We start from the raw sequence: 57671 nt of genomic DNA, 5'->3' as shown, positions 1-57671 counted from the left end.
AAACAGATGGAGCGCAGTCAGCGTGAGTACTATCTGAATGAGCAGATGAAGGCTATCCAGAAAGAATTGGGTGATATGGATGAGACGCCTAATGAGTTGGAAGAGCTGAAACAGAAGATTGATGATGCAGGTATGCCTGTCGAGGCGAAAGAGAAGGCCATAGCAGAGCTCAGCAAGCTCAAGATGATGTCGCCAATGTCCGCTGAAGCGACTGTGGTCCGTGGTTATATCGACTGGATGATTGCTGTACCCTGGAAAAAGCGCAGCAAAGTTCGTCATGACATGAGGCGTGCTCAGGATATTCTTGAAGCAGAACACTATGGTCTGGAAGAGGTGAAGGAGCGTATTCTGGAATACCTGGCAGTACAGAAACGTGTTCGCAAGATAAAAGGTCCTGTTCTGTGTCTGGTGGGACCTCCCGGTGTTGGTAAAACCTCTTTGGGCGAGTCGATTGCCAGGGCTACTAATCGTAAGTTTGTTCGTATGGCTCTCGGTGGTGTTCGTGATGAAGCGGAGATCCGTGGCCACAGAAGAACTTATATTGGTTCCATGCCCGGCAAGCTGATACAGAAAATGGCCAAGTCCGAAGTGCGTAACCCGCTTTTCCTGTTGGATGAAATTGACAAGATGGGTTCTGATATGAGGGGCGATCCTTCTTCAGCTTTGTTGGAGGTGCTGGATCCCGAGCAGAACAACTCATTCAACGATCACTATCTGGAAGTCGACTATGACCTCTCTGATGTCATGTTTGTTTGTACCTCCAACTCCATGGATATCCCGGCACCACTGCTTGATCGTATGGAAGTGATCCGGATTCCGGGTTACACCGAAGATGAAAAAGTGAATATTGCCCAGCGTTATCTCGTCACCAAGCAGATCAAGAACAGTGGTCTCAAGGCTGGTGAGCTGGAGTTTGAGGAAGACGCCATACGTGATGTCATCCGTTACTTCACTCGGGAAGCAGGCGTCCGGGGGCTGGAAAGGGAAATTGCCAAAATTTGCCGTAAGGCGGTTAAGGATGAAGCACTTTCTGCTCAAGAGCGTTACGATACAGTGACCCCTGAATCACTGGAATATTTCCTGGGGGTTCGCAAGTTCAGCTTTGGTAAGGCGGAAGATCAGGATCAGGTGGGTCAGGTAACCGGACTGGCCTGGACCCAGGTTGGCGGTGAGCTGCTGACTATTGAGTCAATGGCGGTGCCTGGGAAAGGGCAGATTACCAAGACGGGTTCTCTTGGGGATGTTATGCAGGAGTCTATCCAGGCTGCCCTGACTGTCGTTCGTAGCAGAGCCCATTCACTGGGAATTCCTCAGGATTTCCACCAGAAGAATGATCTGCACATTCACGTTCCTGAGGGAGCTACGCCCAAGGATGGTCCAAGTGCCGGTATCGGCATGTGCACAGCTCTGGTTTCTGTACTGACTGATATTCCAGTCAAGGCCGATGTTGCCATGACCGGGGAAATCACTCTGAGAGGGCAGGTGCTGGCCATTGGTGGTTTGAAAGAGAAGCTTTTGGCGGCACATCGAGGTGGTATCAAGACGGTCGTTATTCCGGAAGAGAATCGCCGGGATCTGAAAGAGATTCCGGAGAATATCAAGGAAGACCTTACGATCGTGCCGGTGAAGTGGATTGATGAAGTGCTGGAGATTGCCTTGCAGTATATGCCAACTGCTGACAATGAAGAGCCTATTAAGGATCTTGAAACCGAGGCTGCATCTGGTAGGAGACGTTTAATCAAGACCCATTGAGCATACTGATCCTATTAAAACAACAGGCTGGTACAAGAGTACTGGCCTTTTTTTTGGAGTTAGTGCGCAGAGGCAGTATTGGCGGTTGTTGCCGCTGTTGACAGTTCCCATAAGGCATTGGTATAAACAGCGTCTGCTGTTAAGTAGGCTCTTGTGGGTTTTAGGAGCCTGAGAATTATCCGTTTCGGATACAATCTGCAACTCGTTTGATGCTGTTTCGCTTTTTTGCCCTGTTCAATTCTTTCAGATGGAAAGTCAGAGGGTATTTCGAAGTCGTTGTGGCCGTTCTGTAATAAACGGGGAGCTGTTGTTAACTGTTTGATTGGAACATACGATCAGATTAGGCAGAAAACGGCAGAAATTACCGGGTAACCTGCGCTATCGCTTGAGTTTTCAGCTAAAATCACGCAGCATAGCAAAGCACCCGTCAGGTATGGTATCTGGGGCAGTCAGACTGTCTTCAGTACCAACAAGCTATTTTTGGTTATAGCTATTTTTGGCTATAAAAGCATCGTACAAAGAAGGGGAATAGAGTGAACAAGTCCGAGCTGATTGAAGCAATTGCGGCATCTGCTGACCTTCCCAAGGCTGCCGCTGGTCGTGCCCTGGACGCCATGATTAACTCTGTCACCAATGCACTTAAAGATGGTGAACAGGTCGTCCTGGTTGGTTTTGGTACATTCGCTGTTAAAGAGCGTGCGGCTCGAACTGGCCGTAACCCTCAAACCGGTGAGCCTATTGAGATTGCTGCTTCCAAGATCCCTAGCTTCAAGGCTGGTAAAGCTCTCAAGGATGCGGTTAACAGCTGATAGCGCGCCTGGGATGAAGTCCTGAGACTTCAACAAACCACAAAGGAACTGTGGCAAGAATCTGCAGTTGTTTTCAAAAAGGCTGTTAATTTTTTGCTGCTTTCCGAAAAGGCGCATCTTAAGATGCGCTTTTTTTGTTGGTGAAGCCTGAAATTCTGAAACTCCGTTTTACGGGTCAGGGGATAAAGGTCATACCAGCAGCACCTGACACTACGTCTCAAGAGCTCATTCTCAAGAGCTTACAGAGAGGTAAGTGATGTCATCGTAACAGGGCTCGAACATCAGGTTCGTGTCTCTATGAATATAAAGCTAAAGCGAGCCCGGAACCTGAGGTTAGTATGCTCCAATCAATGAGGGATAAGGCAAAGAGCTGGGTAACATTTGTTGTTGTCGGCATCATTGCTTTTATGATGGCGATTACCGGCCTGGAAACACTGGCGCCGAATCCTAATAATCCTAACGTTGCTAGCGTTAACGGTGAAGATATCACCCGTGCCCAGTTGACACAGTCGCTGGAGCAACAGAGAAGAATGCTTATTCAGCAGATGGGTGATCAGTTTGATCCATCCCTGATTGATGAAAAACAGCTCAGGGAGTCTGTTCTTCAATCTCTGATTGATCGCAGTCTGCTGCTGCAGGAAGCCAAAAATGGTGGTATGGGTTTAGGTCAGAAAGAACTGGATGCCATGATCGTTCGTATGCCTGAATTTCAACAGGACGGTAAATTCGACCAGGATCGCTTCATGATGATGGTCCGCAGTTTGGGTATGTCTCCAGCTCAGTTCCGTGTGCTTTTGAGTGACGAAACAGTTTTGCAGCAAATTCAGACCGGTGTTGCAGGTTCCGAGTTTGTCACCCAGTCAGAGATTAACAGGCTGACTGCCCTGGAAAGCCAGAAGCGTGAGATAACCTGGCTGACACTGGATGTTGCAAAAGTTCGTGACAGTATTGAACCGACTGAAGATCAGGTTAAATCCTACTACGAAGCCCACCGTGATCAGTACATGACATCAGAGCAGGTTGAGATCAGTTTCGTAGAAATGGATAGGGCTTCCATGGTTGAGGATCTTGAAGTCGATGAGCAGGCTGTCAAAGATGAATACCAGCGTCGACTCCAGGACATCGAAGAGAATGCCGCTGATACACAAACAGTGTCCACTATTTTGATTCAGACCGGTGATCAGCGCTCACTGGAAGAAGCTCGTAAAATTGCTGCAGAAGTAGAGTCCAGGCTGAAGGCGGGTGAAGCTTTTGCCAGGCTGGCAGAAGAGTACTCGGACGATCCCGTAACCTCTGCCAAAGGCGGTGATATGGGGCAGGTTCAACCAGGCATCTTTGGTGATACTTTTGATGAAACGGTGGCCTCTCTTGAGCCAGGACAGGTTTCAAGGCCAGTTGAAACTGACTTTGGAGTCCAGATCATCAAATTAACTTCTCGCGAGAAGCCCGTCATTCCGAGCTTTGATGAACTGAAAGATGAAATTGCTACCGGGCTTAAGGCTCAGGAAGCCGAAACCATTTATCTGGAAAAAACCCGTAAGCTGGCGGATATCAGCTTCGAAGCATCTGATCTGGCCCAACCGGCAGAACAGCTGGGCCTGACCATCCAGACGGCAGGTCCTTTTACTCGCCAGGGTGGAAGCACCGATGTAACTTCAAACGCTAAAGTTATTGCAGCTGCCTTCAGTGATGATGTGCTTGAACTGGGTGCCAACAGTGAACTGATTGAGCTGTCTCCAGAAAAGGCCATGGTTCTTAGAGTTAAAAAGCACCTTAAACCAGAATTGCGTCCGATGGCTGAAGTGCAGGACAGCATTGTACAGGCTCTCAAGATTGAAGAAGCACGAGAGCAGCTGGTCAAGAGGGCAGAAGCTCTGCAGGCAAAACTGGTGGCCGGCGACACGGTTAAGCAGGTAGCTGAATCTGAGGGTCTGAACTGGACTGAGGCCAAGACGATTGCCAGAAGAGAGCAGGGCGTTCCTCAACCCCTTCTGATTGAATCTTTCAAAATGCCTCATCCTGAAGACGGGAAGTCGAGCTATGCTTCAGTCGAATTGTCCAATGGTGATATCGCTGTTGTTGCCCTTAGTAAAGTAGTTGAAGGTAAGCCACTCGAGGCAGATACTGCCAGTAATCGAATGATGGCGAGCTACATCGCTAACGGTAATGGACGTAACCTCTTTACCGAGTACCTCAAGAGCCTGAAGGAAACCGCAAAGGTTAAGATCACTAAACAAGAAGAGTGATCTCAGGTTAACCCAATCCGAATGGCAGCCATAAACCCCGGTTTTTATCGGGGTTTATTTTTTCTGGCCGATTACGGCACGCAGCGCCAACTGGCGCTGTTCCAGTCCGCATAGTGGCGACTATCCATTTTCGTACCAAACAGAAAGCGGAATATCTGTCGGAGCAGGTCATACAACGTTTAAAAGACTGTGGTCTGACATTGCATCCGGAAAAGACAAAGCTGGTCCAGGTGACTTTGTTAAGAAAATGGTACAAAAATTATTCTAGCCGTATGATCACTCATCATGAAGTATAAAAAGCAGCCTTCGAATTGCTCTTTAGATATATTAATTGAATAACGCTTGATATTGTCCAACAGGCAATGTGTAATGCTTTCGTTATGTTCAATTAAATCAGTTTCTGATGCATGATATAGGAATGTTCTGTTTGACAGCATTAAATCTACATCATGCCTGGTTAGCCCTCGTGGTTTGTTTTCTTTAGAGTTGTTTTCTACTGTTAGTAATACAATATAATTTTTTATTTGAGCTGATTTGGTTTGTCTGGAAAGTTGATCGAATGTTGAATAAATTGTAGATGATGCTCCTGAATAATTAATAATCTTGGCAATGTCTTCCTGTCTATTAATGTAAGTGTCTTGCTGCTCTACATTATCAATCAAGATAGACAAATCCTCCTCGTTCATCCGAATAGCTTCATTGATTGGAACCACTAATGATGAATTGACACTGAATTCTGGTGGTACGTCTAATTCAGCATTTGCTCCTGGTGGCGGGAACCTTAGATTCCTGGTTGCTCGCAATACTAAGGAAAATCCTCTACGACAGCCATAGAGGATAGTTACAGGAAGGGCTGCAATTGAAATACCTGTGACTGCTGTTGCTGCACCAATGGTAAGAAAAGTGCCGCCTATTAAAATACTAACACCTGCCAGTGTTGGAATTGATCTGATTGTTGCTCGCCAGCCATGGTATGTTGTTTGAACGCCATTACTTACAACGGTAAGTTGTGCCCCTGTTTCAGAAGTTGAATATCTATATTCAGAAGTTGAATATCTATAGTTAAATTCAAATGAATAAGAACGCTCGGAAGAGGCTAAAGCCAAGAGAAACGATATTATATAAAACAGCTTTATCGTAGAGTGAGTGGTTGTTTTCATTGACTCAACCTATGCATTAGAAATTTCATTTAAGGTAGAGTCGTTTTTGTCTTTTGTCACGTAACGAGTCTGTAGAAAAAACATCTCAAAGGCTGCTATCTCCAAGAGACTCACTTTAATATTCATTTAATCCTGTTTCAGATATTCAGTTACTGACTTTTTTCTGGTTTTTCAGGGTAAGTTCGGTCGGTCTGATTTCCTGCCTATGACCAAGCGGTGGTTCCGACGTCACCAGTCGTTTGCCGTAAAAAAACCGAGGGGCACCCGGTTACTGCTGATGAAGGCTTCTTTATAAGTCCAGACGCTATAGGCTGGCTGTAGCCTGTGAAGTCAGAAACCTCCCATGACAAGGCGGAGAGCGTCACAGCAGGTATTGTAAATACCTGAATTTCCATTAATAAATGCTTATTATTCTGGCGGTAAATGAGGGCAGGGGATCTGAAGCAGTTGAGTATTTTCATCAACATACCATTCTATTTGACCGTTTTTGGTGCTCAGTTTCACTGTAACTTCTGGTTCTGTTGCTGCAACGATGTCCCGTTTCAGATCTTTCATGGAAACAATGGATCTGCCGGAAATTTGATATGTTTCCAGTCCCATAATCCCGGCACCTTTTGCTCCCAGTGAATAGGGTGGTTTGCTGGCGATCATTGTGTAATCAACGGCAAGGTCACCGTCTGCCAGTAGTGTGACGGTTATCTGGTGGTTATCGTCAGCGTCCCTGCCCATAGGATTCAGCAGGAAGGGAGTCACCTTAAACAGTCGATAAGTCTCAAGTTTGGTCTGGTAAGCAGCAAAAGTCTGGGTCAAAAGTTTTGACAGAGTCCTGGCAGCACGCATGTCGCCAAGAAAACGCATCAGTTGAGTGACTTCCAGCGTATGTCCGATACGAGAAAAAGTTTGATCCTTTCTTCGCTTTTTGCTGCCGGTAGCTACCTTGAACTGATAGTCTGTTCGCGGGCGGTCCTTTTCAAATTGGGTCAGCATTTCTTCGGAATCGTTAATACTGTTCAGAATGACTTGCCACTCTTTCGTCATGTTTTCTTTTATGCCCAGAAATTCCGGGGAAACAGGCATGTCATGGTTAAGACCATACTTTAACGCCACGGGTAATCTTTTTGTTAATTCGCCTGTGATATGGCTCAGCCATTTTTCTGAAGGCTCCCCGATCATTTGGCGGGTGTCAGAAGAAACACTGGGTACTGAACAGGCATCGTGTATTTCCTCAACGAGAGCAAACAGGTGTGATAGACCTTTGTCGTAGGAAAAAATTTCCGTTCCTGAAGCCACTTGGACCAGCAATGTGGGAATGTCTGCAACGTAGAAATTTCTTAAATTTCTATCAGAATTATTGAATCGTTCAACCCTCTGTACAATAAAAGTCATATCCTGATGAAATGTTTGTTGCCAGGGAGTGTTCTGAATTCCATGGATAGGTTGATCATTCGCCAGGTGCCGGGCGATAAGGGTAAAAAGCTGGCTCTGCATGCTCATTTGTTCGGGGGCCTGAATCAGCAGTCCCATGATGTAATGATTAAGTCTCTCCTGAGTCAACTGCTGTTGTTGAATATCGGACAACATTGCTGCCAGCATCTTTTTAGTGCTTTCATCCAGGGAGGCTGAACTCCACGACACAAGGCACTCTATCAAGTCCGGCTGAATGGGATTTGAAGTTTCTGCGGCTTGCAGTTGCTGCTCCAGGGTCTTTCCGGCCTGAAATGCTTTTACAAAACGCTTGATGGACTGCTCTAGTCCATCAAAGTACTGAATTCCGGGTAGGAGAGTCAGGTTAATCAAATGGTTTTCATCCAAGGGTTCACAAAGCTGACTCTTCAAAGGTTCATCGACCTGTTGCGACAGGGACTGACAGAAGTGTTCCAGCTTTTGTAATGTCATCAGGCCTGTTTGTTCAGACACCAGCGCCTTAACCGGTCGGGACCTGCGGGTTCGTTCCATCAGTTCAATATGGTCGAGCGTGATATCGACTGAAACCAGTGTGTAACTGTTGTCTTCTTCCCGATGGATAAAGCCCATCTGGCTGAGCTCATTGTTGGTAAAAAGTGGTGCTTCTTCTGTTCTGGCAGGATAAACACAGTGAAACACAAACCCCTGATCAAGTTTTCCACCGTCGTTTAACCAGATTCGACCAAACTCAACCGGGTCTGTACAGGCGAGATAGCGATCAAGCAGGAACAGCTTTCTGTTATTCACTTTTGATGCGAAGAATCCTGAAGGCTTCAGTGAGTTAACCTGACCAGAAGCCATTCCAAGCTTTGTTAATACAAAGGCTACTTTGCTGCGCAGCTGATTTTTGTCTGCATAAAAGTCCGAATAGTGCTGTTCCAGAGACGCTACAAATTGATTCAGTTCACGCTGCCAGAGCTTTTTGTGGCGCAACTGCAGTAGTTCCTCTCCCTGACCTCTGGCAGTCACTTGCCAGTGTGCCAGGGTTTTTGCAGAAAAGGGCTGAACTGTCGGGAGCGTATTTTGTGTGGGCAGACTCCTGACCTTATGACCCAGCCAGAAACCGGAGAGACGGCCAAGTCCACTGTGCAGAGAGCGATAGACTGAGCTGACAAAACTGGGTATCCGCATACCGGCTTAATCTTCCATGAAGAGGCTGATGGGGGGCTGTGTAAACTTTAACCTATCATAAAAAGCCAGAGAAACATGAGTTGTTAAGCCAGTTTGTATGCGCCAAACCCTTGTCAATTATTGGGGGACGCTCCCTCTCCGGTCGGAATTGGTATACCGATTGAGAATTAGTTTTCCAGCTCGAGCATCCAGTCACCTGGTATCCAAAAGTCGTCCAGATCCAGTGATAATACCGGGCGATCACCCTGATCAGACAAGGCCCTGGCATCTTTAAAGGCTTCAAGGCAGTCATCTTCGAGAATTGGGCCAATCAACTCAGGCCGGTATTTGTTGTCTTTTCCTGCCCGGTCGAGAATTTCGACGGCTTCGAATCCGAAAGAGCAATCCCAGAGTTCTTTGAGGCTGATTCTTGAAGCGCCGTAGGCGATTCTGGCAATGTTGATATCGTGCATATTGCACCAGAGAATCGTCGACATGGCTGCGCAGTCCGGCTCGGTATTGGTCAGCAGAATCAGCTCCTGATCCCGGCGGACATGATAGTTCTGTGCCAATGCATGAAGGGCCAGACCTTCAGCGCTGAACAGGGGACTGATATGCCGGGCATAAGCGGCAGTCACCAGAATCTGGCCGCAGGGGTCCAGGATGCAGCAGGAAAAAGGTGCTACGGGGTTGGCATTGATGCCAAGCTCGATCAGCTCTCCCATCATTTCTTCGTACTCTTGCATAACCGTTCTCCGGACGGGTTGAAATCATCAAGAGAGACACAGGCTATTTGTCATGTCCCAATTGTTAAGCGGAAAAGAGCCTGAATAAAGCGGAAAAAACTGCCAAATTTATAGTTCCATTTGTCATCTCCATCAAGGTATTGCGACCATTTCTTCGAAAAGTGCAATGTCCACAAAGCGCAGTATATTCCGGGTACAATTTTCTCATGTCACAGCAGTGCGATTCTGTACACACTGGTGGAAACCGCCATTGCCAGAGTGTTCTATACAGTAGCCGGTGCTAGCATGCTGTTACTGCACGGCTTTATCAAAAAGTCGGATAAAACCCCGACAAACGATCTTAAGCTGGCAAAAACGCGCCGTGATGACGTGCTAAGGGAACAGAAAGGAGGTAGTGATGAGTGATCCCCATATTGGCAGCAGTTTCGACGACTTCCTGGAAGAAGAGGGCTTGCTGCCCGAATGCCAGGCAGAGGCCATAAAGCGAGTACCTGGAAAAAGAGAAGTCCAACAAATCAACCTTTGCCCGCCGCCTGGGTACCAGCCGTTCACAACTGGATCGGCTTCTTGATCCCAACAGCACCAGCCTGAATCTGAAAACACTGGCGAATGCCGCTCAGGTGATGGGGAGAAAGCTGGAGTTGAGGATTGTTTGATTTGCCCGGCTTCGCCAACCCTTAGCCAGATTGACGGCAGATGCTTTAATGGGCTTCTTTTCTGGTAAGGTCTGCAAGTCAATGATCTGGTACTGGAACACCCGTTGACATCCTCCCACAGATAAAGAGGGTGTCGCAAAACTCCAACAGCTCGTCCCCGTGCTCTGAGGTCGTCATTCCCGCGAAGGCGGGAATCCAGCGCCAACGGTGGATCTCTGCCTTCTCGGGGATGACAAGGCCAGGGGGGCACCGGGCAGTATGGTTCTGGTGGTGAGTCAGTGTGGATTCCCGCCTTCGCGGGAATGACGAGAATGAAGTTGGGAATGACGAGAATGAAGTCGGGAATGACGAGAATGAAGTCGGGAATGACGAGAGTCAACTCGTTCCCATGCTGGAGAGAGTTTTGTGAGAGAGTTTTGTGACACCCTCAGAGCGTGGGAACGAGTCGTAAAATACGTGGCCCGAAGGAGAAAAGGAATAGTGAAGCTCCCAATACTTGGCTGTCTCTCAATTGAGAGACATACTAAATAAACATCACTTAAAAAGGATATTTGTTATGGCTCATACATCAATGTTGCACGTCCGTGTAGATTCTGCTTTAAAAACAGAAGCGACCGAAAAGCTGGCCAACTTCGGCTTAACCCTGTCTGATGCGGTTCGGATCCTGCTGACCCGGATAACCAAAGAAGGTGGCCTGCCCGTCGGCCTTACCAGTGACCCTGAAGCGCATGATGCCTGGTTCCGGGAGCGGGTTAAGGAAGCCTTGAACTCTGAAGATGTTTTATCCCATAACCAGGTTATGGATGAAGCCCAAGCCTTGATCGAAAGGAAAAAACAACGTGCATAAATTGGAGCGGTTGGGCCTTGCTCGTAACGACCTTTTGACCATTGTTGATTACACTCCGATGATAACTTAGAGACGGCCCCTCGACTCAAGGACGACATTCAGGCCAAAGCTGAAAAGCTTATGGATTTTCCCAAAATTGGCAGGGTAGGCCGGGTTGTAGGTACAAGGGAGTTAGTGGCTTGGGGAAATTACATTATTGTGTACAAGGTAAGTGAAACCACCATTCGGATACTTCGCATTTTGCATGCCGCACAGCAATGGCCACTGTCGAAATAGGGGTTATGACCGTTAGCGTACGTTTTCGTTCCGGCTCCAGACCTCTGACAGCGAGATCGATATGGCGTTGTCGAAGGTGTCCATTGCCAAGCTGATTGAATGATGGGTTTATGGCCATCAGTGCGCAGGATGATATTGATCTCTTCGCTATACCCAAGCTGTTCTAACAAGTCGAAATAAAGCCGGGTTCCGGGAATAAAATCCCTCAGTCCTTCAGGCAGTCTCAGGGCGGGAAGTGCCATCAGGCTCTAGTGTCAGGTCTGGAAAAGAATCCAGGGCAGCCGTTTTTTTTTGCTGCTAGTTGTCGTCAAAGCTGTAACCGCCTTCACCTCCGGTAAGAATGGTTTCTTCTGAAGGTGACGGTGAGGGTGTTAGTCCTCAATCTATATCCCTGCCCATTTGAGGTATCACAAAACTCTGTTTCCCATATTTTCAGGCCCTATGTGTCCCAGCATTTTTGCTAATGCACTACATTCTATGAAATGCCTAAGGTATAGAGGAGCAATCCATGTCAGTAAATGTGATGACAAGACCATCGTGGCGATGTGAAAAAAATCATCTCCTGTCCGGATGTATTCTTACTTTAACGGCACTGATACTGCCTCTGTCAGGCCTGAGTCTGGAGATCTTATCTGATGAGGTGGTTGAACCTGCAAGCTGTCTCAATCAGGAGCCGGACTTTCTCAGTCGGCTGAAGCATAATCAAAGATATTTCCTGTTCTGTCATGTTCCTGCCTCGGACTGGAAGGTTTTTCGTGATGACATCATTGATGATGAATCTTTAAACGTGGAAGCGGAACAGCTGGTTGAGAAAATCAGCAATAATGACTTTATATTACCGGCCTCTGGCACTGAAAATTCTGAAGTCAAAAATGATGACGCAGTGCTGGAAAAAATGTTCGACCTTCTGGTCTACATTCATATTCACCTTGCCGGTCAACTCACCACTGACAACCTTTTGAATGCCTGGATCACCCAGTTGCTTCCAGCTGCTCAGTTTGGTTCTGCATCAATAAGCAAGCTTGATTCTGTTAGTGATGGCTCTTTTCAGGGTGTCCAGGTTAACCTTGATGAGCGCTATCGGAAAGCTTTCCTCAAATCAGCAACGCGTGTTGACCGGTGCCCTCATGGGGGTTCTGAAAAAGCGGCAGCGGTTTTAACCCGGCTTCGGATTTTGGACAGAAATTCAGAGCCGTTTATCTATGATCGAGAAAAAAACCTGGTGCAGATACCTATCATGGCAAAAGTCTGGGCTGATATTGCCGAACATAATCGATTACATTTCTATCATGAGACCTTCGGACAATCACCGGAAAAACCTGTTCTTTTTCTCGGCGCGCCCGATATAAAAGCGCTCTATAAGCTTCGCAAAAATGGCCTGCACCCGGTGACACTTTTCCACCCAAAACTCAGCGAGCCGTCTCTGACACCTGACGACTGTTATGCGGGCCCGGCTATGTCTGCCTGGCACGATATGAGCTACATCATACTGTTATCGACACTGTCCAATGACATTAAGCAGCACAGCTATGAACTCTACAATTCATTGACGCAACTGGGACAGGAATTACAAACGGGTACTCCATCATCTCCCGGGAATGCTTTTTTCCTGGCGCACTATTTAGAAGCCATGGATCGGTTATCCAGGACAACGGACTGGAATAAAGACCTGGCATTCTTATTGAGGGGACTGTTCAAATATAAGCCTTTTTTTGAGGGGGAGTCTGTTAACATCAGTGACTCCACTTATTTCGATATTCTTGAAATCGGGCATCACAACCATGCTATTGGTGATGAGCGCGATGATTTAATGAAGCTGTTATCGTTAATGATGAATGCCAAGACTGAGCTTCAAGAAGCCTATTGGGGCTTGGCCGGTCATTATTATGTCTTCACACACATGGACAAATGGTTAGGGCGTGGAAACAGCAAGGAGCTTGGGCTGGTTCCGCAAACTCTGGTGGAGGTCTGGAGAGCAGTGCGTCAGTAAATTTGTTTCACAAAGGCAGCGCCGTAGTGGATTTAACCGAGGCCAGGGCCAGGGCTGTCTTGACATGACTGACGCCGGGCAGGGTCAGAAGCTCTTTCATGATAAATTCATTCAGAGCCTGACTGTTGGCTGCCATGACTTTTAACAGATAGTCTCCATCGCCGGTTATCGAGTGGCACTCCAGTATCTGATCCATATGTAAGATGGAGGTCTGAAAACTTTCAGCAGAGTGCTTGCCATGGGTTTCCAGTGTCACAGTGACAAAAGCCGAGACATCCAGACCCAGGGCTTCGGGGTTTAGTTGTGCCACCTGCTTCCTGATGTAGCCCAGCTTTTTCAGGCGGCTAATGCGTCTGGAGCATTGGGAGCTGGACAGGTTTACCTTGTTAGCCAAGTCTGCCAGAGAGACTCCATCTTCCTTCTGCAGACTATCCAGAAGACTTACGTCGTACTTATCCAGAGATTCAGTCATCATGAACAAGGCCCTGATATGCAATCAAATTGCATGATGTTGTTTTATTGCTTTTTATGTCGCAACCATTTTGCATGACCACCCTTTTATACTGTATTTACTATGGAAATGCAGCACTTTCAATGGCCGATACCGCTTGGTTATGGTTGGTGAGTTCTTCTCCCTGACACCTTTCAGATTATTGGCAATCTTGAGCTGAACTAACAAGAAGCTAATAGACGTCTGATTTGCCAAGGTTGGCCGATAGATAGAATAGCGGACTTTAAAGGGAAAGTTAGCCCGAATTCGTCCATAAAATGAGGGTAATTTATGAAAGGCATTGGCCATTCTGCAAAGGTTTCTGATATTAATCCCATGGGGACTGATGGCTTTGAATTTGTAGAGTTTGCCTCTGCAGAGCCCGCTGCGCTCCATGAGTTCTTCGCAAGCCTCGGTTTTCACGCATCTGCTCATCATAAAACCAGGGATATTGCTCTTTACAAACAAGGCGACATTCAACTTCTGGTAAATGGTGATGCCAGCAGTTTTGGTCGTCGTTTCTATGAAAAACATGGTCCCTGTGCCTGTTCTTTTGGTATCCGTGTGGCAGACGCTGAGTATGCACTGGAGCGAGCCCTGAGTCTGGGTGCAGAGCAGGGCGAATCTGAATATTCGGTCGATGGTCGTGAAATCCCCTGCATTGTTGGTGTTGGCGGCGCTTTGCTTTACCTGGTTGAGCGTTATGGGTCGGCAGGCACCATTTATGACAGCGATTTTGAGTTTGTTCAGGATCAGACAGAAAAACCTGAAGTCGGTCTGGAAATACTGGATCATCTGACCCACAACGTGGCACGTGGCAACATGGATCACTGGGCTGGTTTTTATGAAAGGCTTTTTAATTTCCGCGAGATTCGCTACTTTGATATTGAGGGCAAGCTGACGGGGCTCAAGTCCAGGGCCATGACCAGCCCCTGCGGCAAGGTCAGAATTCCCATCAATGAATCTTCTGATGATAAAAGCCAGATAGAAGAATATCTTGAGCAATACAAGGGCGAGGGTATTCAACATATTGCCCTGACAGCCGGAAATATTTATGAAGCGGTAGACAGAATGAGGGGTTTGGGGGTTAAGTTTATGTCGCCGCCACCGGATACTTACTACGAAATGCTGGGTGAGCGTCTGCCATGGCACGGGGAAGTGGTTGAAGACCTGAAAACCAGAGCTATTCTGATGGATGGTGCTCCCACTTCAGACGGCGGTTTGCTGCTACAAATCTTTACCGAAACCGCCATCGGACCGATCTTTTTTGAGATCATCCAGCGTAAGGGCGACGAAGGTTTCGGAGAGGGTAACTTTAAGGCTCTGTTCGAAAGCATGGAGAGGGATCAGATTCGTCGTGGTGTTTTGCAGGAAGAATGACTTTTCTTGCATCTCTCAGATCAGGCTGTCTGTTTTCGGACAGCCTCCAGGCTGTGAAAATGGCTATGGCGATTGCTTTTTTCACAGCAAAAGGAATTTCAGATTGAAGAAGCCCACACAGTATACAGCCCGAAAGCCTGATGAAAAGGGTTTTATCGAGTATCCCGCCGAAGAGCATGAAACCTGGCGAATACTCTATGAACGTCAGATCTGGGCGGTCGAAAAGAGAGCCTGTCCCGAGTATATCAGGGGGCTGGGGATTCTTGGTCTTTCTGCTGAGCAAATCCCTCAGCTCAATGACATCAGTGAGAAGCTGCTTGAATGCACCGGTTGGTCGGTGGCCAGAGTTCCAGCTCTTATCTCCTTTGACCGTTTCTTTGAATTATTGGCCAATCGTCGTTTTCCGGTGGCTACTTTTATCCGCACCCGTGAAGAGCTGGATTATCTTGAGGAACCGGATATCTTCCATGAAATATTTGGACACTGTCCTTTATTGACGAACCCCGATTTTGCGAAATTTACTGAAACCTATGGTCAGTTGGGACTCAGAGCAAGCAAAGAAGAAAGAGTTTATCTGGCAAGGCTGTACTGGTTGACCGTGGAGTTTGGCCTGGTCATGACAGATGAAGGGTTGAGAATATATGGAGGAGGTATTCTCTCCAGCTTCAGGGAAACGGTCTACGCTGTCGAAAGTGAGGATCCTGAGCGTCTGTCCTTTGATTTGATGACGGCTTTGAGAACTCCCTACCGGATCGATATTCTTCAGCCGGTCTACTTTATTATCCAGTCCCTTTCAGAGTTACACAGTCTGACAGAAATGGATCTGATGGCAAAAGTACATGAAGCCATGAAGCTGGGACTATTAACCTCAAAATTCGCCCCCAAGAGTGCCTGAGCCTATTGTCGCTGGTGCGGGGATCTGGTTGCTTTACCTTTAATATCCTGATAATTTTTCGGCATTCTCGGGCTGTTCGGTGAATGGATAAAACTGCCTGAAAACTTTTGTGATGAGACCGACAGGCTCCTGACCATAATTTATGGCGAAAATAATGACACACTGTCGTGGAAGATAGAGAGGCTGACAAGAGAGAGCTATGGAGCCTAGAGACATTGAAATCAGTATCGGGCGGATGAACTTCTCCGGTCAGGAATGGGGCGACCCGCAAGGAAAGCCCCTGATTGCCCTGCATGGTTGGCTGGACAACGCCGCCAGTTTTACTCCTCTGGCTCCCTTTCTGAAAGATGTGCGTTTGATTGCTATTGATCAGGCCGGACATGGGCGTTCCTCCCATCGACCCGATGAACTGGATTATTCCATCTGGCACTACGTCGAAGATCTGGTTGGAATCGCTGATAGCCTGGATTTGGAATCCTTCAGTTTAATCGGGCACTCAATGGGAGCCATTGTTTCGGTGATGGCTTCAGCCATTCTGGGGGATCGGATTGAGAAAGCGATTTTGCTGGATGGGCTTTTTCCCATGCCCAGAAAACCTGAAGATACTCCCAGTGCCCTGGCGGCCTACATTCAGGAACGAAAATCCTTTCGAAAAGGCAAGCCAGTAAATCGTTACCGCTCTTTGGAGCATGCTATTCGTGTACGTTGTCTGGGACAATTTCCAGTATCGCGGGACTCTTCCGCATTGCTGGTGGAGCGAGCGTTATTTCAGGACGGTGATGCCTGGACCTGGCGAACCGATCCACGTCTGAAGTTGCCTTCTCCCACTCGTTTTACAGAAGATCAGGCGCTGGCCTTTGCAGAACAGATGAGCTGTGATGCACACATGCTTTACGCAAAAGAAGGTTATGTTGATGCTTTGATTGAGCCATACCGTGAACGTCTTGATAATGTCCGGTTTTATCCGATGCCAGGCTCCCACCACTTTCATATGGACGGGGAGACGGATTCTGTAGCCACCATAGTGAACACTGTTATGAGTTCTTGACTCTGTCTGGCGGGCCAGGCACCTGAAAGGTACTTATATCCGATAAAAAAGCGGTACTTCATTGGTCGGGATTGAAATGCAAATCATAGCCATTTTTCATTCTTTGTTAAGACGAACACTTACTTTAACATTGGCAGGTGGCCTTATTGCCTCTGCTACTCTAATTGCTGATGAAATAGTCCCGTTTCCCAATGCCACTCTCAACCTTGAATTCGAACAGCAGGTGACCAGCTATCCGGTCATCAGTAGCCCAATGAAAAAGGTGAATGGTGTCGTGACTGCCGATTCAGAGCAGTGGCTTGATGGCTCTCTCAATCGAAAACTCTACCAGCTGCCCAGTGGTAAAAGCAGTGACGAAGCCTATCGATTTTTTACCGATCAGTTTGAAAAACTGGGTGTCACCTCTGTATACAGCTGCGAACGTTTCAGCTGTGGGGCCAGCAATTTCTGGGCGAATAATGTTTTTGATGTAGCTCGTTTGTATGGACTTGATAAGACTCAAGCCTATTTTCTGGGTGAAAAGCAAGTCGATGGCAAGACCGTTTATTATCTGACCTATACGGTTCGCAGAGGCGACAAAAGAGAGTACGCCCTGGTCGATATCTTCACTGCAGGCAAAACAAAAGTAGTGAGGAATAACCAGGTTGTCATGACCACCTTGCCGACCAGTTCATCTACCCTGGCCCGTTCAGAAGCCTACAAGTCTCTGCTTAAGGCTTTTGAAAACCAGACCAGAGCCTTATTGATTACGGTCGAGTCAGCTTCGGCTGAAAGAGTCTCTGAGGTGGACAGTCTCAGCAGGCGGTTGCAACAATTCAAAAGCCTCCTTCAATCCAGACTGAGGGAAGACGCTATTGGCTCCAGTCGTTTCCGGATTCAGTGGATTGTTGGAGATCAGGAAGAGGCAATGATGCATTGGCAGTTGCTTCAATAGAGTAACTTGATAGCCATCATAGCGTCTTCCTCCATCGGGAAGTCAGCCATTAAACACTTTCCAAAGCAACAGGCTTGCTTCTGACTCCTGAAAAAATAACGTGCTCATAAGGTTCCATTAGACGCACCATACGGTACGTCACGCCATTCTTTGGAAGAACGTTGTCCGGAGCGCCTACCAGCAATTGCAATGACTGATTGGCACAGAGTTCTTCCAGAGTCTGGAGTGCCCGGGCATCCAGTCGCGCCGCCTCATCAAGGAACAGCAGGCGATTGGCTGCATGGCCGTTTCCTTCACGGTTCTGGGATTCCCAGGAGTGCAGCACCATGGTGAGTACGGCCAAACCTGTGCCTATGGCTTCACCGGTAGACAGGTTGGTCGGATTGGCTGCTTCAAACTGGCTGCTACCTGCGCGTTGAATCAGAATGTTAAGTTTGATGTACTCGCGATAATCGAGCAGCTTCTCCCCGGTAATGGTGCCACCAGTTTCCCGTTTGAATATTGCCGCAAGGGCATCTTCAACGGTCATTTCAGGCTGTTTGAAAAGATCGCCATAGAACTGGCTTTGCAGGGCATCCAGTACCTTTTTGAAGCTCTCAATCTCCTGCACTTCGATTTTGATAGAGCGGATGGTGCCAAAGTGAACGCTGGACAACGCAGAGTTAAGTTGAAAAATCTGCTTCCGCTGTCTGTTAATACTGCGTTGAATGTTCTGGCCCATGTATTCCGATTCAGCAAGGAACTGCTCTTCTGCGTCCTTGAGTCGCTCTTCCAGTCGAACCAGATGTTCTTCAAGTTGTTCCAGTGCCTGTCTGGGGTCATCAGAGTTGGAAATGGTTTTATCCATTCGCTCTGCCAGTAGTTGCTGGGCATAAAGAACACATTCAAACAGGTCGGGCAAGTCGGAAGCACTGGCTTGGGACAAGCGTCTGAGCAGGGTATTTTCAGGTTCAGACTTGAGAGCCTGTTCCAATCTCGCCCGGGCGGTTGAAATATTTTCTTTTAACGCTTCATTACTCTCATGGAGTAATTGCTGAGAGTGCAGCCGACTCATTAAACCGGACTGACTGGCACGCTCCTCAATCGCTGCCCACTGTTGCTTTGCTGTCTCGCACCTTGGGGTAATAGATTGAATGTCTTTCTGCAGGGCTTCTAAATGATCCTGTAGTTTATTCAGCTCTGAGCGACGTTCCGTGACTGACTGGAACAGGGTATTGTGTTTTGGCTCAAGGTCTTTCAGTTGCCGGATGACCTCGTCCAAGCGAGCTTTCATCTGCTCTGTCAGTGTTTCATGCCAATCCAGTGGGATGCCTTTGATCTCGTTTTCTTTGAGCAGGAGCTGACCTTCATTGTGTTGCAGTACGCTCTTATCGGCAGACATATTACTGTTAAGAGCCTGCAGCTGATCCTTAAGGAGTTCGAGTTCTCTCTGTTGGACCTGTTTTCTGGAGTCTTTTTCTTCCCATTCCCGTTTCAGGGATTCTCTCAAAGAGCTGGTTTCGTTCTGACGATGGACTGAGTTTTTAAAGCGCAGGTTTGGCAGGGTCTGTTCTGTGCGCTGGAGCAGATCAATAGTCTTACCTGACTCGGCTATCTGGTTGCCGAGTTTATCAAGACTGGCCTTGAAGACTTCAATGTCTTCAGCCGGAGGGGTATCAAGGTATAAACGACTGCTTTCCAGTTGACTGATATTTTCAGAATGTATTTTGATCCATTCGGCGGCTTCGAGGCACTGAGTCTGCCGGGACTCCAGACTCTCCACTGTCATGGCAAGATCGACTTCATCAAGAACAGTGGCATTGGATTGTTGAGAGGCCAGAAAAGAGACAACATGGTTAAGCGTTTTTAACTCTGTATCTTTCTGAGTCCGGGTGGCCTGAGACGATGTGAGCTGGTTTTGACAGTCTTCAATGCTTACGGCCAGTGACTGGAGGTCAGGCTCCTCCTGGCCAATCCACTGCGATAAAGGTGCCATCCTGTCGAGCAGAGTAAACTGTTTTTCAAGTTTCCTGCGGTTGACGGCCAGCGTTTGTCTCTCATCGAGAATGTTTTCTTCCCGTTCAATGAGTCTTGCTCTCTCTTTCTCGCGGGCCAGTTTACCGAGAGTAGGAAATTCAGGTTCCTTGCTGAGACGGGAAATGTTCTTTGAAAGATTCACCAGTACACTGCCGTCTTCATCCTGATGTAACGGTGATTCAATGAAGAGGTCTTCAGAAAAGCTGGTGCTCGAATCACCCTCAAGCAACCAGACATCGTCAGGGCGATCAGTTTCCTGTCTGATCAGTGCCGCTGCCTTCTCAACATCCTTTACCAGTAGCGCATTGCGTAAGGGACCCATTTTGGCTTCCAGCCAGGCGGCTTCTGCCAGTGAAATCTCATCTTCATCAAAGAACTGGCTTACCAGCTGACCCTTTGTCAATTCCGCCAGTCTTTGCAGCTGGATCTGCTCTTTTGAATCGCAGATTTCAAGCCCTTTCAACCTGAGTCTCAGGGTGCTCAGTTCGGTCTCAAGCCCAAGGTCCTGACGATGGCAGATATTCTGCTGTTCGGTCAATGTATAGCGAAGAGTACTCAGCTCCTCCGGCTGTTCTAATTGAATATCGTCGTTTGGCTCAAACAGCTGTTGTTTGAGACTTTCATATTCCAGCCATTGGGTATGATCTTTTTGCTTTTGTAAACGCTGTTGTTCCAGCTGCTGCTGCTTCACTTTCAGGTCCTGAATGGCATCGGAAAGTGTACTCAGTTGTTCACTGATCAGGGCTTTGTCCGTCTCTCCCTGCTTCAGGTGAGTCAGCCATTGTGCATGGTTTGTTATGGCATGGTTGAAGGGGGAGGGTAGTCTGGCGATGCCTTCTTTAAGTCGTTGTTGTTCTGCCAGTTTGCGTTGTGTTAATTCCAGCCTGTCCTTTATAACCTTTATTTGACGTGTATCATGCTCTTTTGAGCGCTTTACCTGAATCCACTTGTCTGATAACTGGCCGACATTGGCGGTAGACACTTCACTGTTTTCAAGGAGAGACAGGATCGGTAGACACTGATCAAAGTGATGTCTGATATTTTCCATCTGCTCCAGCAGGGGCCGTTTAACATGATACTCTGCTGAGAGTTCGCTGCGCTGCGCAATCGTCTGCTGAAGAATCTGACTGAGGTTTTTTTCACTCAGGGTCGCATCCGACAGATGGCTGCGACACTCTTCAAGGCTGGCTAAAGCCTGATTATAGAGTCCGGCTTTACGGGCTTCTTCAGAATAAGCATCTTCAGCGTCAGCCAGCTGTTTAACGAGTGATCGAACGTCCTCTTCTATTTGTTCCAGTTGCTGGTTTTGTTGCTGTTTTTGAGCTTCCAGTATTTCAAGTTGTTCGTTCTGTTGTTGCAGGCGTTCATGAATATTGTCATTTTCTTGTTTCAGCAGTCTGGACTCAGTGTGGATTCGGTCCAGTGTTTCGGCCTGTTCCTTTTGAGTACGGGCCATGGTTTCATGAGTCTGGAGCTGTTCCCTGGTACTTTCCAGTTGCTCTATTTCAAGCTCAATTGCGCTGATTTGCTGTCGTTGAGCTGTGATATCTGACTCAGTGCGCTCAGTCTGGTTCTGGCAATCAATCAGCGACTGCTCAAGTTGGACCTGAAGTCTCTGTGCCAATGCTATGATGTTTTCGCCCAGTTTGTAGCTTGAATCCAGTAACTCTTTAATCAGCTCCCGTTTTTCACGGGTATGGTGAATACTGTCCCGTGTTTTGCGAGTTTCCTGCAAAGCATTCTGCATGGAACCGACCGACTTTTTAACATTTTCTTCCGATGTTAGCAGGTAGTCCCGGAGCCCTTTTTGCATTTCAGAAGAAAGGCCACCATACAGGCTGGTTTCCAACATTCGATAATAACGCTGGCGGTCTCTGATGTTTTCCATTCTGCGGGGAATGATCCGGCACTGAAATTGCCAGTCCATAAACTGGCCGAGAGATTTGAAGCGTTTCAGTGTTCCGCCCTGAATGGCAATCTGATTTGAAAGGGCGTTTCCTTCCAGGGCATCGTAACGATTCTCACCCGCAGGACTCATCATCAGATCTTTTACTGATATGTCTTGGTCTATGCCCGAAATGGCAAACATTTTCAGCTCGACTCTGGGCTTTCCAAGGCGCTTTAGCTGGACGACGGCGATGACACGTTCACCGTTGTACAGGGTGTAATCCACCAGAGAATAACAGGTGCCTTTGTCAATGCGTCCCCAGATACCATTATCGCTGCGATCCTGACCGCTGTCGGAGTTGTTTCTTAATCTTACCAGACGATTGTCTGGTACCCGGTTAACCAGCAGTGCGCCCATAATGGTCGTTTTGCCGGCCCCATTATGGCCAATCAGGTTGCTCATCCACTGGTGCAATGAGAGAGTTTTAAAGAATATCCCTCGAAAGTTGACCAGCGTCAGACTGTTAATCTGCGTACGTGTCTGACTCATGCTTCGACTTCCTTAATCTCTTCATTGCCTTCAACGGAACCTTTGTTTTCTGCTGCCGGTTCGTCGCTGTTTAGTGTTTCATCCGTTACTGATTCGTCTGCCACTTCTTCGTCTGCCTCCAGAGAAATAGAACCGGATTGCACCAGCTTTTCCAGACTTTCCCGGGTCATTTGGCTGCTTCTTACAGGTTCAATAAAGCGCATCAGGGGGGATTGGGTCTGAACTCTGTCTGCTTTTATGCCATCCATGCGGATCATGCCGAGCTTCGCCAGTTGCCGCAGTGACCTCTTGAGGGTTTCCATAGCTTTTTCACGATCCAGCTGGGTATCGATTTTCTTTCTGTCCAGCAATCGTGCCAGCCGCTTGTCGTCTACAAGCATCCGTAAACGTTCAAACAAAGAATCCGCGTGAATCCAGCCGCCGCCTTCGAGCTGTTCCGGGTCAAGGTGATACAAGGCCAAAAGCTGGCCCAGAACCATGCTGAGTTCGTCGAGCTTTTTAGAGCGAATCAGATTTTTGTTGCCCAGTTTTGGCTGCAGGTAATAATAGTCTTCCTGAGCACAAATCAGATCTATACCATAACGCTGGTAATGCCCGTCAAGCCAGGTTTCGCCTGCCTGTAACATGCTATAGAGATGGGTATGTCTGGCATCAATATGCTCACCCCGGCGCAGTCGGCTGTCCAGCTCGGGAAAGAGATCGTCGTTTATGACATCGGCCAGAGTCTGGTAGGGGTTGTTAGCATTCAAGCGAAGATTCTCTCTCTGATGTGATGGGTTTTGTTAGCTCTAATTGCAGGTGTTCGGCTTCGAGGTTGGGCATGATTTGGTGCCAGAAACTTTCAGGAATATCCTGAGCATTACGGAAATGGCCCAGTCTGGTCATGGCTTCGAACAGCCAGCCCGCAGATTGCAAAAAATCGGTCATGGGTAGGGTGTTGGCAAGTTCGCTTAAGGCTTCCTCATAGGAGGGAAGATAGCCTTTGTCAGAAACCCGTGTTTTTAGCCATTGAGCGATCGCTGTTTTACGGCTTTCAAGATCGTCCATGTCGGTCATGCTCTCTTCATCCATGATGACCCGGGACTGAGTGGTTTCAGGCTGGGGCGCATCAATTTCTCTCAGTCGAAGTAAAGGAGCGTCGCTGCAAAGATTGAGATACCAGGGGTTCTGATCATACTGTTGAATGGCGTCCAGCGTTCTTTCCATCAGGGCTTTGCGTTCATCCATGTTGATAAACTGGCGGATATATTGATGGGCGCGTTGATGGAAACTTTCCCAGTGTGCCAGTCTTTCTCCGCTCCAGTGCTCAATGCGATCAAGGTGTTGCTCGAGTCTGAACACCGAGTGGGCTGCAAGATGTCTATTCGCTGTTTCGCAGGTCTGGGAAATGGCTTCCAGAAGTTGTCTCAGGTCATGACAGGAGGCCAGCAACAGTTGTTGAAGATCCTGTAATCGGTCCTGGGTATCATTCAGAAGGTGTTCACACTGTGTCATGGCATTTTGCCAGTCTTGCTTCAGCAAGGCGACGACGTCAGACCGTGTTTCTATGGCTTCCTGGTCCAGTTGTCTCTGTCTATGATCAATCGCGGTGACGAGTTGCTGTACAGTGACATCCAAGGGTGCTTCGATTTGAAGACGCCAGTACTGATCGTTACCATCATTGATAGCAGCATCCCTGATCTCCCGCAGGTGGCTGGCGACTGTCATAAACAGTGTGCTCAATGCGGTATGGGAGGCGTCAAAGCCTGTGCAGATGGATTCAACGATTTGTTCTGAAACGGGAGGAAGCAGGTAAGCGTGCTGTTTTTCACCGATACCCTCCAGACAGATCAGCAGGTTTTGATCCATCATTCGACGAATAGTTTCATTGCAGCGTCGTTCAGATGTGACGGAATCACTGTCTATACGGTGTTTATCAACCTGTTCATAGACGATATGAAGCTCTGCTTCGCTGAACTCTGGCTGAGATTCCTGATCTCTCCAGTATCTCAGGGTAGCAAGAAATGCAAGCTCTGCGGGTTGCAGGTTAAGTTTTTGACCGCTGGTTAAAATGTTGCTGATCAGTGAAGGAATATCACGAGATGCCGTCAATCCGCACTCCCTAGCTGCTTAATGTGAAAATAAATGTTATGCCACGCTGAATCTGTGATTGAGATGGCATTGATAGAGTCAAGGCACGATTATGGAAAACCAAACGAGTCTCGTAAAGTAGAATTGATAAGCAGTAAGAAATGCAGTAAATAATACTGTGCAAACAGAGGTAGTTAGTCAGGAAAACGGGCACTGAAATACGGGCAACTGACAATAGGGAATGCTGAACAATTTGACTAAGTAACTGGTTAGGTACTTAAAGTAAGCCCCGGGTTTTACGGCGCTTTGTCACGACCGGTTATCTGCTTGGTAGCAGAGCTTTTTAAGAGGGTGGCCCGGCTTTTCAGGGCTGCCCTTGCTCTCTGTCAGTAACCTGTTCTTTTCTGCGAGTTTGTTTTCTTTTCTGCGTTTGTTAAGCTCTTTCCTAAGGTAAAACAGATCTGGGTGTTATGAAAACGCATAGTCAACGTTTGCTTCCTGGCGATGATCTCTATTTCGAACTCCTGACCCTTGCCAAGGAATGGCCTGCAGCCTTTCTGTTATCCTGCGTGGGAAGTCTGAAAGTGTTGTCGCTCAGATTGGCCGGAGCAGAGCAGGAGAAGATACTTCAGGGCCCCTTCGAAATTCTTTCTCTTTCTGGCACCTGTTGTCCATCAGGGCTCCATTTGCATATCTGTGTGGCGGACAAGGAAGGGCGTGTTTTTGGTGGTCACTTAAAACCGGGGTCGATTATTGAAACCACAGCAGAAATAGTTGTGGGTATTCTTGACGATACCTGTTTCACCCGGGAAGCAGATGATGAAACAGGTTATCTGGAGCTGGTGGTCAAAAAGGCTTCGCAGGCCAGTTCCTGATCAATTTTCGTCTGATGTTGGCTTGCTCTTCACTCGATAAATCACCAATGTGCTTACCGGCATAATCGCTGTAGATGGTAACAAGTCGACGTGTATTTAATGGGTTGGGAATGATCATATACTGACGGCCAAACCTGTCTTTATTGGCTGCCACGGATGCTTTCAGGTCCGGGTCAAAGCCATTTTCTTCAAGGCCAAAGTCAGAGAGTGTGTCACCAATATAAAGTGCGATCTGATGTTTTTTTCTATCAACCTGTCCGCTGGTGATCGCATGTCGCTGAGAAGTTTTTGTGCAGTTCTTCAGCTCGACCTCAGTGCAGTGTTCACCTTTTAATAAAACGTGGGTTTCGTCTGCATCGGGGTAGCCAAGCTCCCTTAATTTCCTGACCGTAAGCGTTTCTATGTCTTTCTTGTTGCCCTGCCGACCAGACGACACTGGTGTTTCGGAGACATAAAAGATATCAAATCCTTTTTCCTTTGCGCCAGCAAGAAACTCGGGAGCTCCGGGGGTTGGCTTTGCATTTTTTTGTTGTTCAAGGTGCCAGTTAAACAGATTCTGTTCTGATCCTGGTGCAGGTAGGTTCAGGTCAGGATTTTGGGGGGTGTATTGTAATATGGTACCGTTGATGTTCACGACAATAGCAGGGTTCTCCATGGTTTTCTGATTCATTTTTGCCAATATTCTTGTGGATTGATTGTAAGCCTGATGCGTCAGGGCATGATAATCCGCTGATGAGTTCATCCACAGCATTGCATTAATGTTGTGCAGTGCAAATGTTGGGTCCTGTATCTGCGCGAAGTGAGAATAGTTCAGCGCATTCAATTTGGCATCGTGCTTCTCATCAGGAGACAGCTGGTTGAAGTTCACCGTCACCACAGCATGCTCCCAGCTTCCATAGACAAGGTTGGGAAAAAAGATCCAATCTTTGCCGAATCTGCTTCGGTTTTGCTGAACCCACTGTTGTCTCCTGTTGAAGTGATGGCCTTCCACATCTGCCAGATCATCCAGCTGGTCACCCAGAAGCATCAGTACGTGATAGCCCTTGTCTCTGATTTTCTGACGTTGGTTCTCTTTACTTAATGTTCTATTGTCTGTTTGCTGAAAGAGTAGATAATCAGCTCCTTTGATCGGGAATCCCAAGCGTTTTAGTTTGGCCAGGGAAAGTTCCTTGGCTTCATTAAAACGAGCGCTGACATAGAAGATGTCTATCCCCTGGTTATCAACCTCATTCAGAAAGTCTAAGGCACCGGGCAAGGCTTCCATCTTCTGATCTTTCCACCAGGCTAAAGTAGCATCGACGTTTCTTGCACCGTCGGTCCCCACCATACTTGAGAAATAGGTGGTGCCCTCGATCAAAGTGTCATCAATATCAGTCACTATCGCTGCACGCTTGCCTTTCGGTAGTTGATTCAGTGCGTTGCTGAGGTTGTCTCTGGCCATGTTAAAAGACTGGTACACCAGTGCTTCATATTCCGGTGAGTGTTGTTGCCAATTGGACGCAACGACTTTTTCTTCATTCAATTCTCTCTGGGAATAATCATCAGGACGTGCTGACAATGCAGATGTGTATGCTGCCATTATGAGCAGGATTGAAGTTTGAGCTATGGCCATGAATTCCTCTGTCTGATCGATTTATCGGCGGGCTTCGAGGATAAAATCTAGTCGAGGTTTCAGGGAAGGCGTGTTTTTTTGTAACGGGTTGTTTGCTGACAAGGTAAATAATGACCCACCGTTTAAGTGGGTCACACGGCGATGTCAGAGTGTTGCAATGTTCTCTGGATCACCCGGAAGCTGGGCATGAAAGGCTTTGCCGCTGACTGAGTGACTGTCGTCTCCCATCAGATACAGATAGACTGGCATAATATCTTCAGGCGTCGGACGACTCATCGGGTCCTCTCCGGGGTAAGCAGAAGCTCTCATGGCTGTGCGGGTGCCTCCGGGATTAATCGTGTTGACTCTTACCTGACTGAGGCCGTCCTCTTCGTCGGCCATGACCTGCATAAGCCCTTCGGTAGCAAATTTCGAAATGCTATAGGCTCCCCAGTGAGCGCGCCCTTTATGGCCAACGCTGGATGAAGTGAAGGCAATAGAACCCGATTCAGCCTTGCGGAGCAGGGGGATTAGTTCTCTGGAGAGCAGAAAGGGGGCGGTCACATTAACGTGCATGACCTCATTCCATTTGTCCAGATCGAACTGTGCAATGGTCTTGAGTTCGCCCAACAGACCTGCATTGTGCAGAAGCCCGTCCAGTCTGCCAAATTCTTTGTTCAGAGTTTCCGCCAGGTTGGCATAGTCCTGTTCAGAGGCTCCGGCGAGGTTCATGGGGTAAATAGCTGCCTGGGGCCAGCCATTTTTTTCAATCTCGTCATAGACCTGTTCAAGCTTGCTGATGGTTCTGCCCAGCAGAATGACGGTTGCGCCGTGGCGTGCAAAGGTCAGGGCTGCCGTACGGCCAATACCACTGCCTGCACCGGTGACCAGGATGATTTTGTCCCGGAGGAGGTTGTCGGGTGCGGTATATTCAAACATGCGTTGCTCTCCGTGGCAGCTGCCACTTATACTTTTCCAGCAGCGGAAGAATCTCTTCTGCGGACGAAACCTTGTAATCAGCGTGCCATTGATCCGGTGTATCTATGGGGCTGATAAAACCATAGAGTGCCGCAATAGTCACCATTCCTGCATTTCTGCCAGCCTCGATATCACGCAAATGATCACCTATATAAATGCACTTTGCCGGGTTGGCATCTGTTTGCTGGCAAGCTACCAGCAAAGCTTCCGGGTTGGGCTTGGTCTGTTTGACATGGTCTGGACAGATCAATGTTTTTGAACGCTGGCTCAAGCCAGCCTGATCCAATAAGATTTTTGCATAAGCTGAAGGTTTATTGGTGACGACTCCCCAGGGAATGGTTTTGTCATCCAGAGTATCCAGCAGCATTGGCATTCCGTCGTACAGTTTTGCAGCCTTTTCCCTGCGATCATTGTTGATATATTCATTGTATTCTTCAAGAAGCCTGGTTCTGAGGCTTTCGAGCTTCGGATCAGGTGGCTCTATACCATAGGCAAGTTGAACAAGCTTTCTTGAGCCTTCCGAAACATGGCTTCGAATCAGTTCACTATCAATCGCTGGCATATTGTCGTCTGCCAGCATTTTGTTAACGGTGAAAATAAAGTCTTCCGAGGTGTCCAGCAATGTGCCGTCCAGATCAAAAAAAATACCTTCAATGGCGTTCGTTTGGCTCATCGGGATTCTCATTGGGGCTCTGGTTTGCTGCCGTAGATCAGGTAATTAACGTCAGTGTCTGACTTCTTGAGGGAATAAACGCCAGTAAACGGGTTGAAAACCATGCCTGTCATGTCGTGTACTTCTAGATCGGTCTGGCGCATCCAGCTACAGAGTTCATGGGGTTTAATGAATTTACTGTGCTCATGTGTACCCCTGGGTAGCATTTTTAGAACATACTCGGCTCCGACAATGGCAAATAGCCAGGATTTGGTGTTGCGGTTTATCGTAGCAAAGAAGATCTTTCCGCCGGGTTTGAGCAGCTTTTCACAGGCGCGAATAACGGATGCAGGTTCGGGAACGTGTTCCAGCATTTCAAGGCAGGTGACAACATCAAAGGTGCCGGGCATCTCTTCTGCCAGCTCTTCCACCGGAATTTTACGATAATTGACTTCGACTTCACTTTCCATGCTGTGCAGGCGAGCTACAGAAAGTGGCGCGTCGCCCATGTCGATGCCAGTCACCTCTGCGCCGCGAAGTGCCATGGATTCGCTGAGAATGCCGCCACCACAGCCAACGTCCAGTACTTTTTTTCCGGCCAGACCCACTCGCTCGTCGATGTAGTTGAGGCGCAGCGGATTGATTTCGTGCAGTGGCTTGAATTCACCCTCCATGTCCCACCAACGGCTGGCCAACTCTTCAAATTTAGCAATTTCGGCTGGATCGACGTTTTGCACTGGGCGTGGTTCGTCCTGGTTTGCAGTCATAGTGTCCAGATTCTCATGCGGTTGTGTTGAATGTGCGCCGGGAAGCGGGTCTCTCTGAAAACCGCTTTATGCGAAGAATAACGCAAAAAACCAATTTCGAGAGTCGGTTGATTTCCGAAAGTAACAGCGCAGTTTGTATTCTTGTCTGCATTATACAGACAGAGTTATCAGAGTTAAGTATTCCTGTTATCCGGATACTAAAGAGTTACTATGTCGTACTTCTGTGTCATTTTTTATTCACAAATATTGTTGTCAACGCATAGACTTGCTCGCAGTAGGGCTGGCAGCTGTGGTATTATTTCCTACTTAATATGAAAAAAGTAGCCATGCCCTTTTTATCGTTAAATTCATTTCAACGCTCCTTTCTATTCAGACAGGAACTGAATGATTGCTTCCACATGGCTGCGTGTTGATTGAATTGTTCGGGTTTCCGGCCTTCCGGGTTGAGAAAGGGTGCTGACTGGTATCCGTTGGGCGCAAGCTAAAGGACGACTGGGTTTACATGACTGATATCGCCAAAGAGATTCTTCCGGTAAACATCGAAGACGAACTCAAGCAGTCCTATCTGGACTATGCCATGAGTGTCATCGTCGGGCGGGCACTGCCCGATGTACGTGACGGACTCAAGCCGGTCCATCGGCGAGTTCTCTTCGCAATGAACGAGCTGGGCAATGATTGGAATAAGCCCTACAAAAAATCAGCTCGTGTGGTGGGTGATGTGATCGGTAAATATCATCCCCACGGTGACTCTGCAGTATATGACACCATTGTTCGTATGGCTCAGCCATTCTCTCTGCGATATATGCTGGTAGACGGGCAGGGTAACTTTGGTTCCGTGGATGGTGACTCTGCAGCGGCCATGCGTTATACCGAAATCCGGATGCAGAAGATCAGTCATGACATCATGGCTGACCTGGATAAGGAAACGGTCGATTACGTGCCTAACTATGATGGCACGGAACAGATCCCTGCTGTTATGCCTACCCGCATTCCCAATCTCCTGGTGAATGGCGCTGCCGGTATTGCCGTCGGTATGGCAACCAATATACCTCCTCATAATCTGACTGAAGTGGTCAAAGGTTGTCTGGCGCTTATTGATGATGAGAGTCTGTCTGTTGATGACCTGATGGAATACATTCCGGGTCCGGATTTCCCGACGGCTGGCATTATTAATGGTCGTGCGGGCATTTTGCAGGCCTATCGAACCGGGCGTGGTCGCATCTATATTCGTGCCCGAGCGGATATTGAGCACGATGAGAAGAGAAACAAAAGTACCATCATTGTTACCGAGCTTCCTTATCAGCTGAATAAGGCCCGGCTGATTGAAAAGATCGCCGAGCTGGTTAAAGACAAGAAAATTGAGGGCATTTCCGAGCTGCGCGACGAGTCCGATAAAGACGGTATGCGGGTCGTGATTGAGCTGCGTCGTGGCGAGGTGGCTGACGTAGTACTCAACAACCTCTATGCCCAAACCCAGCTTGAAAGCGTATTTGGTATCAACAATGTTGCGCTGGTGGATGGTCAGCCAAAACTCCTGAATCTCAAGGAGATGCTGGAAGCCTTCATTCGCCACCGTCGTGAAGTGGTGACCCGCAGAACCGTTTATGAGCTGCGAAAAGCGCGTGAGCGGGGTCATTTGCTGGAAGGTCTGGCCGTAGCGCTTTCCAATATTGATCCGGTAATTGCCTTGATCAAGGATTCTCCAACGCCTGCAGAAGCTAAAGAGAAACTGGTGGCTCAAGGGTGGCAGCCCGGTCACGTGCTGGAAATGGCAGAGCGTGCCGGAGCCGATGCCTGTCGACCTGAAGAATTACCTGCAGAGTTTGGCATGAGAGAGGATGGTCTCTACTATTTGTCCCCGGCTCAGGCTCAGGCAATTATGGACATGCGTCTGCACAGACTGACTGGCCTGGAGCATGAAAAACTGCTCAGTGAATACCGCGAGCTGCTGGAAAAAATTGCCGAGTTACTACTCATTCTTTCCAGCTCTGAGCGTTTGATGGAAGTCATCCGCGAAGAGATGGAAAAAGTGGTTGAAGAGTATGGCGATGAGCGTCGCACTGAAATCACCAGTTCACGCCGGGATCTGACCGTTGAAGATCTGATTTCTGAAGAAGACATGGTCGTCACTCTGTCTCATGGTGGTTATGCAAAAACCACATCGCTCGACACCTACCAGGCACAGCGCCGTGGTGGTCGGGGTAAGTCTGCCGCTTCGGTAAAAGACGAAGATTATGTTGAACATATGTTGGTGGCCAATACCCATACCCAGATTCTTTGTTTCTCCAGCAGGGGTAAGGTCTATTGGTTGAAGGTCTATCAGATTCCGGAAGCTGGCCGTACTTCACGTGGCCGCCCAATTGTGAATATCCTGCCTCTGGAAGAGGATGAGCGGATTACGGCGATGCTGCCTGTAGAAGAGTATACCGAAGGTCACTTTGTCTTTATGGCAACGGCTGCGGGAACGGTTAAGAAGACGCCTCTGGAGCAGTTTTCCCGTCCAAGAACCAGTGGTCTGATTGCCCTGGGTCTTGATGAAGGCGATACTCTTGTGGGTGCTGAAATTACTACCGGTGAGAAACAGGTTATGCTGCTTTCCAACGCCGGAAAAGCGATCCGCTTCGAAGAGACTGACGTGCGCGCCATGGGCAGAACTGCCAGAGGTGTGCGTGGTGTCAAGTTACAGGATGCACAAAGAGTTATCTCTCTGATTATTCCCGAAAACGACACCCAGATTCTGACCGTCAGTCAGAATGGTTTCGGTAAACGTACGGCGGTAGAAGATTTCAGAATCACCGGGCGTGGTGGTCAAGGGGTTATTTCCATGCAATGTACCGATCGGAACGGTGAGCTGGTTGGTGCTATTCAGGTGCAGGATGGAGAAGAGATCATGTTGATCTCTGATCAGGGGACCCTGGTGAGAACCCGTGTCGATGAAATATCTGTCATGAGTCGTAATACCCAGGGTGTTACCCTGATCAAGGTTCAGGAAGGCGAGAAGCTGGTCGGTGTTGCCAGGGTTGAGGAGCCGGAAGAGCCAGAGTATTCAGCTGAGGGCAATGAAACCGAAGAGGCTGGGGAAGAAACCTCTCAGGCCGAACCTGATGAAGGGCAGGAAGGCTGATTCTGTATTCCATAATTTAACGCCAGCATCATGCTGGCGTTTTACTTGCCGGGATGTAATTTATCCCTGAGATGCAGGAGCAATTTCAGCGGCAGTTACGCATTTCTGAATCGACGAGTCTGGCTGTATGGGAGGATGGTATGAACAATCTATTGGCAAAAACACTGGCTGACCCAAAAGGGCATACCTATAACTTTTCGGCGGGTCCGGCGCCTTTGCCAAAGTCGGTGCTTGAGCGTGCTCGTGATGAGCTGCTGGACTACAACCGTGAAGGGGCTTCCATTATGGAAGTCAGTCACAGAGGGAAATCCTTTCTCAAAGTCGCAGAGCAGGCGGAGCAAAATCTGCGTGAGCTTTTGAAGATTCCTGAAAACTACAAGGTTCTGTTTTTACAGGGGGGTGCCCGTGGGCAGTTTGCTGCCGTCCCGCTGAATCTGAGAGGTGAGAAAAATAGCGCCGACTATGTCAATAGTGGGTACTGGGCTCAATCAGCTATCAAGGAAGCTCAGCGTTATTTGAATGTCAATGTTATTGCTGACGGTAAGGGAGCTTCATTCCATACCATGCCGGAAGAAAGTGAATGGCGCTTCAGTTCAGATGCGGCTTATGTCCATTACACGCCAAACGAAACTATTGGTGGTCTTGAATTTCCGTTTATACCGGATTCAGTGGATGTCCCGCTGGTAGCAGATATGTCATCCAATATCCTGTCCGGGCCTGTTGATGTCGGCCGTTTTGGGGTTATCTATGCCGGTGCCCAGAAAAATATTGGTCCGGCAGGATTGACAGTGGTCATCGTGCGTGACGATCTCCTGGGTCGAGGACATTCCAGTTGTCCTGCTGTTTTTGATTATCGAGTGCAGGCGGACAAGGATTCCATGTACAACACCCCGCCAACCTTTGCCTGGTATCTGGCCGGTCTGGTGTTTGAGTGGCTGAAGGAGCAGGGGGGGCTGGAGGTGATCGACCAGGTCAATGCCCGCAAATCCGGCAAGCTTTACCAGGTGATTGATGAGTCCGGTTTTTATCACAACAAGGTGGACCCTCGATGGCGTTCAAGAATGAATGTACCCTTTACACTGACTGACCCTGAGTTGGACAAAGTCTTTTTGGCAGAGTCTGAAAAGAATGGCTTTCTTTACCTTAAGGGTCACAAGGCAGTAGGCGGTATGCGGGCCAGTATTTATAATGCAGTACCGGAAGAGCATGTCGATGCGTTGATTGCTTTTATGCGTGAATTCGAAAGAAAATTTGGATAACAAATTCTTGATCCGTTGCAATCTCAATCACAAAGCTCGCAGGATTGCCAGCCGCTGATTGCACGGCTCTGGTCATTACAGTTAAACGCAGAGAACATTATGACAGATGATAAGTTGAAGGGGTTGCGGACAAAAATTGACAAACTTGACCAGGATATTCTGAAGCTGATCAGTGAGCGTGCACGCTGCGCTCAGGAAGTGGCCAGGGTCAAGCAGACTGAAGACGCTGCGGCAGTATTTTATCGCCCGGAACGTGAAGCCCAGGTTTTGCGTCGGGTGATGGAACGGAACAATGGTCCACTGGACGATGAAGAAATGGCTCGATTGTTCAGGGAGATTATGTCAGCCTGTCTGGCCCTTGAGGAGCCCGTCCGAGTGGCATTTCTTGGTCCGGAAGGCACCTTTACCCAACAGGCGGCCTTGAAGCACTTTGGCCATTCAGCGATTTCTGTCCCTATGGCAGCGATTGATGAGGTATTCAGGGAGGTGACGGCTGGAGCTGTAAGCTACGGTGTTGTGCCTGTTGAGAATTCAACGGAAGGCGTGGTCAGTCATACTCTGGACAGCTTCATGGATTCATCTCTGAAAATCTGTGGTGAAGTTGTATTGAGAATTCATCAGCACCTGCTGGTTTCTGAAAACACTCGTCGTGACAATATTACCCGTATTTACTCCCACGCCCAGTCACTGGCACAGTGTCGTAAATGGCTGGATGCTCACTGGCCAATGGCCGAAAGAGTAGCGGTCAGCTCCAATGCGGAGGCGGCCAAGCGTATCAGGGGTGAATGGAACTCTGCGGCCATTGCTGGTGATATGGCTGCTGACATTTATGGTCTGGAAAAAATCTCTGAGAAAATCGAGGATCAACCCGACAATTCCACTCGCTTCCTGATTATTGGTCATCAGGATGTGCCCGTCAGCGGTGAAGACAAAACCTCAATTGTCGTCAGCATGAGAAACCAGTCCGGTGCTCTGCATTCGATTCTTGAAGCGTTCGATGTTCATGATGTGGATCTCACCCGAGTGGAAACCCGTCCATCCCGTACCGGCATCTGGAACTATGTCTTTTTCATTGATTTTGAAGGTCATCAAGACGATCCGGTTATCCAGAAAGTGCTGGGAAAGTTGGCTGACAGAGTGAATGACCTCCGTGTTCTGGGCTCTTATCCGAAGGGTGTTCTTTAACAAAACAGCCATGCGCGATTGAAGCAATTTTTCGTCCCTGCCTCTGGAGGCTGTCTAAAAGCCCTGGTTTCAGTGTGGGGACGAGTAGATGGTGAATATACAGGTGAAACATGGGTTGTGATTTTACAAAGCTTGCCGTACCGGGAATACGTGCCCTGAATCCTTATCTTCCCGGAAAGCCTGTGGAAGAGCTGGCGCGCGAACAGGGTCTGGATGCCAGCAGTATTGTTAAGCTGGCCAGCAATGAGAATCCTCTTGGGGCGGCTCAGTCTTCTTGTGAAGCCATTGCCGCAATGATGGCCGAGCTGGCCCGATACCCGGACAGCAGTCTTTACAATCTGCGTGATACTCTCTGCAGAAAGCTGGCGGTTGATCCTGATCAGATAACCTTTGGTAACGGTTCCAATGATGTTCTGGTTCTGTTGGCGCAGTGCTACCTGAAAGAAGGATTCTCAGCCGTGTTCTCTGAATACGCCTTTGCGGTTTATCCCATTGCAGTTCAGGCGAGCGGGGCTGAAAGCATTGTGGTTCCGGCTAAAAACTGGGGGCATGATCTGGAAGCGATGGCCAAAGCGGTTCGTTCTGATACCCGTATCGTATTTCTGGCTAATCCTAATAATCCGACAGGTACCCGTTTTTCAGAAACAGAGTTGCGTGCCTTTCTGGGTAAACTAGCTGAAGGGGTTATTGTTGTTCTGGATGAAGCTTACTTTGAGTATGTCATGGAGAGTGATTACCCGGATGGTATTGCGCTGCTGAAAGAATACCCCAATCTTGTAGTGGTCAGAACATTCTCAAAAGCCTACGGTCTGGCGGGTGGTCGAATCGGTTATTCTGTTTCAAGCGCTGAAATAGCCTCTATTATCAACCGATTACGACAGCCTTTTAATGTTAATAATCTTGTTGAGGCGGCAGCGGTTGCTGTTCTTAATGACGAAGAATACCTGAACCGTTCCAGACAGGTTAACCAGGATGGAATGGCTCAGATTGAAGCGGGTCTGAAGTCCATGAATATTGATTACATTCCATCCAATGGCAACTTCATTACTTTTGATGCTGGCATGGAAGGTGTGGAGTGTTATCAGCGCTTACTCAAACAGGGCGTCATTGTTAGACCTCTTGGCAATTATGGAATGCCGGGGCACCTCCGGGTTTCCGTTGGTCTGGAAGAAGAGAACCGTCGTTTTCTGGAAGCACTGTCCGCTCTTAAACAGTCTTGAGTGATAACAGCCCTGAGCGAAATACAGCCCTGAGCGAAATACAGCCCTGTACGATAGTTATTAGTCTGAAGAGGCTGTCGCCATTTTCATTCGACAGACATTTGAAAGTGGTTTTTGAAAAAGGTTGAACGTGTAGTGATAGAGCAAAACAAGACCGGTACCCCACTGAATATTCTGGTGGTCGGGCTGGGCCTTATTGGAGGATCATTTGCAGCTTCCCTCAGAGAGTGCAGTGAAAACTTTCATCTGATGGGTTTTGATCTCAAGGGCGAAAACATCGAAGCAGCCCTTTCCCTGGGAATCGTGGCAGAAGGTTGTACAGATTTTGAATCCGCCGTCAGCAAGGCTGATGTTATCCTGCTATCAGTTCCCATGCTGGCTATGCCAAAATTACTCCGGCAACTTAAGGGTCTCGATCTCACTGACAAAGTGATGACGGATGTGGGTAGTTGCAAAGGCGTACTGGTCCAGGCTGCCCGGGAAATATTTGACTGTGTACCTGAGAATCTGGTGCCGGGTCATCCCATCGCCGGTTCCGAAAAAAGCGGAGTCACTGCTGCCAGGGCCGGACTGTTCAAGAATCATAAGGTGATCCTGACACCGCTGGAGAACACTGATACTGCCGCTTTATCCCTCGTCAGGCATCTCTGGCAATGCTGTGGTGCCCAGGTCAACGCTATGGATTTTCGGCGTCACGATGAAGTGCTGGCAATGACGAGCCATTTGCCTCATCTCCTGGCGTTTTCACTGGTGGATACGCTGGCGGGCAATCCTGAAAATCAGGATATCTTTCGTTACGCCGCCGGAGGGTTTAGAGACTTTACCCGCATTGCTGGCAGTGATCCGATCATGTGGCACGATATTGCTCTGGGTAATAGCGAGGCTATTATTTCCTCGCTGGATCAGTTTTCTGAGGGCTTGACTCATCTTCGTCAAGCCATCGTTGAGAAAGACAGCAAAGGGATACTGGCGAGTTTTGAGCGAGCCCAGTCTGCACGGCAGCACTTTGCCAGTATTCTGGAAAAAAGAGCCCGTATGAATACCCTTGATGAGAATCAGGTTGATTCCCTAAGCTGAGATTCGTATTCCGGATTGTGCCAGTGTGGTCACATCCTTAGCTAACTTCGTCAACCCGGCTTTCGATGCGGGTCTGGCGCTCTCTACAGAAGGTATTCAAGCGTGAGAGATATTGATATGTCTGCAGCGACAGAAGTAATTCTTAATTACTTCATGGATTAGAGAGTCAGTCAATGAAAACTTCTTCATATATAAGCGTGCCGGTCGTAACTATTGATGGTCCCAGCGGTTCCGGGAAAGGAACGGTTGCGGCTCTGCTGGCGAAAGAGTTTGACTGGCATCTGCTCGACAGTGGTGCTTTGTATCGACTGACGGCGCTGGCGGCCATGAATCACGGGGTGGATTTTTCCGATGAAAATTCACTGGAAGTTTTAGCAGGTCACCTGGATGTGCAATTTGAACCGGGTGCTGATGGTGAAGGTCTGAAAATCGTTCTTGAGGGTGAGCGCGTTGGCGCTAATCTGAGGACCGAAGAGGTGGGAGCCAAAGCTTCTCAGGTGGCGGCTTTGCCGGGTGTCAGGAAGGCTCTTTTGAGGCGTCAGCAGGACTTTGCAGAAGCTCCGGGTCTGGTTGCCGATGGAAGGGATATGGGAACTGTGGTATTCCCCCATGCTAACGTCAAAGTTTACCTTACAGCCAGTCCGGAAGAGCGGGCGAAACGCCGTCAAAATCAGTTGCAACAGAAAGGTATTGATGCTAGCTTTGACCAGCTTTTAGCTGACATTCTTGCCAGGGACGAGCGTGACATGAATCGCGATGTCGCCCCGCTGAAACCCGCCGATGATGCTATTGTTCTGGACAGCACCAGATTGAGTATTCAGGAAGTCTTCAGTCGTGTAGTGGATGTCATGCGACAGAATGGCCTGATCTGATTAACGTTAATCATTTCGGAACCTGCTGGTTGTTGAGGAGCTCGACAGCCTGTTTATATCGAGGTGGTCTGACCGACTTCCGGAAAGACCGGCGTGAATAGCCGTGTGGTGCAGATTGCCAGTTACAACCATACGGTGTTTTTTGAAAAACAACCCACACTGACTGGCGGTGTGGCCAGCATGCGATCGGTAGTCACTGCTTTTCTGAGGTGGTGTTGATTGAAGTGCTGATTGATAGGAATGACCATGAGCGAAAGCTTTGCTGAACTGTTTGAAGAAAGCCTGAAAGATATCGAAATGAAGCCGGGCGCTATTGTTAGCGGTCAGGTTGTCGATATCGACAGCGACTGGGTTACTGTCCACGCAGGCCTGAAGTCTGAAGGTGTTATCCCAAAAGCTCAGTTCCTGAACGAACAGGGTGAACTGACCATCGCTGTCGGCGACGAAGTTCAGGTTGCTCTTGACGCGGTTGAAGATGGTTTCGGTGAAACCCGTCTTTCCCGTGAAAAAGCCAAGCGTATGGAAGCTTGGGGCGAACTCGAAAAAGCCTTCGAAGCTGAAGAGATCGTTAAAGGTGTTATTTCCGGTAAGGTCAAGGGTGGCTTTACTGTTGACGTTAACACTATTCGTGCCTTCCTGCCTGGCTCTCTGGTTGACGTGCGTCCGGTTCGTGACACAGCTCACCTGGAAGGCAAAGAGCTGGAATTCAAGGTTATCAAGCTGGACCAGAAACGTAACAACGTAGTCGTTTCCCGTCGCAGCGTTCTAGAAGCTGAAAACAGCGCTGAGCGCGAGCAGCTGCTGGAGTCTCTGCAGGAAGGTCTGGAAGTTAAAGGTATCGTCAAGAACCTGACCGACTACGGTGCATTCGTTGATCTGGGCGGTGTTGACGGTCTGCTGCATATTACTGATATGGCCTGGAAGCGCATCAAGCATCCAAGCGAGATTGTGAACGTTGGTGACGAAATCAACGTCAAGGTTCTGAAGTTTGACCGCGACCGTAACCGCGTATCCCTGGGTCTGAAGCAGCTGGGTGAAGATCCTTGGGTGGCTATCACCAAACGCTTCCCTGAAGGTACCCGTGTTTCCGGTCGAATCACTAACCTGACCGACTACGGCTGCTTTGTTGAGCTGGAAGAAGGTGTTGAGGGTCTGGTTCACGTTTCTGAAATGGACTGGACTAACAAGAACATCCACCCATCCAAGGTGGTTGCTCTGGGTGATGAAGTTGAAGTTCAGGTTCTGGACATCGACGAAGAGCGTCGTCGTATCTCTCTGGGTATCAAGCAGTGCAAGCAGAACCCATGGGAAGAGTTCTCCGGTTCCTTCAACAAGGGCGACAAACTGGCTGGTAAGATCAAGTCTATCACTGACTTCGGTATCTTCATTGGTCTGGATGGCGGCATCGACGGTCTGGTTCACCTGTCTGATATCTCCTGGAATGAAACTGGCGAAGAAGCTGTTCGCAAGTACCGTAAAGGTGACGAAGTTGAAGCTGTTATCCTGGCGATCGACGCTGAGCGTGAGCGTATCTCTTTGGGTATCAAGCAACTGTCCGAAGATCCATTCAACTCTTTCGCTGGCCTGAATGAAAAAGGTTCCATCGTTAAGGGTGTGATCAAGGAAGTGACAGCCAAGGCAGCTACCGTAGAACTGGCTGAAGACGTTCTGGCTACTCTGAAAGCTTCTGAAATCAGTGTTGATCGCGTTGAAGACGCTACCAACGTCCTGAAAGAAGGCGAAGAAGTAGAAGCCCGCATCATCAGTATCGATCGTAAGAACCGCAATATCTCCCTGTCCATCAAGGCGAAGGATCAGGCTGAAGAGAAAGCGGCCATGAAAGAACTGCGTGCGAAGCAGGAAGACGAGACTTCCGGCCCTACCACCATCGGTGACCTGATCAAGGCTCAGATGGAAAACAAGTAATACTTGTTGGAGAAAGCTTCTGATGAAGCTTTCTTTTACCATAAAAAAAACCGCAGCCCGAGCTGCGGTTTTTTTTATGGTAATCAATAGGTTGCTTGATTTATTGAATCGGGTTGGCTAGGGTAGGAATTATCTGTAATCCCTGTCAGGTTCGGGGCTGCCTGAATTATCGGGTGTCCGGCTAATGAGATACTTGGCCGTTCCAGGCTACGACTGTTTAATGTCTTGTTTATCTCCTGATCAGGGTGCAGCGTCTGTAACGATACTGATACTTCAGTGTCACCCAAGGGTGCAGGGATAGGAAGAACGACAATGACCCGATCAGAATTGATAGAACGACTGACCGATCTGCAAGATCAGTTGTCGGTGAAGGATGTAGAGCTGGCCATCAAATCTATTCTTGAGCAGATGTCACATTCTCTTTCCTGTGGAACAAGGGTGGAAATCAGAGGGTTTGGCAGTTTTTCCCTGCACTACAGGGCTCCCAGGGTGGGGCGAAATCCCAAGACCGGTGACTCTGTTGTTCTGAATGGAAAATACGTTCCTCATTTCAAGCCGGGCAAAGATATGCGGGATCGTGTTAACAGTAGCCTTAAGAATCTGAAATCTTGATTTTTCCACTGTTGTTAAGCTCTGTTCAATTGTGACTCGGAATCGGATCGTAAATAAGTCATCACTGGAGTTTGATCGAATATGGTCTCTCATTTGAGTATCTGGCTGAAGCGGCTGGTAATACTGTTGGGCAGTCTCCTCCTGCTGATTATTCTCGTCAATTTTATTGTCGCTAACCCACAATTGGTGAGATTCGACCTGGCTGGTTTTTTATTGCCAGAAGTGAAGGTGTCTTCTGTCGTCGTTATCTCCTTCATAATGGGCGGGCTATTCGGGCTGCTGGTCTCACTGGTGGCTATGACCCGGCTGAGGTTGGCCAATGCCAGTTTTAAGCGTAAGCTGGGCCGACGTGATGCAGAAATACAAAAACTCAGAGCGAATGCCTTGCAAGGATTAACCTGATGCCCGATGTTGCACTGCTGGCGCTGATTATGGTGGCAATGCTGGCAGGATATCTTCTCGGACGTGCTGAAAAAAAGAAAAAAAAAGACCACTTCCCCGGGCGACCCCTCTCTAAAGAGTATTTTGTGGGGTTGAACTATCTGTTAAATGAGCAGACGGATGAGGCCATTGAGACCTTTATCAGAGCGCTGGATATTAATAATGATACTGTCGATACCTATCTTGCCCTGGGTAGCCTGTTTTGTCGTAAAGGAGAGGTGGATAAATCGATTCGGGTGCATCAGGATCTTTTGGCCCGACCCAGTCTGACCCCCCTTCAATCCATTCGTGTTCGGCTGGAGCTGGCCAAGGACTACATGACTGCAGGATTATTTGATCGCGCCGAAGCCATGCTGGTCGATCTTTCCAGTCAAAATCATGAATATAGAGTGGATGCGCTTGAACAACTTCTGAAAATCTATGAGAGAGAGAAAGAGTGGCAGCAGGCCGTTGAGATTGCAGAATCCCTCCGTAAATTGTCAGGTGAGCACTATGCCTCCAGGCTGGCTCATTTGTACTGTGAGTTAGCCGAAGAAAAACTGCTTCACAATGATCGATCGGGGGCCAGAAAGTTCATCAGAACAGCATTTTCCAGGGATAAGAACTGTGTCAGGGCCAGTTTGATACTGGGCCAGATAGAGATGGAGGAAGGCCGCGACAGAGAAGCCGTTAAGGCTCTCCAGAAGGTGTCCATTCAGGATAATCGTTACGTGCCACTGACTCTGGAAATGCTTGAAACTGTCTGTCACCGAAGTCATCAGCAGCGTGCTCTGGGCAGCTATCTGGCACGGTGTCTCAATGAGAAGTCGGGTACAGCTATTATATTGGCCATGACGGCTCAGTTAATGAACAGTCGTGATGAAGTGTCTGCCATGGAATTTTTAACCATTCAGTTGCGACGGCAACCTTCTCTCAGGGGGTTGAATGCCTTGATCAATATTCAGTTAAATCATTCCTCTGACCCCTCTCTGACCAGTATCAAACTGTTGAAAGAGGTCACAGACCAGATGTTGCTTGAAAAGCCTGTTTACCAGTGCTTCAGCTGTGGCTTTTCCGGCAAAGAGATGCATTGGCATTGTCCGGGTTGTGATGGCTGGGGAACTCTGGCACCCATTCAGGGCGTAGAAGGGGAGTAATATCCCCATTTGTTTGTTTTACTGAGTGTTCTTGTCTAGACCTGTTTATAGAGCCTTCTTAGTATATCTTCCAAATTTCAGGATGCAGCGTGGGAGGCAGACAGGAAGTTAAGGATGTCTCCGATGAGAAAAAGAATAATCAGTTTTACCGCAGTGACCCTGCTGGCTCTTTCTGCCCCTGTTTTTGCCGACAAAGCCCCATCTCGATTGAAAGTAAAAATGAATATTGCCACTCTTCAGGAACTGGATGAAGCCAGGGTTCAAGTGCGCCATACACTGGCAGAGAAGATTGTCGGAGACAGAGAAAATAATGGCCCCCTGAGCTGAAAGTTAAATTGATTTTCAAGATGCCACAGTATGACCATTTAATATTTTCGTACTCATTTAGCAGATATTTCTTTTTGATATTTTGAAAAAATCTATATGAATTAAAAATTAATATTTCTGAAACTACGATATTAATGAGTTCGATTGTTAATTGAAATAATTCTCATTTAGGTCTAGTATTCCGCTTGCTTTTCAATCTGTTGTTGTCTTTCCATGAACCGCCTCAGGTTACTCTTTTCACTACATCATCAGATGTATCAGGAAGCACTCTCTCCCGCTTGCTGTTCGTTCCGGGAGGAGGCTTGGGAGATTGTGATGACGGTCACTTTAGGGGATCTCCGGACAGGAGAGGAAGCTCGGGTCTTCGCTTTCAGGGAAGCAGGCTCAGCCTATCGTCGTAAGCTTCTGGCCATGGGCCTGACGCCTGGAACCTGTTTCAGAGTATGCCGGGTCGCGCCTCTGGGTGACCCTATTCAGCTCCAGGTTCGGGGATTTCAACTCAGTCTGCGTCGTCACGAAGCGGCAGCCGTTGAAGTGACTCGTCTATGAACGAACATGTGTTTGCGATTGTAGGCAACCCTAATTGCGGCAAAACCACTTTATTCAACAGTTTGACGGGGGCCAGTCAGCATGTAGGCAATTGGCCTGGTGTTACTGTAGAAAAGCGCAGTGGCCGCTATGAGTATAAAAGCCAGCTCGTTGAAGTGGTTGACCTGCCTGGTACCTATTGTCTGGACGTGGTTGATGATCAGGTATCGATGGATGAGCGCATTGCCCGTGACTTTATCCTTGCCCGTGAAGCTGAGTTGATCGTCAACGTTGTCGATGCTGCAAATATTGAGCGTAACCTGTATCTGACCACACAGCTGTTGGATATGGGACTCCCCGTTCTTGTTGTCCTCAACATGATGGATGTTGCCAGGGACAAAGGTCTCAAGATCAATGCTGAAAAGCTGTCCGAACAGCTCGGTTGCCCTGTTCATGCCATGATAGCCTCCAGAAACAAAGGAACACCGGGGCTCAAGGATCTTATTAATCAATGCTTTTTTAAAGGAGTTGAACCGGCAAAGCCGCAATATCTGGGAAGCGTTCTGGAAGAATCTGTTACTTGCCTGCAGGCACGTGTTGCCAGTGAGATTGAAGATCGCTCAATTGCACGTTGGGTGTCGCTTAAATTACTGGAGGGCGAGGCCGGTTTTGTTGACCAGGTTTCTCAGGGTCTGTTGGAGGCTGCGGTTTTGGCGCGATCCCAACTTGAGGACGCCTATGATGCAGAGATGGATATCCTGGTGGCAAACGGTCGTTATGAAAGCATCAGCCTCATCATGAAGGATACTGTCAAAAGCATGGGGAATGTAAGTCAAGGTCTTACTGAGCGTGTCGACCGCATTGTCCTGAATCGACTGGTGGGGTTGCCGGTTTTCTTTGGTGTTATGTATCTGATGTTCATGTTCTCTGTGAACATAGGCAGTGCTTTTATAGACTTTTTCGATATTCTCTCAGGCACTTTCTTTGTCGATGGTGTGAGCCATCTGCTTGAAAGTATCGATGCGCCGGACTGGATTATTGCGCTGCTGGCCAAAGGTGTCGGTGGCGGTATCCAGACTGTCTCTACCTTCATACCGGTAATTGCTTTTCTGTTCCTGTTCCTTTCAGTACTGGAGGATTCAGGTTATATGGCCAGAGCCGCCTTTGTTATGGACAGGGCAATGCGTTTTCTGGGTCTTCCCGGAAAGGCTTTTGTGCCTATGTTGGTTGGGTTTGGCTGTAACGTACCGGCCATTATGGCGACCCGGACGCTGGAAAATCAGCAGGACCGGATGCTGACCATTGCCATGGCGCCTTTTATGTCCTGTGGTGCGCGTCTTCCTGTTTATGCGTTATTTGCTGCGGCCTTCTTTCCCGGTTTCGGCCAGAATGTGGTTTTTACACTCTACCTGACGGGTATTCTGGCTGCGGTGGTAACGGGTTTGATGCTGAAGAAGAGTCTCTTCAGTGGAGAGGTTACACCTTTTGTTATGGAGTTACCTAACTATCACAGGCCGTCAGTCAAGCATGTACTGCTGAGAACCTGGAGCCGACTGAAAGCCTTCTTGTTCAGGGCAGGTAAAGCCATAGTTCTCGTAGTAATGATACTCAATACCCTGAACTCTGTAGGAACTGACGGCAGTTTTGGCCATGAAGACACCCGGTCATCAGCGCTCAGTAAAATAGGTCAAACCATTTCACCTGCTTTTGCTCCCATGGGTATGTCAGAAGATAACTGGCCAGCGGCTGTTGGCCTGTTCACAGGCATTCTGGCAAAAGAGGCGGTGGTTGGCACGCTAAACTCCATGTACACCTCCATCGCTGAGCAGGAGAATGGCACTCAAGCCCAAGCCCATAATTTTGACTTTATGTCTGGTTTTAAGGAGGCCATGGCAACCATTCCTGTCAATCTTTCAGAGGTGGTATCTTCTCTGGCAGATCCTCTTGGACTCAGTGTTGGTGATTTGAGTAATCTGGAATCAGTAGCGCAGGACCAGGCAGTGGAAGTTTCCACCTTCGCGGTCATGCAAAGACTGTTCATCAGTGATGCGGCTGTCGTCGCTTATCTCCTGATGATCCTGCTCTACACACCCTGTGTTGCAGCCCTGGGGGCTATTTATCGGGAATCAGGCCTTCGCTGGACATTCTTTGTGGCGGGCTGGACTTTCTTCATGGGATATTCAGTGGCTACTCTATACTACCAGCTGTCCCGAATCACTATTCAACCACTGACATCCCTGAGCTGGCTGTCCATTATAATACTGGCCATGGCTCTGGTGTTTCTGCTACTCAGGAGGGCAGGGCAGAGATTGCTATTCACTTCAGAAGATTTACCCGCTGAAACACTCAGAAGCTCTTCAGGAAGCCATTGATGCTGCTATCAATCAGAGATTTTCTGTCAGAAAAAGGTATCTGTACTTTGGCTGAACTGAGTCAGCATTTTGAAGTAGACCCTGAAGCCATGCAGGCCATGCTGAGTCACTGGGTCAGGAAAGGAAAAGTGGTGGAGGAGTCATCCGGCTGCAAACAGGGGTGTGTCAGTTGTGGGCCTGAACAATTGATTGTCTATCGTTGGTTAAGCTCGAGTCACTACGATCTCATTCCTGTCTGTGTTCAGAGTGATTAACCCGATATCGATAGACTGGGCTAAGGTATAAATCGTTAGCCTTATTCGTACGTTCAGGCTGCCATCCCGGTAGCCTGAATGTGTGGCTGACGATGTAACAGCCATCCTTAAGTTTCTCCTTGAATGCCCCGGATAACTTTTCCATAGCGCCCGGATAGAGATAGCATACGACCAATCCGGCTTCTTCCCATTGATGTTGAAAAATATCCTGCTGAATGATGATGACATTTTTTAGATGGCTGCAGCGTATTCGGCTGATCCAGTAGGGGAGGGGAGAACGTTCAATTCCGAAGATGATGCGGTCAGGATAGGCATTTGCCAACACTGAAATCAGAGAACCAAAACCACAGCCCAGTTCATAAATGTTGCCATCGACCCTTGAAGGCAGGGTTTCCAGTAGTTTTACTCTTACCTTGCCAGAGGAGGGTGTTGGAGTGATGCCCAAACGCAGGCTCCAAAAGACAATGGTCGTAGTTATCAGGCAGCCTGCAAAAAAGATCAGAATCAGAATTGTGTGTTCAAAGTTAATCATTCCCTTAAAGAACTTTATTACCCGCCAGGTTTTTATATTGCTCTTTATTTGACGCTTTGATCAAGTTCTGGCTGGACAGTTTTGCTGTATGAACTAGCTTACAAACAGAGTCTCAAGTCAAGTAGTGCGATGAATAGTGCAATAAACAGTGCGATATATAGTGCGATAAACAGTACGTTGAGAAAATTGGCGATCACTGGCGTTTTCTCATTGGTCACAATCGTCATTTGGCCTCTCTATGCAGCCGAACCTGTCCCGTCTATTGAAAGTCTGGATGCAGGCTTCCAAAAACTGCAATCAGTACTTGGGCGGTATGAGCCGATGCATGCCAGGCAGTTCCGTATCATTATTGACAAGGAGTATAAAAATAAACCTGTCGAAAATGAGCCAGAAACACTGACCATCTCTAAGGGTGAGGTGCTCATTGGTAATCCTTATCGAATGGCGGATGGCATCGCTTTTGATACGATTGAAGCCATCAGGAATACGTTTTACGAAATTAATAAACATGATCAGCGCAAGAAAAAGTTTCGTGAGCACCGCTATCTGGCGATTCGCTACGTATTAAGAATAGATGCCGAACATCAATGGCATTTTGAAAGCAGTGTACTGTCCCACAGTGATCCTGCCGTGGTGGAGTCCCATGCCCTTACAGGCAATGTCGACTGGCTGAAAAACGGCTTTGAGCTGACAGGTTTTACCTCGGGTGTTGCATACACAGCGGGAGTTAAGCCTTTGCCCATAGCGGTCTATGCTCAATTAAAATTTATACGTGCCGGTGATGAATTGTATATTGATGATCGATGGCAGGATTATAAAATGACCAAAGGTCCCAATGGCAAGCTACTGCCATTCCCGGATTTCAATCAGCCCGTCGGGCGCCCTCAGTCCTGGTACAGTCGGGAAGCTTCTTACTATGAATAAAAGCCCGTCGTCGTCTATCGCGATGCACTTTGGCTGCCAGATGGTTTGGGAGCATAGTTGGCTTATATTTGCGCCACCGACTTTGCTGGTTTGATTTTTTTGGGTGTTTGCAACAGAGTGACATTTTCCTGATTTTGACCAAAAATATTCGCTCTTTAAAAAGATGTTAAAAATCATATGGTTATAAATGGCTCAAAAAATTGGGGTGAATTTGATATTTATTCCTAAGTTGCTGTTATATAAGTGGTTTGATGCTTTATACTCTGGTTCACTGCCGTGCAGGCAGCTTAGAAATTGAGGGAGTTTTTTAATTAGATCATCTGTCAGTTCACTGCCGTGCAGGCAGCTTAGAAAATGATGATGTGTCTGGGTACGCCTTCATTAATGTTCACTGCCGTGCAGGCAGCTTAGAAAGTCTGCCGGAGAGTTCCGGGCAACGATCCGGGCGTTCACTGCCGTGCAGGCAGCTTAGAAAAAGGTGAAAAGGAGCCACGTTTACCGGACTTCGTTCACTGCCGTGCAGGCAGCTTAGAAATTATCGGTTAATCATTATCTAGGAGTAAAAATTGTTCACTGCCGTGCAGGCAGCTTAGAAATGGCCATTATATAGACCGCAAGCAAAATCAGTGTTCACTGCCGTGCAGGCAGCTTAGAAAAGAGACGAAAATCGTCGAGAAATTCAGGAAGTGTTCACTGCCGTGCAGGCAGCTTAGAAATGATAGCCAGTATCAGGCATGAGCTGGAAGGGGTTCACTGCCGTGCAGGCAGCTTAGAAACAGAGGCAAATACAACGGCAAAAAGATCCAGGGTTCACTGCCGTGCAGGCAGCTTAGAAACGTCGCCCGTCGCCCAGTGGCAACCGGTAAACGTTCACTGCCGTGCAGGCAGCTTAGAAAAATATAGGGGACTGGTTCGTACGTGACTCACGGTTCACTGCCGTGCAGGCAGCTTAGAAAGTCACTCCTTTTTTCAAAATAACTATCAAGAAGTTCACTGCCGTGCAGGCAGCTTAGAAAACCGGACCCGCTCGCCCTGGCCGGGGCTTCATGTTCACTGCCGTGCAGGCAGCTTAGAAATTTAGAGAGCAATTCCAAATCGTCCAGATCTTCGTTCACTGCCGTGCAGGCAGCTTAGAAAGCTCATTGTTGATGCTATTCAGTGGGATGGACGTTCACTGCCGTGCAGGCAGCTTAGAAAAACAGTAGCAACTAACCCCTTTATCACCTGCCGTTCACTGCCGTGCAGGCAGCTTAGAAAGCAAATATTTTGCTGCAAAAACCAACGGTTACCGTTCACTGCCGTGCAGGCAGCTTAGAAACATATTTAATACATACCATAATGATTACCTCTGTTCACTGCCGTGCAGGCAGCTTAGAAATGGTGGAAAAACTCTGAAGATTTATGGGCAAACGTTCACTGCCGTGCAGGCAGCTTAGAAAAGAACCGCCTCACGACATCCAGCACCGCCATCGTTCACTGCCGTGCAGGCAGCTTAGAAAATGGCGGATAACTGCACCGCTTGCTGTGATGAGTTCACTGCCGTGCAGGCAGCTTAGAAAATACATCCACCCACGCTACCGCCATCCAGCCCGTTCACTGCCGTGCAGGCAGCTTAGAAAACTAATTGACCCTGCTACTCAGATTAGAGCGAGTTCACTGCCGTGCAGGCAGCTTAGAAAAGTGACCACATGACGGGCATTGGTAAGTTTCATGTTCACTGCCGTGCAGGCAGCTTAGAAAGCAACGAAAAACACAGCCAGATCACATACGGTGTTCACTGCCGTGCAGGCAGCTTAGAAAGTTAAAACTTCGTCCGTACCTGTTTGGCAATAGTTCACTGCCGTGCAGGCAGCTTAGAAAAGGCTCTGGAAAAATTGCCATCAACCTGACGGGTTCACTGCCGTGCAGGCAGCTTAGAAATTGCAGCCAATGTTTGCAGGAGAAATAACCAAGTTCACTGCCGTGCAGGCAGCTTAGAAAGTCAATAGTCATGTTCTGTACCACCATCACCGGTTCACTGCCGTGCAGGCAGCTTAGAAAACCGGTATCACTTGCACCGCCTTTTCTTTACCGTTCACTGCCGTGCAGGCAGCTTAGAAAAAGAACAGATTAAGTTCACTCCCTGGGTCATAGTTCACTGCCGTGCAGGCAGCTTAGAAAAATGATATTGACTGCCCCAGTAATTTTAAACGGTTCACTGCCGTGCAGGCAGCTTAGAAAGTGGTCTGATAGGCGCTTTTGAACTCTTGAATGTTCACTGCCGTGCAGGCAGCTTAGAAATTTCTCTCACTGCTCAGAATGCGATGGCCGAAGTTCACTGCCGTGCAGGCAGCTTAGAAATCATTGGTTTGACGTGGGATCGGGTCCACTTTGTTCACTGCCGTGCAGGCAGCTTAGAAAGACAATAAAATATGGGCTTCCACTATCTTTTAGTTCACTGCCGTGCAGGCAGCTTAGAAAAACAGGGTTGGCAGCCATGGTTAAGCATATAAGTTCACTGCCGTGCAGGCAGCTTAGAAAAGAACAATACTGGTCAGTTTCACAACTAGAACGTTCACTGCCGTGCAGGCAGCTTAGAAATGTCCTGGGAAAATGCCGGTGCGTGAGCTCTCATTCACTGCCGTGCAGGCAGCTTAGAAACTTGTTTTGAGTCTGCCAAGGCGATGGTAGATGTTCACTGCCGTGCAGGCAGCTTAGAAATGTCAAGCCCCACCCAAAACCACAATCCTCGGGTTCACTGCCGTGCAGGCAGCTTAGAAAAGTTCCACCATCGTGCTTTTGCTCATGGTAGGGTTCACTGCCGTGCAGGCAGCTTAGAAAATGTGACTCCCTCACTTCGAACCACCAGAGAAGTTCACTGCCGTGCAGGCAGCTTAGAAAATGTGACTCCCTCACTTCGAACCACCAGAGAAGTTCACTGCCGTGCAGGCAGCTTAGAAACGAGTGAGTAATGCTCCAGGTAGCCTTTTACGCGTTCACTGCCGTGCAGGCAGCTTAGAAAGTATCAAACGGCTTGTGTCTGATATTAATTACGTTCACTGCCGTGCAGGCAGCTTAGAAAAGACCAGTTCCAGCCAAGGCCATTTTCAGACAGTTCACTGCCGTGCAGGCAGCTTAGAAAGCCGAACCATCATCCATATCCACTTCAGGATCGTTCACTGCCGTGCAGGCAGCTTAGAAATGAATAAACATAATCTGAGACAATATCGAATGGTTCACTGCCGTGCAGGCAGCTTAGAAAAAATTATTAGATTTATGTGAGACTGGCGGCAAGTTCACTGCCGTGCAGGCAGCTTAGAAAATGCTACGCATGAGCTGTAGAAAGATCAGTGTGTTCACTGCCGTGCAGGCAGCTTAGAAACATCTCTTCCAAGTAGCCTTTGGCTCGCTCGTGTTCACTGCTGTGCAGGCAGCTTAGAAAAGCTCGGTGAGTATGAACATGAGCCAGATGAGGTTCACTGCCGTGCAGGCAGCTTAGAAAGAAAATATTTATTCAGGAGTTGAATATATGGAGTTCACTGCCGTGCAGGCAGCTTAGAAAAGCCAGGTCTTGGGGCTTTTTAACAGCTGTTTGTTCACTGCCGTGCAGGCAGCTTAGAAATTCCGGGTCTGGCCTGTGCTTATGGTGTCTACGTTCACTGCCGTGCAGGCAGCTTAGAAAAGAGGCAGCGGTTTCATAAAGGACTGTGAAAAGTTCACTGCCGTGCAGGCAGCTTAGAAAGACAGCCGTTATAACGGGCTCTACGCAAATATGTTCACTGCCGTGCAGGCAGCTTAGAAATGCTTCTTCGGAAATGGCGGAGACTTCGCCGAGTTCACTGCCGTGCAGGCAGCTTAGAAATTGAATGGTAAAAAGGCTAACGTCATCAGACCGTTCACTGCCGTGCAGGCAGCTTAGAAAAACGCTCGCCACATTCGTGCACAAAATCCAAGGTTCACTGCCGTGCAGGCAGCTTAGAAAAGTGTCGCCAGACCGGCCCACGTATTTTTTTGTTCACTGCCGTGCAGGCAGCTTAGAAAATGACCAATATCACCCGACCATAATCAGGATGGTTCACTGCCGTGCAGGCAGCTTAGAAAAATAAACGAGCAAACACCCAATCAACAAAAGAGTTCACTGCCGTGCAGGCAGCTTAGAAATTTCCTGCTATGACCAGTCATAGCAGTACAAAGTTCACTGCCGTGCAGGCAGCTTAGAAAATGAATCCATCCAGTAAGAATCTCGGTCATTAGTTCACTGCCGTGCAGGCAGCTTAGAAAGCTCAACAATACTTGCAGCAACTTCAGCCGGAGTTCACTGCCGTGCAAGCAGCTTAGAAAGTTTTAAAGCGTTTCTGAGGGTCTACGTGCCAGTTCACTGCCGTGCAGGCAGCTTAGAAAATTCGGCAATGTCAGAGGCTATTATGTCGTGAGTTCACTGCCGTGCAGGCAGCTTAGAAAATAGTCAGGAGTCGTGCCCGGTTTAACTCCAGGTTCACTGCCGTGCAGGCAGCTTAGAAAGAAATGTTCGGTCATGTCGGTTGGTTCGTCACGTTCACTGCCGTGCAGGCAGCTTAGAAATGATGGCCGTCCATTTTATTCAGTTCGTTGATGTTCACTGCCGTGCAGGCAGCTCAGAAAGTGATAATAGCGGCGCAATCCCTGTTGGTAGCGTTCACTGCCGTGCAGGCAGCTTAGAAAAACACGTTCTATCATGAACTGCGGAGTATGTTTGTTCACTGCCGTGCAGGCAGCTTAGAAAGCCGATACCAGCGGCTCCCTATCAGTGTTAAAGTTCACTGCCGTGCAGGCAGCTTAGAAAGTTAGCCCGACCGATAGCGGTTTGTTTAGTGAGTTCACTGCCGTGCAGAGGGCAGGCAGCTTAGAAAATTTGTAGCCATTAGGTCGACCAATCGCCGTTTGTTCACTGCCGTGCAGGCAGCTTAGAAAGCTCCCGAATGTCTTCTGCAGATAACGTCTTCCGTTCACTGCCGTGCAGGCAGCTCAGAAAATTAAAAGGAGGAATGTTAGTTGATGAAAGCTGTTCACTGCCGTGCAGGCAGCTTAGAAACTTTCCGAGCTGGCCAAGTCGGTTCAGACAGCGTTCACTGCCGCACAGGCAGCTTAGAAAACGGGCACCAGCACATAACTGACCCCGCCCGAAGTTAACTGCCGCACAGGCAGCTTAGAAATTTGGACACCTGCCTTTATCCGAACTTAAGCCGTTCATTGTCGCAGAAGCAGTGAACAAAAAAATTCGAGTTAAGCGAGTTTTGAGACTTTACTATGCTGCCTGCCTGTGCGGCAGTGAACCGTCGAACTTTAAAAAACGTTACAACAATAACTTATGAATAATTGAGCGGTTAACCCAATAATCTAGGTGTATTTTGTAACTGTTTGATTTATATAATATTTTTAAAGGCAGTTAAATAAAGGGTCAAAAATGAGGTAAAGCACCTCCCTTTGACAGTCCGTATAAATTAAATGTTGTCCCATTCATCATGACATTCTGGGTAAACTCACCTCCAATGAAGAGTTTGAAACGCTTTTTCTTGCTCAAGCTCTTCATCCATATGAATGGTGCTTTGCTGTATTGAGGTTGTAGATGCTTCCTCTCTTCCATCGCCTGTTCAAAGCTGGTGCCACTGCGTTTTGCCGCCCGCCGAGCCAAGCGCTCAATATTAGACTTAAACTGCAGCCGTTGGAAAATGACATAGTCTTTGATACCGTCAGGCACTGGCTTTATGGGTGACAGGTGAACGTAGTCCCTGAGCCTGTTCAACGATTGTGTCATATTAAGCTCGACTAACTGACTTTCGTTTATGGCAAATGCCCTCAACTTTCGACCCAGCCTGTGCTGTTCATCACTGAATTCCGGGAAGGCAATGCCAACGGATGAACTTCCATCAGCATTCTGTTGGTCAACCAGAGCCAGATGCACCTGCTGAAAGATCTTCTCCCAAAGAAAGTGATGGCCAATTTCTTCATTAGGGATAAGTGTTAGCTCAATATAATGCTTCATCATCCCCCCTTATGAATCAGCTTTTCTGCTAAATACACCACCACGGATCAGATTAGCTAATACATAATTTTTCTGATTTTCAGTGATCAGTTTGTCGTTAACCCAGTTAAGCATTAGGGTATAGAGATCGGTCTTACTTTTTCGATAAGCTTGGGCTTGCTGTGTAACAGCGCCATAAGGCTCAACAGCGATGGGGAAATCAGCCGGTGTTTGGTCTGTTCCATACCAGTCATCAATAGTGCGAATGGCATTGCCGACTTTTACGCTGTGCAATGCGGCACAGTTGCCAAGTTTAAAAAGCACTTTTTTCTTTTCGCCCATATTCATTTCCTGAGAAGGGAATACGTGCTGACCAACCCCTTGTTTGACAAAAGCATTGACGGTTAAGCAGACAAAATGATCGTCATTATTCAAGCCGACGTACATAGCACTGGCAATTTGCGATAAATCTTCATTCTCCCGTTGAGAGTTGAAGTCATTAAGCGGGAAGTCATAACCATTGAATGTTTTTGGAGATTCGTCACCCACACGGATTTGTACTGATATTTTCTCTGCACAAACACGGTTACGCCAGAGAAAACGGCCACTGGCTATGTTATAGGCATAGCGGAAAGCCAGCTCTTTTAGTCCATCAGATTTGTATTCTTTGGTTTTTTTGATAATGGCATTGGTAAATTCAGGATCGTTACAGCCAAAAGGTACACCAATTCCACCAACGACTCTCAGGGAGAAGCTGACCTTTAATGTATCCTTGTCATGGGGCAGGTTAGCATCATCATTATCAGATGACACAGGGTTTGGTTTGACTTTGTCGGCATCTTTAGTGCCAAAAGCGCTTTGAGTAGAGCGGTTTTTTCTTTGGGTGATGGTAATTTCAGACCAAAGCTTATCATCATCTTTATCCTTCCAATTACCCGCCATCATCAGGGCATCCGATGTTTCCAGCTTGCGTTCAAAAGCCAACATGCTCGGTAGTTTAATACTCATTCTTCTATCCTTTTTAGACCAGTTCATCTTCAGGGTTGTCGTATATCGCCAGAATCTGGTCGTCCAGATTTCCTGTGCTGGCAATAGTTTGTTGTGTTGTTTGTCTGCATAAGTACCAGCCATCTTCATACTGATAATGCCAAAGGCTGGCAGTAATATCCCCCTCTTCCCGGAAATGGTGAACGCCTTTCCATTCCCCCACTGAGTGGACGGACTCCACAAAACAGACCGGGGTTTCTGCATCACGGGTATTCAAAATTTCATTGTTGTCATAGACCGGTGAAATTGCTTTGTAACCCGTCATTATTGGTACAAGATAACCGCCTTCGGGTTTGGCCTGGTAACTCCAGTCTGCGGGGGTTTTGGCATCGGGCGCTATGTACTGTGCCCACTGTTGCAGTAAATGTTTATGCTCTTTACTGTCTTGTAGGTCAGAGAAAAAGGCTTTGAGTAAATCGGGAATCTCGCCCTCGTGAGTGGTCTCTAAATGCTTATTCCAGCACTCATAAAGCCCCTCGATGTCCTCGCCTGTTTTTGCCCGATCTTTGAGATATGTATTAATCAGGTTCGATTGGGGGCGGGCACGCTGTTTGAGTGCCGAAAAGTCCAGCCAGGCGTCGATTTGTTCAGTTTCTGGATTTTCCTCAAGGCATTTCTGGTAATGTTCAGCTAATGCTCCGGATCGGTCCATCAGGGCAAAGCCAGGCAACAATTGTCGTTTTAGTCGGTAAAAGTCATTGCTGTCGGTTAAATCAAAAAGGGCAACAGCGCCTATCTTCCAAATAGAGCCGCCAGCTAAACGCTGCCTGAGACACTGACCTTTGACCCATTCCAGCCATTCATTGGTCCGGCGTCCGGGAAGCCCCTCCACTGCGATTAACAATGACACCATCATATTCATCTTACCTTCTTCAATGATTGAAGGAGAACTGCCTTTGGCGACATTTTCGGCATCTTTCTCTAAATAGGCCGGATTTTTGCTTTGCAGAAAGCGGTCATTGTAGTTGCCATAGGTATGCACATGGTGTTCATGAGCAAAAACACTGCAGCCCTCTAACTTAAGATTGGAAAAACTTGAGCAAGCGTGTTTTCGAGCTAGATTATGGGAGAAGCCCAGAAAATGGGTGATGGCTGGAAACCCCCAAGTAAATCCGGCAATGGTATTGGCATTTTCTACCTTAATCCGGTTGATTAGTAGATACAGGCTCATGCATCGCCCCTCGGTTTTTGTTTGAATTTCACCTCTAGAGCAGGCGTTAGTTCTCGCAAAGCATCAGCCATTAGTAGAGTCCATAGCTTCCGGTGTGCAGGTTGTGGCGTGAACTGCTTATCTTTACCCGGTAGCTTGCTGTTTAACCAGACGGCAAAATCTTGGCTGATAACCTCTTGCCAATTGCTGCCTTTTCTTGCGGCTTGAAACGCTTCATCTTCTCGATAAGGGTCGAGAAAATACTGGTGCGCCTGTTTGAGTTTGATATCTGGTACATTGCTCCAGCCTGCTGGGAGTTTTTGAACTTCCTGCACGTAAAAAAGCACTGTATCTATAATGTGTTGCCCCCATTTAATCAGCCATTGCCTTTTTTGGGGATCACGAATACTGAGATCAAGACGTTCATTACGCATTAAAAAATTACGTAAGTATTCAATGTCGTCTCTTACTTCTCTGGCATGGATGCCCTGAAACAAAGATGAATGGTAAATGGGAGGTTTTAAATTACTTTTCCAGACAGGTGGTTGGCAAGAGAGCAACCTGATGGCGCCTCGACGCTTGCCATTGAGTGTAGTCGCATTTTGCGGCTGACTCTGAGTAGTCATTAGTTTGTTGACATCTGGAATCCAAAAGGTATTTCCTTCTGCGTATTTATTATTTTTTCTTGCTTTGTCTATTGACTTTTTGTCATTTTGGGCATCTTTGGAAAAGTGTGAATCGTATATCTTCTGAGCCAGTGATGATGATTTTAGCACACTCAATAAGTGGTATTTCTGGGGCTCTATGGGAAAGTATATTTGCTTCAACAAGGTGTCTGTTCTGGGTATTTGTGCCAGAACATCACGATACTTGCTTAACCAGGTGTTGAGTTCTTCAGGGCTTTCAGCAAAATGGTCCAATTCCGCATTACCGGTGTCGTAGATTGCATCAAACAGGTAAGTCTCGTTGTGCCTCAGCAGCAAAAACTTAATCTGCCTTGAGAATTTTGCATCTACGTAGGTGCCATCTACGATTTTGCGCTTTAAGCTACTGGTCGTTAAATAGCCCTCTTTTTGATTGTTTGAATAATCCAGTATGGATGAGCCAGAACTTTTTGAGTGTGACAGTTTGGCGGCGTGGGTTGCAGGCATGACACCACCACTGAGCTCCACTGACCGACATATCCAGATATTGTAAAAATCAGTTTTGTTGTTAATGCGCTGCAGCGGTAGCGAAAAGTCGCTGATCCATTCTTTTTCAAGAAGCTGTTGGTAGGCCTTTTCAAATAAGGGCCTGTTTTTACTGGTTGGTGGTTTTTTGTTAATGGGTTGGATAAGACGTTTAAATTCTCTTTGATCCTCTTGAGAGACTGTGACTAAACCTAATTGTTTAGAGAGGAATATCGCTACCAGCTCATCAATGTAGAGCTGCTGGTTGCCATGTTCTTTCAGGTCATCAATATAGTGCTTGATAACCTTATGCCAGCTGTTTAATTTTTCTACCATTCTCTTATTCCCGCCGGTAAAGCCCTAATTGATGATGATAATCATAATCATGCATATTTTCTTGCATCTCTGGAGCGCGTAGCTCCCCGAAATTCCAGCTAACTTGCGGCAAGTCCATGCCCAGATCGCTGGCCAGTGTTTGATATATGGCTTCTGGCGTCTGATCGAACCAGAAGTGCATACCTTGACCCAATATGACCGGTGTTGCCGTTTCGATGCCCAGGTTATCTCCAAACTTTGGTGGCTTGGCTGCTTCATTATACCAGCGCCAATAGGAGGTACTATGGTAATCATCAAGCCACAAGTAATAGGCCTCATCTTTTTGAGACTGACGGAACCTTTGCTGGCGCTGAACTTCGCCGCACCAGTAGGGTTTTATGAGCTGTTCGCTATCCCACCAGAACTTCGCTCTCTTTTCTCCGGAAAATAGCTGCCAGGCCAATGCTTTATGTTCAAGGCCATTCAGATTGGTGTATTTACCATCCTGGTCGCGATTGTTGTCTTTTCTATCGGGTAACGTAATTCTGGGGATGGCATTGATTGACTGGTATTGGCAAGCATCTAACAGCTTGCTCAAGTGCGTTGAGGCCAGTTGCATCTTCCTGGTCTCGAAGCCGGGGCGTTCAAAACATACTTCCTTATTTCCCAGTGCCTTGTAGTTCTGGTCCAACAGTATGACATTAGGGGATTTGGGATAAATCTTCCGATGTCGTAAAACCCGCCCTGCTAATTGAATGATGGAGCGCATGGAACTGGGTTCAACAATGGCCCAATCGTAATCGTGGTCTCGCCCAACTTCTGCAACCGGCGATGCCAGCACCACGAAAATATGGTGATGTTGGCTATGTCGCTCCATAACACGACAGACAGAACTGCCTGGAGCCCAAATTGCGTCGGGATTTTTCCGATTCAATATTGCATCAAGGTGCTGTTCAATAAAATTACGAATCGCCAGTGGGTAGCGGCTGTGATAGACGCATAGATGAACACAGGTATCGCCCGCCGTATAAG

Annotated in this window: 44 protein-coding genes, 1 pseudogene and 2 CRISPR repeat arrays (2 of these 47 running past the window's edge); of the genes and pseudogenes, 27 read left to right on the top strand and 18 right to left on the bottom strand. The window is 47.9% G+C overall.

The window, feature by feature from the left end; translation table 11 throughout:
- The 3 genes and pseudogenes from lon to ACO6VG_RS19925 all read left to right on the top strand — a co-directional run.
- Window positions 1-1752, top strand: partial view of an endopeptidase La gene (gene lon, locus ACO6VG_RS19935; protein WP_422137112.1) — the 3' portion only. It extends 642 nt beyond the left edge of the window; 1752 of the gene's 2394 nt are visible here — the last part of the coding sequence; its start codon lies off the left edge, out of view; the stop codon is at window positions 1750-1752.
- A 530-nt stretch (window positions 1753-2282) separates the two neighbouring features.
- Window positions 2283-2561 (top strand): annotated as a pseudogene (locus ACO6VG_RS19930) (HU family DNA-binding protein); the annotation flags it as partial.
- 338 nt (window positions 2562-2899) lie between these two features.
- The gene (locus tag ACO6VG_RS19925) at window positions 2900-4807 is read left to right on the top strand and encodes a SurA N-terminal domain-containing protein (RefSeq protein WP_422475273.1); all 1908 of its coding nucleotides are present in this window, start codon (window positions 2900-2902) and stop codon (window positions 4805-4807) included.
- Between the two features lie 239 nt (window positions 4808-5046).
- On the opposite strand, the gene ACO6VG_RS19920 is transcribed toward ACO6VG_RS19925, so the two are convergent.
- From ACO6VG_RS19920 to ACO6VG_RS19910, 3 genes are all read right to left on the bottom strand, one after another.
- The gene (locus tag ACO6VG_RS19920) at window positions 5047-5967 is read right to left on the bottom strand and encodes a hypothetical protein (RefSeq protein WP_422133924.1); all 921 of its coding nucleotides are present in this window, start codon (window positions 5965-5967) and stop codon (window positions 5047-5049) included.
- 408 nt (window positions 5968-6375) lie between these two features.
- Window positions 6376-8562, bottom strand: coding sequence for a hypothetical protein (locus ACO6VG_RS19915; protein ID WP_422475271.1), 2187 nt, complete (start codon window positions 8560-8562; stop codon window positions 6376-6378).
- 167 nt (window positions 8563-8729) lie between these two features.
- A complete protein-coding gene (locus ACO6VG_RS19910) occupies window positions 8730-9287 on the bottom strand; it encodes a hypothetical protein (protein WP_422133922.1) in 558 nt (185 codons plus the stop codon).
- Window positions 9288-9524: 237 nt separating this feature from the next.
- Here ACO6VG_RS19910 and ACO6VG_RS19905 point away from each other — a divergent pair, with 237 nt between their 5' ends.
- The gene (locus ACO6VG_RS19905) at window positions 9525-9692 is read left to right on the top strand and encodes a type II toxin-antitoxin system RelE/ParE family toxin (RefSeq protein ID WP_422410073.1); all 168 of its coding nucleotides are present in this window, start codon (window positions 9525-9527) and stop codon (window positions 9690-9692) included.
- Here the strand turns inward: ACO6VG_RS19905 and ACO6VG_RS19900 are convergent.
- Window positions 9660-10322: a hypothetical protein gene (locus tag ACO6VG_RS19900; protein WP_422475269.1), complete on the bottom strand. Its 663-nt coding sequence runs from the start codon at window positions 10320-10322 to the stop codon at window positions 9660-9662. The two genes, ACO6VG_RS19905 and ACO6VG_RS19900, sit on opposite strands and share 33 nt — an antisense overlap.
- A 177-nt stretch (window positions 10323-10499) precedes the next feature.
- Here ACO6VG_RS19900 and ACO6VG_RS19895 point away from each other — a divergent pair, with 177 nt between their 5' ends.
- From ACO6VG_RS19895 to ACO6VG_RS19885, 3 genes are all read left to right on the top strand, one after another.
- Window positions 10500-10790, top strand: a complete 291-nt coding sequence (locus ACO6VG_RS19895; protein WP_422133919.1) for a type II toxin-antitoxin system RelB/DinJ family antitoxin — start codon at window positions 10500-10502, stop codon at window positions 10788-10790.
- 96 nt (window positions 10791-10886) lie between these two features.
- Entirely contained in the window at window positions 10887-11066 is a 180-nt protein-coding gene (locus tag ACO6VG_RS19890; RefSeq protein WP_422137111.1) for a type II toxin-antitoxin system RelE/ParE family toxin, read from the top strand.
- A gap of 508 nt (window positions 11067-11574) precedes the next feature.
- Window positions 11575-13056, top strand: a complete 1482-nt coding sequence (locus tag ACO6VG_RS19885; RefSeq protein WP_422475267.1) for a hypothetical protein — start codon at window positions 11575-11577, stop codon at window positions 13054-13056.
- A gap of 7 nt (window positions 13057-13063) precedes the next feature.
- Here ACO6VG_RS19885 and ACO6VG_RS19880 read toward each other — a convergent pair whose 3' ends face one another.
- On the bottom strand, window positions 13064-13531 hold the full coding sequence (locus tag ACO6VG_RS19880; protein ID WP_422410065.1) for an Lrp/AsnC family transcriptional regulator: 468 nt from the start codon (window positions 13529-13531) through the stop codon (window positions 13064-13066).
- A 306-nt stretch (window positions 13532-13837) separates the two neighbouring features.
- Here ACO6VG_RS19880 and hppD point away from each other — a divergent pair, with 306 nt between their 5' ends.
- The 4 genes from hppD to ACO6VG_RS19860 all read left to right on the top strand — a co-directional run bounded on the left by hppD (window position 13838) and on the right by ACO6VG_RS19860 (window position 17803).
- Window positions 13838-14926: a 4-hydroxyphenylpyruvate dioxygenase gene (gene hppD, locus ACO6VG_RS19875; protein WP_422475265.1), complete on the top strand. Its 1089-nt coding sequence runs from the start codon at window positions 13838-13840 to the stop codon at window positions 14924-14926.
- Complete coding sequence (gene phhA, locus ACO6VG_RS19870; RefSeq protein ID WP_422138077.1) at window positions 14904-15821, top strand: phenylalanine 4-monooxygenase; 918 nt, start codon at window positions 14904-14906, stop codon at window positions 15819-15821. The genes hppD and phhA overlap by 23 nt, the downstream gene beginning before the upstream one ends.
- Before the next feature lie 199 nt (window positions 15822-16020).
- Window positions 16021-16869 (top strand): alpha/beta fold hydrolase, encoded by an 849-nt coding sequence (locus ACO6VG_RS19865; protein ID WP_422133914.1) that lies wholly within the window; start codon window positions 16021-16023, stop codon window positions 16867-16869.
- 76 nt (window positions 16870-16945) lie between these two features.
- Window positions 16946-17803 carry a DUF4892 domain-containing protein gene (locus tag ACO6VG_RS19860; protein WP_422138076.1) on the top strand — a complete coding sequence of 286 codons (858 nt, stop codon included), beginning with the start codon at window positions 16946-16948 and terminating at the stop codon, window positions 17801-17803.
- A gap of 49 nt (window positions 17804-17852) precedes the next feature.
- On the opposite strand, the gene mukB is transcribed toward ACO6VG_RS19860, so the two are convergent.
- From mukB to ACO6VG_RS19845, 3 genes are read right to left on the bottom strand one after another with little or no spacing between them, the layout of a single operon-like run.
- Window positions 17853-22256 carry a chromosome partition protein MukB gene (mukB, locus tag ACO6VG_RS19855; protein WP_422475262.1) on the bottom strand — a complete coding sequence of 1468 codons (4404 nt, stop codon included), beginning with the start codon at window positions 22254-22256 and terminating at the stop codon, window positions 17853-17855.
- Window positions 22253-23005, bottom strand: a complete 753-nt coding sequence (locus tag ACO6VG_RS19850) for a chromosome partition protein MukE (RefSeq protein WP_422133911.1) — start codon at window positions 23003-23005, stop codon at window positions 22253-22255. The genes mukB and ACO6VG_RS19850 overlap by 4 nt, the downstream gene beginning before the upstream one ends.
- Window positions 22995-24347, bottom strand: a complete 1353-nt coding sequence (locus ACO6VG_RS19845; RefSeq protein ID WP_422475260.1) for a hypothetical protein — start codon at window positions 24345-24347, stop codon at window positions 22995-22997. The genes ACO6VG_RS19850 and ACO6VG_RS19845 overlap by 11 nt, the downstream gene beginning before the upstream one ends.
- Before the next feature lie 449 nt (window positions 24348-24796).
- On the opposite strand from ACO6VG_RS19845, the gene ACO6VG_RS19840 reads away from it, so the two are divergent.
- Window positions 24797-25201, top strand: a complete 405-nt coding sequence (locus tag ACO6VG_RS19840) for a PPC domain-containing DNA-binding protein (RefSeq protein WP_422138072.1) — start codon at window positions 24797-24799, stop codon at window positions 25199-25201.
- Here ACO6VG_RS19840 and ACO6VG_RS19835 read toward each other — a convergent pair.
- From ACO6VG_RS19835 to ubiG, 4 genes are all read right to left on the bottom strand, one after another.
- Window positions 25173-26813 carry an HAD family acid phosphatase gene (locus ACO6VG_RS19835; RefSeq protein ID WP_422133908.1) on the bottom strand — a complete coding sequence of 547 codons (1641 nt, stop codon included), beginning with the start codon at window positions 26811-26813 and terminating at the stop codon, window positions 25173-25175. The genes ACO6VG_RS19840 and ACO6VG_RS19835 overlap by 29 nt on opposite strands.
- A 144-nt stretch (window positions 26814-26957) precedes the next feature.
- Window positions 26958-27731 (bottom strand): YciK family oxidoreductase, encoded by a 774-nt coding sequence (locus tag ACO6VG_RS19830; RefSeq protein ID WP_422133907.1) that lies wholly within the window; start codon window positions 27729-27731, stop codon window positions 26958-26960.
- On the bottom strand, window positions 27724-28443 hold the full coding sequence (locus ACO6VG_RS19825; protein WP_422133906.1) for an HAD family hydrolase: 720 nt from the start codon (window positions 28441-28443) through the stop codon (window positions 27724-27726). The genes ACO6VG_RS19830 and ACO6VG_RS19825 overlap by 8 nt, the downstream gene beginning before the upstream one ends.
- 8 nt (window positions 28444-28451) lie before the next feature.
- The gene (ubiG, locus tag ACO6VG_RS19820) at window positions 28452-29159 is read right to left on the bottom strand and encodes a bifunctional 2-polyprenyl-6-hydroxyphenol methylase/3-demethylubiquinol 3-O-methyltransferase UbiG (protein WP_422137110.1); all 708 of its coding nucleotides are present in this window, start codon (window positions 29157-29159) and stop codon (window positions 28452-28454) included.
- 532 nt (window positions 29160-29691) lie between these two features.
- Here ubiG and gyrA point away from each other — a divergent pair.
- From gyrA to ACO6VG_RS19750, 14 genes are all read left to right on the top strand, one after another.
- Window positions 29692-32313 carry a DNA gyrase subunit A gene (gyrA, locus tag ACO6VG_RS19815; protein ID WP_422138069.1) on the top strand — a complete coding sequence of 874 codons (2622 nt, stop codon included), beginning with the start codon at window positions 29692-29694 and terminating at the stop codon, window positions 32311-32313.
- A gap of 140 nt (window positions 32314-32453) precedes the next feature.
- A complete protein-coding gene (serC, locus tag ACO6VG_RS19810; protein WP_422475258.1) occupies window positions 32454-33572 on the top strand; it encodes a 3-phosphoserine/phosphohydroxythreonine transaminase in 1119 nt (372 codons plus the stop codon).
- A 99-nt stretch (window positions 33573-33671) separates the two neighbouring features.
- Window positions 33672-34757, top strand: a complete 1086-nt coding sequence (gene pheA, locus ACO6VG_RS19805) for a prephenate dehydratase (RefSeq protein WP_422133903.1) — start codon at window positions 33672-33674, stop codon at window positions 34755-34757.
- A 110-nt stretch (window positions 34758-34867) separates the two neighbouring features.
- Window positions 34868-35977 (top strand): histidinol-phosphate transaminase, encoded by a 1110-nt coding sequence (gene hisC, locus ACO6VG_RS19800; protein WP_422138068.1) that lies wholly within the window; start codon window positions 34868-34870, stop codon window positions 35975-35977.
- 114 nt (window positions 35978-36091) lie between these two features.
- Window positions 36092-37054, top strand: coding sequence for a prephenate dehydrogenase/arogenate dehydrogenase family protein (locus ACO6VG_RS19795; RefSeq protein WP_422138067.1), 963 nt, complete (start codon window positions 36092-36094; stop codon window positions 37052-37054).
- A gap of 173 nt (window positions 37055-37227) precedes the next feature.
- Entirely contained in the window at window positions 37228-37926 is a 699-nt protein-coding gene (gene cmk / locus ACO6VG_RS19790) for a (d)CMP kinase (protein ID WP_422133900.1), read from the top strand.
- Window positions 37927-38172: 246 nt separating this feature from the next.
- Window positions 38173-39852 (top strand): 30S ribosomal protein S1, encoded by a 1680-nt coding sequence (rpsA, locus tag ACO6VG_RS19785; RefSeq protein ID WP_317146341.1) that lies wholly within the window; start codon window positions 38173-38175, stop codon window positions 39850-39852.
- Between the two features lie 312 nt (window positions 39853-40164).
- Window positions 40165-40464 carry an integration host factor subunit beta gene (ihfB, locus tag ACO6VG_RS19780; RefSeq protein WP_422133899.1) on the top strand — a complete coding sequence of 100 codons (300 nt, stop codon included), beginning with the start codon at window positions 40165-40167 and terminating at the stop codon, window positions 40462-40464.
- A gap of 81 nt (window positions 40465-40545) precedes the next feature.
- Window positions 40546-40866 (top strand): lipopolysaccharide assembly protein LapA domain-containing protein, encoded by a 321-nt coding sequence (locus ACO6VG_RS19775; protein ID WP_422133898.1) that lies wholly within the window; start codon window positions 40546-40548, stop codon window positions 40864-40866.
- Window positions 40866-42041 (top strand): lipopolysaccharide assembly protein LapB, encoded by a 1176-nt coding sequence (gene lapB, locus ACO6VG_RS19770; RefSeq protein WP_422133897.1) that lies wholly within the window; start codon window positions 40866-40868, stop codon window positions 42039-42041. Before ACO6VG_RS19775 ends, lapB begins: the two co-directional genes overlap by 1 nt.
- Before the next feature lie 123 nt (window positions 42042-42164).
- On the top strand, window positions 42165-42368 hold the full coding sequence (locus tag ACO6VG_RS19765) for a hypothetical protein (protein WP_422133896.1): 204 nt from the start codon (window positions 42165-42167) through the stop codon (window positions 42366-42368).
- Window positions 42369-42683: 315 nt separating this feature from the next.
- Window positions 42684-42917 (top strand): FeoA family protein, encoded by a 234-nt coding sequence (locus tag ACO6VG_RS19760; protein ID WP_422410040.1) that lies wholly within the window; start codon window positions 42684-42686, stop codon window positions 42915-42917.
- Window positions 42914-45268 carry a Fe(2+) transporter permease subunit FeoB gene (feoB, locus tag ACO6VG_RS19755; protein ID WP_422475255.1) on the top strand — a complete coding sequence of 785 codons (2355 nt, stop codon included), beginning with the start codon at window positions 42914-42916 and terminating at the stop codon, window positions 45266-45268. The genes ACO6VG_RS19760 and feoB overlap by 4 nt, the downstream gene beginning before the upstream one ends.
- The gene (locus tag ACO6VG_RS19750) at window positions 45268-45522 is read left to right on the top strand and encodes a FeoC-like transcriptional regulator (protein WP_422138064.1); all 255 of its coding nucleotides are present in this window, start codon (window positions 45268-45270) and stop codon (window positions 45520-45522) included. Before feoB ends, ACO6VG_RS19750 begins: the two co-directional genes overlap by 1 nt.
- On the opposite strand, the gene ACO6VG_RS19745 is transcribed toward ACO6VG_RS19750, so the two are convergent.
- A complete protein-coding gene (locus ACO6VG_RS19745) occupies window positions 45494-45967 on the bottom strand; it encodes a methyltransferase domain-containing protein (RefSeq protein ID WP_422441830.1) in 474 nt (157 codons plus the stop codon). The two genes, ACO6VG_RS19750 and ACO6VG_RS19745, sit on opposite strands and share 29 nt — an antisense overlap.
- 216 nt (window positions 45968-46183) lie before the next feature.
- Here ACO6VG_RS19745 and ACO6VG_RS19740 point away from each other — a divergent pair, with 216 nt between their 5' ends.
- On the top strand, window positions 46184-46978 hold the full coding sequence (locus ACO6VG_RS19740; RefSeq protein ID WP_422475253.1) for a hypothetical protein: 795 nt from the start codon (window positions 46184-46186) through the stop codon (window positions 46976-46978).
- A 266-nt stretch (window positions 46979-47244) separates the two neighbouring features.
- Window positions 47245-51779: direct repeats of the CRISPR family, unit length 28 nt; unit sequence GTTCACTGCCGTGCAGGCAGCTTAGAAA.
- Window positions 51780-51878: 99 nt separating this feature from the next.
- Window positions 51879-52149: a CRISPR direct-repeat array (repeat unit 28 nt; unit sequence GTTCACTGCCGTGCAGGCAGCTTAGAAA).
- A gap of 245 nt (window positions 52150-52394) precedes the next feature.
- Here the strand turns inward: ACO6VG_RS19740 and cas6f are convergent.
- The 5 genes in view from cas6f to cas3f are tightly spaced (at most 13 nt apart) and all read right to left on the bottom strand, a layout consistent with a single transcriptional unit that may run on beyond the window.
- Complete coding sequence (cas6f, locus tag ACO6VG_RS19735; RefSeq protein ID WP_422475251.1) at window positions 52395-52979, bottom strand: type I-F CRISPR-associated endoribonuclease Cas6/Csy4; 585 nt, start codon at window positions 52977-52979, stop codon at window positions 52395-52397.
- A gap of 9 nt (window positions 52980-52988) precedes the next feature.
- On the bottom strand, window positions 52989-53966 hold the full coding sequence (gene csy3 / locus ACO6VG_RS19730; RefSeq protein WP_422138060.1) for a type I-F CRISPR-associated protein Csy3: 978 nt from the start codon (window positions 53964-53966) through the stop codon (window positions 52989-52991).
- 13 nt (window positions 53967-53979) lie between these two features.
- On the bottom strand, window positions 53980-55176 hold the full coding sequence (gene csy2, locus ACO6VG_RS19725) for a type I-F CRISPR-associated protein Csy2 (protein WP_422138059.1): 1197 nt from the start codon (window positions 55174-55176) through the stop codon (window positions 53980-53982).
- Window positions 55173-56660 (bottom strand): type I-F CRISPR-associated protein Csy1, encoded by a 1488-nt coding sequence (gene csy1, locus ACO6VG_RS19720; protein ID WP_422475249.1) that lies wholly within the window; start codon window positions 56658-56660, stop codon window positions 55173-55175. Before csy1 ends, csy2 begins: the two co-directional genes overlap by 4 nt.
- Window positions 56661-56664: 4 nt before the next feature.
- Window positions 56665-57671, bottom strand: the 3' end of a protein-coding gene (gene cas3f, locus ACO6VG_RS19715) for a type I-F CRISPR-associated helicase Cas3f (protein ID WP_422138057.1). The gene runs 2344 nt beyond the window's last position; the window shows 1007 of its 3351 coding nt (coding positions 2345-3351); its start codon lies off the right edge, out of view; it ends in the stop codon at window positions 56665-56667.

Source organism: Endozoicomonas sp. ALB032 (assembly GCF_049310125.1).
In the GTDB taxonomy this organism is placed as follows: Bacteria; Pseudomonadota; Gammaproteobacteria; order Pseudomonadales; family Endozoicomonadaceae; genus Endozoicomonas_A.
Note: the sequence above shows the minus strand (reverse complement) of the source record. Positions and strands in the feature narration are given on the sequence as shown.

What these genes read in the sequence shown, in the direction of transcription:
- ACO6VG_RS19925 (WP_422475273.1), top strand. Translation starts at nt 2,900, where the DNA reads ATGCTCCAATCAATGAGGGATAAGGCAAAGAGCTGGGTAACATTTGTT.
- ACO6VG_RS19920 (WP_422133924.1), bottom strand. Translation starts at nt 5,967, where the DNA reads ATGAAAACAACCACTCACTCTACGATAAAGCTGTTTTATATAATATCG.
- ACO6VG_RS19915 (WP_422475271.1), bottom strand. Translation starts at nt 8,562, where the DNA reads ATGCGGATACCCAGTTTTGTCAGCTCAGTCTATCGCTCTCTGCACAGT.
- ACO6VG_RS19910 (WP_422133922.1), bottom strand. Translation starts at nt 9,287, where the DNA reads ATGCAAGAGTACGAAGAAATGATGGGAGAGCTGATCGAGCTTGGCATC.
- ACO6VG_RS19895 (WP_422133919.1), top strand. Translation starts at nt 10,500, where the DNA reads ATGGCTCATACATCAATGTTGCACGTCCGTGTAGATTCTGCTTTAAAA.
- ACO6VG_RS19885 (WP_422475267.1), top strand. Translation starts at nt 11,575, where the DNA reads ATGTCAGTAAATGTGATGACAAGACCATCGTGGCGATGTGAAAAAAAT.
- ACO6VG_RS19880 (WP_422410065.1), bottom strand. Translation starts at nt 13,531, where the DNA reads ATGATGACTGAATCTCTGGATAAGTACGACGTAAGTCTTCTGGATAGT.
- hppD (WP_422475265.1), top strand. Translation starts at nt 13,838, where the DNA reads ATGAAAGGCATTGGCCATTCTGCAAAGGTTTCTGATATTAATCCCATG.
- ACO6VG_RS19865 (WP_422133914.1), top strand. Translation starts at nt 16,021, where the DNA reads ATGGAGCCTAGAGACATTGAAATCAGTATCGGGCGGATGAACTTCTCC.
- ACO6VG_RS19860 (WP_422138076.1), top strand. Translation starts at nt 16,946, where the DNA reads ATGCAAATCATAGCCATTTTTCATTCTTTGTTAAGACGAACACTTACT.
- mukB (WP_422475262.1), bottom strand. Translation starts at nt 22,256, where the DNA reads ATGAGTCAGACACGTACGCAGATTAACAGTCTGACGCTGGTCAACTTT.
- ACO6VG_RS19840 (WP_422138072.1), top strand. Translation starts at nt 24,797, where the DNA reads ATGAAAACGCATAGTCAACGTTTGCTTCCTGGCGATGATCTCTATTTC.
- ACO6VG_RS19835 (WP_422133908.1), bottom strand. Translation starts at nt 26,813, where the DNA reads ATGGCCATAGCTCAAACTTCAATCCTGCTCATAATGGCAGCATACACA.
- ACO6VG_RS19830 (WP_422133907.1), bottom strand. Translation starts at nt 27,731, where the DNA reads ATGTTTGAATATACCGCACCCGACAACCTCCTCCGGGACAAAATCATC.
- ACO6VG_RS19825 (WP_422133906.1), bottom strand. Translation starts at nt 28,443, where the DNA reads ATGAGCCAAACGAACGCCATTGAAGGTATTTTTTTTGATCTGGACGGC.
- gyrA (WP_422138069.1), top strand. Translation starts at nt 29,692, where the DNA reads ATGACTGATATCGCCAAAGAGATTCTTCCGGTAAACATCGAAGACGAA.
- serC (WP_422475258.1), top strand. Translation starts at nt 32,454, where the DNA reads ATGAACAATCTATTGGCAAAAACACTGGCTGACCCAAAAGGGCATACC.
- pheA (WP_422133903.1), top strand. Translation starts at nt 33,672, where the DNA reads ATGACAGATGATAAGTTGAAGGGGTTGCGGACAAAAATTGACAAACTT.
- hisC (WP_422138068.1), top strand. Translation starts at nt 34,868, where the DNA reads ATGGGTTGTGATTTTACAAAGCTTGCCGTACCGGGAATACGTGCCCTG.
- cmk (WP_422133900.1), top strand. Translation starts at nt 37,228, where the DNA reads ATGAAAACTTCTTCATATATAAGCGTGCCGGTCGTAACTATTGATGGT.
- rpsA (WP_317146341.1), top strand. Translation starts at nt 38,173, where the DNA reads ATGAGCGAAAGCTTTGCTGAACTGTTTGAAGAAAGCCTGAAAGATATC.
- ihfB (WP_422133899.1), top strand. Translation starts at nt 40,165, where the DNA reads ATGACCCGATCAGAATTGATAGAACGACTGACCGATCTGCAAGATCAG.
- ACO6VG_RS19775 (WP_422133898.1), top strand. Translation starts at nt 40,546, where the DNA reads ATGGTCTCTCATTTGAGTATCTGGCTGAAGCGGCTGGTAATACTGTTG.
- lapB (WP_422133897.1), top strand. Translation starts at nt 40,866, where the DNA reads ATGCCCGATGTTGCACTGCTGGCGCTGATTATGGTGGCAATGCTGGCA.
- ACO6VG_RS19765 (WP_422133896.1), top strand. Translation starts at nt 42,165, where the DNA reads ATGAGAAAAAGAATAATCAGTTTTACCGCAGTGACCCTGCTGGCTCTT.
- ACO6VG_RS19760 (WP_422410040.1), top strand. Translation starts at nt 42,684, where the DNA reads ATGACGGTCACTTTAGGGGATCTCCGGACAGGAGAGGAAGCTCGGGTC.
- feoB (WP_422475255.1), top strand. Translation starts at nt 42,914, where the DNA reads ATGAACGAACATGTGTTTGCGATTGTAGGCAACCCTAATTGCGGCAAA.
- ACO6VG_RS19750 (WP_422138064.1), top strand. Translation starts at nt 45,268, where the DNA reads ATGCTGCTATCAATCAGAGATTTTCTGTCAGAAAAAGGTATCTGTACT.
- ACO6VG_RS19740 (WP_422475253.1), top strand. Translation starts at nt 46,184, where the DNA reads ATGAATAGTGCAATAAACAGTGCGATATATAGTGCGATAAACAGTACG.
- cas6f (WP_422475251.1), bottom strand. Translation starts at nt 52,979, where the DNA reads ATGAAGCATTATATTGAGCTAACACTTATCCCTAATGAAGAAATTGGC.
- csy3 (WP_422138060.1), bottom strand. Translation starts at nt 53,966, where the DNA reads ATGAGTATTAAACTACCGAGCATGTTGGCTTTTGAACGCAAGCTGGAA.
- csy2 (WP_422138059.1), bottom strand. Translation starts at nt 55,176, where the DNA reads ATGAGCCTGTATCTACTAATCAACCGGATTAAGGTAGAAAATGCCAAT.
- csy1 (WP_422475249.1), bottom strand. Translation starts at nt 56,660, where the DNA reads ATGGTAGAAAAATTAAACAGCTGGCATAAGGTTATCAAGCACTATATT.